Source organism: Labedella populi (assembly GCF_004078655.1).
GTDB classification, from domain to species: domain Bacteria; phylum Actinomycetota; class Actinomycetes; order Actinomycetales; family Microbacteriaceae; genus Labedella; species Labedella populi.
On record NZ_RZNC01000001.1, the window covers coordinates 338,224 to 393,949 of the forward strand.

Here is a 55,726-nt window from a genome sequence, read left to right on the forward strand (position 1 = left end):
CACCGCCGGCCAGTTCTCGGACGGTGGGGGAGAGCTCGTCGTCCATTCCAACGAGTCGCCCTGCCAGGGGTCGTCGACGGCCGGCCTCCCCCGGAAGGCCGAGTGCGCCAGATTGACGGTGAGCACGACGACGCCGGCCGCGATCACGAACGCTCCGACCGTCGAGAGGAGGTTCACCGTGTCGATGCCGAGTCCTGTCGGGTACGTGAAGACACGTCGCGGCATGCCCCAGAGACCCGTGAGGTGCATGGGGAAGAAGGTGGTGTGGAAGCCCACGAAGATGAGCCAGAACGCCACGACGCCCGCCCGCTCCGAATACCGGCGGCCGGTGAGCATCCCCCACCAGTGATGGAGTCCGGCGAAGATCGGGAAGAGCATGCCCCCGATGAGGACGTAGTGGAAGTGGGCGACCACGAAGTACGTGTCGTGTACCTGCTGGTCGAAGGCGGTCGACGCCACCATGACGCCCGTGATGCCTCCGGCGACGAAGGTCACGATGAAGCCGAGGGCGTAGAGCATCGGCACGGTGAAGCGGGGCTTGCCGAGCCACAGCGTGACGATCCACGCGAAGACCTGCAGGCCGCTCGCGAGGGTGATCGACATGCTCGCGGCGGTGAAGAACGACATCGTGATCGACGGCAGACCGACGGTGTACATGTGGTGCACCCAGAGGCCGAGGCTCATCACGGCCGTGGATGCGAGCGCGATGACGACGAGCGGGTACGCGGCGAGCTTCTGCTGGCTGTGGGCCGGTACGACGTGACTGATGATGGCGGCGCCCGGCAGGAACATGACGTACACCTCGGGGTGTCCGAAGATCCAGAAGAGGTGCTGCCAGAGCAGCGGATTGCCGCCGATGCTGTCGTCGAAGAAGGCCGTTCCCACGGTGCGGTCCAGTTCGAGCAGCGTTGAGGCCACGATGAGCGGGATGAACGCGACGATGATCATGAAGGCGACCGCGAGCATCGTCCACGCGAAGATCGGCATGCGATTGAGGGACATCCCCGGCGCTCGCATTACGAGGATGGCCACCGCGAGCTCGATCGCGGCTCCTACGGCCGAGATCTCGGCGAGCGTGAGTCCCGTCAACCAGAAGTCCATGGCGTGGTCGGTGAAGTCCCGGCTGAGAGGCACGTACGCGAACCAGCCCGTGTCGGGGACGAGAGCGAACAGATAGCTGGAGTACAGGATGATGCCGCCGATGAGGTAGCACCAGTAGTTGAAAGCGTTCGCCCGAGGGAACGGGAGGTCCCTCGCCCCGATCATGAGGGGGAGCAGATAGTTCGCGAGCCCCTCGAGGAACGGCACGGCGAAGAGGAACATCATCGTGGAGCCGTGCATCGTGAACAGCTCGTTGTACGTCTCGGGTCCGAGGAAGTCGTTGTCGGGCCGGGCGAGCTGCACGCGCATGAAGAGCGCCTGCACTCCACCCACGAGGAAGAACACGAAGGCCGTCACCATGTAGCGGATGCCGACGTCCTTGTGCTGGACCGCGGTGAAGAGCTTTCGCAGTCCGCGGGGATTGGTCCAGAGCTCCTCGAAGTCCCTGGCGCGGCCGATCGCCGTCGTGTCGGTCGTCATCGTCACTCCAGGCTTTCGAGGTAGTCCAGGAGGTACTGGAGGTCCTCACCGTCGAGGTCCGTCCCCGGCATCTGATTGCCCGGCTTGATCGATTGTGGGTCGAGTATCCAGCCGGCCAGGTTGCCGCGGTCGTTGGGGAGGATGCCGGCGGCGAGGGTCTCGCGACTCGCGATGTGCGTGAGGTCCGGCCCCACCTCGCCTTGCGCCGCCGTCCCCTCGATCGTGTGGCAGTAGACGCACGACGACGACATGAAGATCTGTTGTCCACGCTCGACGGATTCCGTCGGGTTCGCTTCGAGCAGCCGTGGAGCGGGTTCCTGCTGGGCGGCGATCCAGCCGTCGAACTCGGCAGGGGAATGCGAGATGACGAGCATCCTCATGAGCGCATGATCGAGTCCGCAGAACTCGGCGCACTGACCCCAGTAGGTCCCTGGTTCATCGGTCGAGAGCCAGAGGGCGTTCGTCCGACCGGGGATGGTGTCGACCTTTCCACTCAGTTCGGGGACCCAGAAGCTGTGGATGACGTCGGCTGAGCCGAGTTCGAGTCGGACCTTGACACCCGTCGGGATGTGGATCTCGTTGGCGGTGGTGACCTCGTAGTCCGGGTAATGCACCTCCCACCAGTACTGGTGGGCGATGACCTCGACGACGGGCCCGTCCGTCTCCTGTTCCGGATCGATATCCCGGAGGACCGTCGCCGAGACGGCGGTGAGGAGGGCGATGACGACGGCGGGCACGAGCGCGCCGGCCGCCGCGATGAGCCAGAACGGCCGTCGGCCATCGGCGGGGTCGGGGTCGTCGGGGCCGCGGGAGCTGTGGTCCTGATCGTCCTTGCGACGACGGCGCAGCACGGCGACGATGAGCGCGGCGGTCACGATCACCCACACGGCGGTGCCGAGGACGAGCATGAGCTGCCAGAGCCCGTCCACCGCCTCCGCGCGCTCGCCCCGCGGGGCCAGGATCGACTGCTGCTCGTTCGGGTCCACAGTGCAGCCCCCGAGGAGCAGGGCCCCTCCGACGACGAAGAACCAGGCTGCGGTCGCACGCGTCGCGGTCCTCATGACGGCTCCTCGACGGTGATCGTCCCGGCGGTCCGTTCGTCGTCGAACCAGTAGACGTATTCTCCGGGTTCGTCGAAGACTCGGGACAGCGTCTCGCCCGGACTCAGCCGCTCGGGGCCCCACTCCGGCTGATCCGAGGAGAGGATCGCATCGGCTCCGCGGCCGAGGGTGATCGTGTGGGCACCGTCGCCGATGTTGCGCCAGCGGACCTCCGCGCCCGTCTCGACGGTGACCGCCGCGGGATCGGGGAGTGCGCGGTCGGCGCTCACGTCGTCCACCGAGATGAGGGACGCAGCGCTCGGTGATGCGCAGCCGGACGTGGCTGCGGCAGCGACGAGCACCGTGAAGGAGAGAAGCAGCCGTCTCATGTCAGCAGCTCCCCTGGTGCGCCGAAGTACCGGTCGCGGATCGCGTCGGCCGTGCGATAGGCGAGCGCGCCGACGGTGCCGCTCGGGTTCATGCCGGGGTTCTGGGGGAAGAGAGCCGCCCCCGTGACGAACACGTTCGGCGTGTCCCAGACCTGCCCGTAGCTGTTCGTCACGCTGTTCGAGGGGTCCGAACCCATGATCGCGCCCCCGGTGGTGTGGGTGCTCTGGTACTGGTCGTAGCGGTAGTCGGGGAGTTCTGGGGACGTCGTCTTCCGCGTCGGTCCCATGGCGTCGATGATCTCCTCGCAGCGCGCGGCGATGAAGCGATACATGTTCCGCTCGTTGTCGCGCCAGTCGAAGGTGATCCGGAGGAGCGGTAGTCCCCACGCGTCCGTGAAGTTCGGGTCGAGATCGCAGAAGTTGCCGGCATAAGCAGGGCTCTCGCCCTCGATCCCGATGGTCGCGATGCTGTCCCAATGGCGGCCGAGTTGTGCTTTCCAGTCGGCGCCCCATTGCCGATCGATGAGGCCGTCGAGGAGGGTCTGGGCCGATCCGATGGGTTCGCGTTGACCGGCGTTCGGGTAGATGCGGGCGCCGCCGACGAAGTCGACGTCGCTGTGGTCGAAGTTGTCGGCGTTGTAGTCGAAGATCTGCGGGACGGTGCAGCCGTTGCCCATGAAGAAGTTGAAGCGCTCGCCCTCCCAGAGGCCCTTCGCCGGGCTCTGCGACATCTGGTAGGTGTAGTTCCGGCCGAGCTGGCCGCGATCGTTGCCGATGCCGTCGGGGTGCGCATCGCTGCGCGCCATCAGGAGGTTGCGGACGTTCTCCAACATGAACGAGGACGAGACGATGATCTCGGCCGGCTGCACGTGCTCCTCCATGGCGGAGTTGATGTAGCGGACGGCCGTCGCCCTCCCGGAAGAATCGGTGTCGATACCGATGACGTGGGAACGCGTGCGCACCTCGTACCGCCCTGTCGCGAGCGCCGGCGGCAACCACGTGGTGAGAGGACTCGTCTTCGCTCCGACCTCGCATCCGTAGCGAGTGCAGAAACCGCAGTACAGGCACCCCGCTCGCACGTTTCCGTACGGGTCGGTGTAGCCCTGGGAGAGAATGCCGGCCGGTGTCGGGAACGGGTGGTGGCCGAGCGCGGTCGTCGCTTCCGTGAACCGTCGACCGAATCGGCTCTCCGCGAGCGGCGGGTTCGGGTAGTCGCGATTCCGCGGACCCTCGAAGGGGTTGCCACCGGGCACCACGGTTCCCCCGAGGTTGCCGGCGCGACCCGATACTCCCATGTCGTACTCGAGCGCGTCGTAGTACGGCTCCAGATCCTCGTAGCTGATCGGCCAGTCCTGCACCGTCATCTCATCGGGCAGCTTGTCCGCACCGTAGCGCTCGGTGTAGTGGCTGCGATACCGGAAGTCGCTCGGATGGAAACGCCAGGTGAGCGCCGTCCAGTGCACGAGGGAACCGCCGAGGCCCTGTCCCGGGTTGAACGAACCGTACTGGCGCATCGGCAGAGCAGCGGCGCCCTCGTGCGGTCGCCATGTCCACGAGACCTGGGAGAGGTCCTGCATCATCTCGAAGCGGTTCTCGTACTTCAGGCTGTCGTGATTGTGAGCGAAGTCGGGGTAGGTCCAGCGCTCGCCGCCCTGCTCGATGGACACCATGGAGAGCCCGGTCCCCGGGAGGATGCGGGCCGCGAGGATCGAAGCCGTCATGCCGGCACCGATCGTCACGATGTCCACGGGGTCGTGGGTGATCACCATCGTCAACCGTCCTTCACGCCGTCAATCGGCTGCTCGAGGGCCGGGATCGAATGCTCGTCATGTCGATCCGGGTTCATGGTGGGGAGGTTCTCGAGGGACTGCGGCTTGCGACGGGTGCCGAGCAGCATCTCCGTCGGGGTCCACGCCCGTTGGTACCCGGGATAGCCGATGAGCGCCCACCCGACGAGGTTGCGGTTACCGCCGTAGGACGGATCGGCGAACATGCCCTCGATGGCGTCCTCGCGGATCGTCGAGAAGAACTCACCGGGGTTCAGGTCGCCGAAGGCCGAGCGGGCTTCCGTGAACCCCTCCTGGTCGGGCCCGCCGCCCGAGCCGCCCGAGCCGCCCGCCCCGCCCGGCGTGTTCTCGCCGCCCTGGTCGCTGTTCTCGCCGCCCTGGGAACCCTGCTGAAGCCGGTCGAGGACGTCGAGCGCTCTGTCCTGCTCTTCGGGTCCCAGCTCGGCGAAAGCGGCGCCGAATCGCGCAACGGTGAACCCGTCGAACGCCTCGATGCCGCGGCGATAGAGCTCATGCGGGAGGACGCCCGACTGGTAGCCGTAACGGTAGAGCTGATCGGACGACACCGTGAGCACAGCGTCGCCGATGGGGACGGGCCCCGACTCGATTACGTCAACGTAGGGTTCGGCGAGAAAGCTCGGTTCCGCGAAGGCGGAGAAACGGGCGAGCTTGCCGTCGATGTAGTCGACGGCGCCAGCCTCGACGCCGCCCGGGTCACCGAGCGTTCCGGGAATGAGCCGCGCAACGATCGCGGTGACGATGGTCCTTTCCGCTGCGGTGAGGAACGGCCGGAGTTCGGCGCCTGGCGTGCTCGTTCCGTCGGGTGCGAACATGCCGTCGGATGTGCAGCCGACGAGGACGAGCCCTCCCACCGAGGCGACCGAGCCGAGGAAGAGCCGACGAGTGATGCCGCTGTGCGCGCCCGTGATCGTGTGGTCACTTTCCGCGTCCGTCATCCGGCGCCTCCCGGTGCATATCGCTCGATCGCGGGCCACGCTTCCAAGAAAATGCGGGACGGTGAACGGCTTGACTTGACGCGAACCATCCTGTTAGTTGGGCCTGGTTCCTGACCGAACGGAGGGCGCAGGTGCATCACGAAGTGGCGGCGCTCCTCCGCCTCGACGTCTTCGGCGTCGTGGTGGGGTTCCCCTCACTCGTGGCATATGTCGGAGGAGTCGTCACCCTGCGCCGGCGCGGCGACCCGTGGTCGATAGCGCGCAGCGCGAGCTTCGCGAGCGGCATCCTCGTGCTCCTCGCGGTGACCTGCACGCCGCTCGGGGTCCACGCGATGGTCACCGTCAGCGGACACATGCTTCAGCACATGGCTCTCAACATGGTGGTGCCCATGCTGCTGGTCCTCGGCGGCCCGCTCACCCTCCTGCTGCGTACCGTTCCATCGTCGATGCGGCGATGCGTGGTAGCCGCCGTGCATTCGTCGCCCGTCCGCTTCGTGACACATCCGTTCGTCGCGACGACGATCTTCACCGGCAGCCTGTTCCTCCTCTACTTCACTCCCCTCTTCGAGATCGCGATGTCGAACCCAGCGGGGCACGTCTTGATGCAGGCGCATTTCCTCGCCTCGGGGTACCTGTTCTTCTGGCTGGTCCTCGGCACCGACCCCGGCCCTGGTCGCCCTGTCGAGATCGCACGGGTGCCACTCGTGGTCACGATGGCCGTCGCTCATACGGTCTTCGCCTTCGTGGTGGTCTTCACGAGGAGCGTGCTGGCCGAGGGGTATTTCCGCGCCGTGACCATGGCGGACGAGCAGTCCCTCCGAGCGGATCAGGCGCTCGCCGGAGGGATAGCCTGGGGGATCGGTGAGCTCTCGACCGCGGTCGTCATCGTCATCCTCCTCCAGCAGTGGTTCGCACGCTCGGAACGGATGGAAGCGACACGGCGGCGGGCACGGCGGAGGGCTGGTGTCCGTCGCGCGCCGGGCGGTCCGGGAGCGGCCGCAGACGAGCCCGATCGTTACGATGTGAGGAGGATCGACAACCATGCCTGATTCGAACGATTCGTCGTCGCCGGAGATCCACCCGGCGCTGATCCCGGGCCTCGGTGTCGAGCAGACCAACCGGGCGTTCCGCACCGACCGGGTGGTGTTCGGTGTCGCGATCGGCTTCGCCGTCGCCTTCATCGTGTGGGGCATCCTCGGCGGGGACAGCCTCGGCGATACGGCGAGTGCAGCGCTCGACTGGGTGGTCGAGTACATGGGCTTCTTCTTCACGACCCTCGCGACGGTCGTCCTCGTCTTCATGCTCTTCGTGGGCTTCGGCCGCTACGGGCGCATCAGGCTCGGGCGGGACGACGAGGAACCCGAGTACAAGGTGTTCTCATGGATCTCGATGCTCTTCGCCGCGGGCATGGGCATCGGTCTCGTGTTCTGGGGTGCCGCTGAACCGCTGACGTTCTTCGAGTCGCCGCCGCCCGGAACGGTCGAGGCCGGCACGATCGCCGCGATGCACACCGCGCAGGTGCAGGTGCTCTTCCACTGGGGGCCCCAGGCGTGGTCGTTCTACGCACTCGTCGGCGGCGCGATCGCCTACGGCGCGTACCGCAAGGGCCGCACTCCGCTCATCTCCTCGATCTTCGCTCCGCTCCTCGGTGAGCAGCGCACGAACGGTCCGGTGGGCCGGATCATCGACATCTTCGCGATCATCGTCACACTCTTCGGTACCGCGGCCTCGCTGGGACTCGGCGCCCTTCAGATCGGTCATGGTGTCGAGCTCGTGGCGGGCCTCGGTGACCTCGGCAACGGGCTCGTCATCGCGGTCATCGCCGTCCTGACGGCGGCATTCATCGCCTCGGCGGTCTCGGGGGTGTCGAAGGGCATCCGTGCTCTGTCGAACATCAACTCCGTGATGGCGATCGTCCTCGCCTTCTTCGTGTTCTTCGTCGGCCCGTCGATGCTGATCCTCAACATCATCCCGTCGGTCGCGGCCCACTTCATCGGCGACCTGCCGGACCTCATCGGCCGTTCCGGTTCGCAAGGCGAGCAGACGCAGGCCTTCCTCTCCGCGTGGACCATCTTCTACTGGGCCTGGTGGATCTCCTGGTCCCCCTTCGTGGGCATGTTCATCGCGAAGATCTCGCGCGGCCGCACGCTCCGGCAGTTCGTCTCCGTCGTGGTCCTGGTGCCGTCCGCCGTCTCGTTCCTCTGGTTCGCGATCTTCGGGACCACGGCGATCGACCAGCAGATGAACGGGGCCGGCCTCGAGGTGTCACCGCCCGAGAACGTACTCTTCGGGGTGCTCGGCAATCTGCCCTTCGCGGGATTCACGACGATACTGCTCGCCGTCCTCGTCGCGATCTTCTTCATCACGGGAGCGGATTCCGCCTCCCTCGTCATGGGAACCCTGTCGCAGCAGGGTCGCCCCGACCCATCTCGGTGGGTCACCGTCCTGTGGGGTGCGCTCGTCGGGTCGATCGCCGCCGTGCTCCTCGCGACCGGAGACGGTTCCGGGGAGGGGCTGCAAGCGCTCCAGAACGCGACGATCGTGGCGGCGCTGCCCTTCGGGGTGATCATGGCCGGCATGATGATCGCGTTGGTGAAGGACCTGCGGCGCGACCCGCTCATCCTCCGCGACGCGTATGCGGAGCGGGCGGTGCGCCACAGCGTGCGCACCGGCCTCGAGGAGTACGGTGACGACTTCGCGCTCGTGCCCAGCGAGTACGACCACTCGAAGGACGACCTCGCATGGGTCGAACCGAACGTCGACGAGCAGTTCGGGAAGGTCTACACGACCTCGGAGACCGGGATGATGCCGATCATCTCGGAAGACGATGCCGCTCGGGCGAAGGCGACGCCGGAGCAATCGATCCCGGATCGCTCGACGTGGGCGCCTCCGGGCCTCGGCGGCGAGACACCCGGAGCCGGCCCGGGTTCGAATCCCGTCCGGGAGGGCCCGGACGCTCCGAAACGCCGACGCGCGCCGGACGAAACCGACGACTAGGTTCGGCCGACGTCGGTCTGCCGTCTTTGCCCAGCCGGTCCGCTCAACTCGCCTCTGACGTGTCGGGGAGGCTCCGCCAGGTGTCGAAGGCCACGCGCTTGGCGCCCTCGACGTCGCCCGCCTCGCACAAGTCGATGAGTCGTTCGTGCATGCGCAACGACTCCGCGCCGTCGTCGGATCGGAACCGCTGCAGCTCCGCGCGCCGGACGAGCGGTCCGAAGTGCTCGAGGACCGATTGGAGTGCACGGTTGTCTGCCGCCGCGACGGGCACGGCGTGGAAGTCGTCGTCCGCCACGAGCGCGGCCGCCGCGTCCTTCTCCGCGAGAGCCTTCTCGAATCGGCGGTTCGCTTCGCGCATCCGGTCGATCTCGGCCGCGCTGAGCTTCCCGGCCGTCTCCCCGACCGCGAGTTCGTGCATGGCGGCGACCACGTCACGGGCCTCCTGCAGGGCGCGCGCATCGATCAGGCTCACGGTGGTCGAGCGACCGGGGAGAGAGACGACGAGGCCGCTCGTCGCAAGGCGGAGGAGCGCTTCGCGGACGGGCGTCCGGCTCACTCCGATCCATGCGGCGAGTTCCGCATCCTTGAGCTGCTCGCCGGGCTCGAACGTTCCGTCGACGATGGCGTCCCGGAGTCTCTCGTAGACGTTGTCGCGCAAGAGCGTGCGTTCAGTCGTGGGGGAGTCCTGAGGAATCGGCATGCAACATATTGGACACATCGGGGCCCAGGATCAAAACCGACGCCACCCGGTCCCGGATGTCGGAGCACGCGCCTATGCTGCCGGTATGACCGACGCGACGACGCCCTCCCTCCTCGGATCGACGACCCTCGGAACCGCTCAGCGCGACTCGACACCACTCACCGTCTCGCGCCTGGGGCTCGGGTGCATGGGCATGTCGGCGTACTACACGGGAGCCGGCCTCGATGACGACGCGTCCATCCGTACGCTGCATCGCGCGATCGATCTGGGCGTGACACTCTTCGACACCGCCGAGATCTACGGCCCGTACCTCAACGAATCGCTCCTCGGCCGAGCGTTCGCCGGTCGTCGCGACGAGGTCGTCATCGCGACGAAGTTCGGCAACCAGGCAACACCCGAGGGTGGGCGCGTCGTCGACGGGACGCCGGAGAACGTGCGCCGCTCGATCGAGGGCTCGCTCGAGCGACTCGGCACCGATCACGTCGACCTCTACTACCAGCACCGCATCGACCCGAACACGCCCATCGAGGAGACCGTCGGAGCGCTCGCCGAGCTCGTTCAGGAGGGCAAAGTCCTCCACATCGGTCTGTCCGAGGCCTCCGTCGACACGATCCGGCGCGCGCACGCCGTGCACCCCATCACGGCGATCCAGACGGAGTACTCGCTGTGGACGCGCGATCCGGAGGCCGAGCTGCTCCCACTGCTGCGCGAGCTCGGCATCGGCTTCGTGCCGTACTCGCCACTCGGGCGCGGCTTTCTCACGGGCGAAATCCGGTCCGTCGACGCTCTCGACGAGAACGACTTCCGCCGCAACAACCCGCGCTTCGCCGACGGCAACCTCGAGTCGAACATCCGCATCGTCGAGGAGGTCGACGCCGTGGCGGCCGAGGTCGGGGCGACGGCGGCCCAGGTCGCTCTCGCGTGGTTGCTCGCTCAGGGCGACGACGTCGTCCCGATTCCGGGGACGAAGCGGGTCGAGCGCCTCGAGGAGAACGTGGGGTCGGCGGACGTGCGCTTGACCGACGCGCAGCGCGCACGGCTCTCGGCGCTCCCCGCGCCGGCAGGCGACCGCTACGCGGACATGACCCCGCTCGGTCGCTGACCGCCACGATCGCGGCGGATTGCTCCCGCGCTATTCGAAGAGGGCAGCGTCTCGCTCGATTCGTCCCCGGCGCAGTCGGTGGCCAGATCCCCGTCCCAGGCCTTCGACGTCGCGAGCATTCGGAGGACGATGACCGTCGCAAGAAGGCTGAGGGCGACGGCCATCAGGATGGCGATCACCCCGATCGGGCTATCGGCGGCGGGGAGCTTCGGTGCCGCCTCGCTGTAGGTTCGGGCGTGCGTCGGTGCCGCGACCGAGCCCCCGACGAGGACGCAGACGACGATGAAGAGCACCGCGGCCACGGCGACCGCCGTGACGACCGCACGGCGGCGCACGGGCCGTGTTTGGACGATCTGCGACGCTGTGGCACGAGCGTCGCATGGAACGTCTGATGCAGCGGGCATGTGTCCTTCTCCTCTGACGGGTACGTCTACAAGGAGAGAGATCCGCCACCCCGAATAGTGACGCCGATCAGGTGAGAATGCGAAGCCCCAATGAAGGGGGACCGGAGGATCGACCCCCGGACGGGGATCAGTTGATTGCGACCCCGCCGGACACGAGCGGCTTCTCCGTTCCGGGGATGACGGCCATGATGACCGCGACGGCCGCTGGCGCGAACAGGACGATGAAGTCCATGAGGGTCAGGCCCGTGGGCAGGAGGCCCCAGACGGTGTGGTCGACGAGCCCCGCGAGACCGAGCAGAATCAGGATGCCGCCGGACAGCAGGAGCACGCCGCGGATGGCCGCGCCGCTACTCGCGAAGAAGCCGACCGAGAGGAGGGCGACGGAGAGCACGAGATAGAGGATGTCGACGAAGATGTCGACGTTGAAGATGCCGAGGAGGTGACTGCCTTCGACGAAGAGCCCGAGGAAGCCGTGACCGCCGTAGAGGACGCCGAGGATGACCGCGAGTGCTTTTCCCATGTCTCCATGGTGGCGGCAGCGGCGGAACCCGCGCAGCCCCTTGTCATCGGGCCGTGGACGCGCAAGAGCACCGGTGCGGGCGCGGCCGGCTCAGCCGGCAGCACCGACCTGCTTCTCGACCGGCACCGTGCCGGCCACCCGTTCTCGCCGAACCGTCGCGTGTGCGAGGCTGTCAGCAGCAACAACGTGGCGATCGGTGCGTGGTGCGTCGGAGTAGGGGGACCAGGGTGTTATCGATCGTCTATTCGAGTAGGGCCTCGGATTCGTTCGACGAGGCGTACCTCGTGGATCTCCTCCTCCGCAGCCGGAGGAACAACAAGCGACTCGGTCTCTCGGGGATGCTCCTGCACCACGGCGGCCATTTCCTCCAGGCCATCGAGGGGCCGGAGGACGCATTGCGCGAGCGGATGGCCATCATCGCCTCCGACCCGCGCCACTCCAGCCTTCGGATGCTGCTCGAGGAGGAGATCCCCGAGCGGACGTTCCCCGCGTGGACGATGGGACACGTGGAGGCCGACGACGAGCCGGCGGCACCCGGGCTGCGGAACGTCTTCGAGGCTCTCGCGGCCGGCGGCGACGTGAGCGACTCCCTGCCGTCGCTCCGGGAGCTGATCCGCTGGTATCAGGTCCGCGCGGCCTGAACCCCGGAGACTCGGGGGCTCACGCGGTGAAGCCCGCGACGGTGTCGCGGAGAGCACCGCGGACGGCGAGCACACCCGGTCGCGCGGCGCTCGATCGCCGCGCACTCGAGAACACCTCCCGGTGCGGTGAGCCGTCGAGTTCCACGAGCGCGACGTCGGCCGGTCCGCCCGCCCAGACCAGGTCCGGCAGGAAACCGACGGCGGCGCCGGACCGGATGAGCCGCATGTGCGCGACGAGGTCGGCGGTCTCGAAGCGCACGTCGGGCTCGAATCCGACGGCGCGGCACGTCTGCAGCGCCCACGTGCGCGACGCCGTGCCGCGAGGCTCGAGGACCCAGGGCAGCGACACCGCGTCGGCGAGCGACCCCACCCTCCAGGGTCCCGTGGGCGGCGCGGCCAACCGGATCACGTCGGTCAGGAGGTGCTCGCGGTCGAGTTCCGGGCGCAGAACCCGGGTGTGACCGGGGTACTGCTCGGCGATGACGAGGTCGAAGTCGCGGGCCGAGACCTCGAAGAGCCCGATGTCGGGCTCGCGCTCGACGACCTCCACTCGCAGCTCCGGGAAGTCCTGGGCGACGCGCGCGAGAGCCGACGGCACGACCGCATGGGCGGCCGACTGGAACACCGCGAGTCGTACCGTTCCGGTCACCTCGTCGAGCGAAGCGGCGAGTTCGCTTTCCGCGAGTTCGAGTTCGTCGAGGAGTCGGCCGGCGCGGCGGGCGAGCAGCTCGCCCTGCGGCGTGAGCAGCACGCGCCGACCGCTTTTCTGGAGCAGTTCGACCCCGGTTTCGCGCTCGAGGAGGGCCAATTGCTGAGACACCGACGACGGGCTGTAGCGGAGGGCGTCGGCCACGGCGGCGAGGGTCCCGCGCAAGTGCAGTTCGTGGAGAAGCCGCAACCTCCGCATGTCGAGCATGGCGTCATCCTATAGTTCGGCGAGACTGACGATAACCGTTCGGAAACGTGCACTTTTCCCGAACGATGGCGGACCGCACACTGGACTCACGCGACCGCCGAGTCGCTCGCCCCCCGGAGGATCCCCGCCATGTCGACGTCAATCCCGCAGCAGACCCCTGACCGGTCCACCGAGGCCGGAGGCGAGGACCTCGCCGCCCTCGCGACCGAGGCGACGATCCTCGCGGAACGGTGGGTCACGGAGTCGGCCGACGCGCCCGTCGATCCGTCGGCGCAACGTCTCGCCGGCGTGCTCAAGGATCCCAACGGTCTCGCCTTCACGGTCGGATTCGTCGACGGCGTCATGCGCCCCGAGTCCCTCTTCGTCGCGGGGTACAACCTGCAGAAGGTCGCGAAGCTCACTCCCGGATTCCTGCCCTGGTACCTCAAGGCAGCGATCACGGCGGGCGGCTTCTTCGCCCCGATCGTCCCCGGCATCGTGATCCCGATCGCGCGTCGCGTCCTGCGCGCGATGGTCGGCCACCTCGTCGTCGACGCGACGCCCGCCCGCCTCGGTCCCGCGATCGGCAAACTGCGCCAGGACGGCACCCGCTTGAACCTCAACCTCCTCGGCGAAGCGGTGCTCGGTGAGGAGGAGTCGGCGAAGCGCTACGAGGGCACCCGCGACCTGCTCGCGCGCCCCGACGTCGACTACGTCTCCATCAAGGTCTCCGCGATCGCCTCCCAGCTGTCGATGTGGTCGTTCGACGAGGCCGTCGATCGCGTGGTCGAGCGCCTGCTGCCGCTCTACCGCCTCGCGGCCGACGCGGAGAAGGCCGGGGGGCGCAAGTTCATCAACCTCGACATGGAGGAGTACCGCGACCTCGACCTCACGATCGCGGTCTTCACGCGTGTGCTCGAGCACCCCGAGCTGCGGAACCTCGAAGCCGGCATCGTCATCCAGGCATACCTGCCCGACGCGCTCGGCGCGATGCAGGAGCTCACGGCCTGGTCGAAGGCTCGGCGTGCTCAGGGCGGCGCCCCCATCAAGGTGCGCCTCGTGAAGGGCGCGAACCTCGCGATGGAGACGGTGGATGCCGTCGTGCACGGCTGGCAGCAGGCGACGGTCCCGAGCAAGCTCGAGGCCGACACGAACTACAAGCGCGTCCTCGATTGGTCGTTCTCGCCGGAGCGGACCGATGCCGTCCGCGTCGGTGTCGCCGGCCACAACCTCTTCGACATCGCTTTCGCGTGGCTCCTCGCCGAGCGCCGGGGCGTCACGTCCGCCGTCGAATTCGAGATGCTCCTCGGAATGGCGACCGGGCAGGCCGACGCCGTCCGCCGGACGGTCGGCGAGCTCCTCCTCTACACGCCCGTCGTGAGCCCCCGTGAGTTCGAGTTCGCGATCTCGTACCTCATCCGCCGCCTCGAGGAGAACGCGTCGGACGAGAACTTCATGTCCGCCGTGTTCGAGCTGCACCGCAACGCGTCGCTGCTCTCCCGCGAGAAGCGCCGTTTCCTCGCCTCGGTCGACCGGCTCATCGAGACCCGCGGCGAGGTGCCCACGCCGAACCGCACTCAGAACCGCGCGGCCGAGTGGGTCGCGGCCCCGCCGATGCCCGCGCTGCCCGGCGACGAGGACTCGGCGCCCTCCGCCGGTTTCCGCGCCCTGCTCGCGCCGGGAGCCGCGCCGACCGCCGCGGAGCTCGCGTCGGCCGCTTCACCGGCGGACGTCACACCGGACGATGGGCTGACCCGTCAGGTCGAGACGCTCGGAAGCTCGCGCTCTCGCGGCGACGATCCCTTCGAGACCACGCGTGTCTTCACGGCGACCTTCGAGAAGATCGAGCGCACCGGTCTCGGCGCCGCGGGCTTCCACAACACGCCGGACACGGACCCGTCGCTCCCGGCCAACCGAGCATGGGGGCGTGCGATCCTCGACCGCGTCCCCGGGTCGACGCTCGGTCGCGACACGATCCTCGACGCGCGGATCACGGACGCTCAGACGCTCGAGGCGACCATCGCCGCCGCCGTCGCCCGTGGAACGGAGTGGGGCCGGACCCCCGCCGCCGACCGCGCCGAGATGCTCGACCGCGCGGGGCTCTCTCTCGCCGCACACCGCGACCGCCTCATCGAGGTCTCCGCGGCCGAGACCGGCAAGACCATCGCCGAGTCGGACCCCGAGGTGAGCGAGGCGATCGACTTCGCCCACTACTATGCGGCGCTCGCCCGTCAGCTCGATCGTGTCCAGGGCGCCGTGTTCGTGCCGCCGAAGCTCATCGTCGTGACGCCGCCGTGGAACTTCCCCGTCGCGATCCCCGCGGGCGGCGTGCTCGCGGGCCTCGCCGCCGGTGCCGCCGTCATCATCAAGCCGGCTCCGCAGGCCCGCCGGGCCGCGGCCGTGCTGTGCGAGGCGCTCTGGGAAGCGGGCATCCCGCGTGACCTGCTCGTGCTCGCCGACATCGAGGAGGGTGAGCTCGGCCAGCAGCTCATCTCCTCCGAGGCCGTCGACCGCGTCATCCTGACGGGAGGGTGGGAGACCGCGAAGCTGTTCCGGTCGTGGAAGACCGACCTGCCGTTGCTCGCCGAGACGAGTGGCAAGAACGCCATCATCGTCACGCCGAGTGCCGACCTCGACCTCGCCGCGTCCGACGTCATCAAGAGCGCGTTCGGGCACGCGGGCCAGAAGTGCTCCGCCGCGAGCCTCGTGATCCTCGTCGGATCCGTCGCCCGCTCCGACCGGTTCCGCCGCCAGCTCGTCGACGCCGCGATGTCGTTGCGGATCGGATACCCCGAGGACCCGACGAGCCAGATGGGTCCGATCGTCGAGCCCGCGCACGGCAAGCTTCTGCACGCGCTCACCGAGCTCGGCGTCGGCGAGGAGTGGCTCGTGGAGCCGAAACAACTCGACGACACGGGCACGCTGTGGTCGCCCGGCATCCGCTCAGGCGTCGCGCCCGGCTCGTACTTCCACCTCACGGAGTTCTTCGGGCCCGTGCTCGGCATCATGCACGCGCGCACCCTCGCGGACGCGATCCGCATGGCGAACGCCGTCGACTACGGCCTCACGTCCGGTCTCCACACGCTCGACCCCGTCGATCTCGAGGAGTGGCTCGGCGGCATCGAGGCGGGCAACCTCTACGTGAACCGCGGAACCACCGGCGCGATCGTGCAGCGCCAGCCCTTCGGAGGCTGGAAACGTTCGTCCGTGGGCGCGGGCACGAAGGCGGGCGGGCCCAACTACCTGCTCGGCCTCGGTTCCTGGCGCTCGGCGGTCGGCTCGGCGAGTTCGACGCTCCACCTCCGCGGGCTCGACCCCCGCATCACGAGCATCATCGAGGCCGCGCAGCCGTCGCTCGCGTACGAGGACTTCGACGTGCTGCGCCGCTCGGCCCTCTCCGACGCCGTCGCCTGGGGGACCGAGTTCGGCGAGGTGAAGGACGTCTCGGGACTCGGTCTCGAACGGAACATCCTGCGCTACCGCCCGGTGCCCGTCGCGGTCCGTGCGACGCCGGATGCGAAGCTCGGGGAGCTCGTGCGCATCGTCGTCGCCGCCGTGCGGTCGCGGTCGGCCTTCACGCTCAGCGTGGCACGCGGACTACCGACGCCGATCCTGCGTGCGCTCAGCGCCCTCGATATCGTTCTCGCCGTCGAAACCGATGAGGAGTGGGTCGGCCGGGTCGCTGCGGGCTCGCCTCGCGACGAGTCCGGCAACGGCGGGGAGCGGGTCCCGCGGGTCCGCATCATCGGAGAGGCCGAGTCGCGCCGCTCGCTGCACGCGGCCCTCGCCTGGGCCGTCGACGGCGACCCAGACCTCGCGATCTACTCGGGCGAGGTGACGCAGGCCGGTCGCATCGAGCTGCTGCCGTTCCTCCACGAGCAGGCGATCTCGATCACGGCGCACCGCTTCGGCAACCCCGACGCGTGGAGCGCGGAGGTCATCTGACGACTTTCAGGCCTCTCCGGCGGCCGTCGGCTCGAGGAGGGGGAGCGGCCCGGTGGATTCCTCTCCATGGGTTTCGCGGCTCAGTGATGCCGCGAGACGGACCGAGAACCGGGCGACCACAGCGAGTTCGGCGTCGGTGAACTCATCGACGACCGCGACGAGGGGCGAATGGATGTGACCGAAAGCCTCGGTGATGTCGGCGATGGCGCTCTCCGTGGCGGTGATAACGACGGCCCGCCGATCGTGGGGGTCAGGGGTGCGTTCGATGCGACCGGCCCGGACGAGCCTGTCGACGAGTTTCGTGATCGCGGCCGAGGTGACGTGCAGCGTCGTGACGAGATCGCCGGGGCGGACCACGTGTCCGTGGCGATTGCGCTGGATGATGTGGAGGAGCGCCCGCACGTCGAGGGGCCCCATTCCGAGACCCTGGAGCGCGAGAGCGTCAGCGTCCTGCGTGCTGCGGCTGAGAGTCTGCAGAGCCCTGATCGTGGACCCGCCGACGGTCGATCGCGGCGCCGCGGCATAGAGGTGGTCCCGGGGGTCGTCCTGTTCGGTCATCGATACTCTGCTCCTCGGTCCGCCGTGTCTCTGCATCAGCTTGCGAGATCATCCCTGGTTATCGTCCGAAAGTCAACCCCGTGTGAATATTACCTAGTTAGGTAAATCCGTGCCACGATGGGGCTATGACAAACAACACCTCCGGCAACACCGGCCGCGTCGCGCGCCTCTCCACCGAGACCAAGGCCGCGTTCAAGACCACGGAGTTCATCGCTTACGTCGTCATCCTGATCTCGATGTTCATCGCATCCGCCGTCGTCGACAACAACGAAGACGGTCAGGGTTTCGGTGCCGACCACGTGTGGCTCTACGCCACGCTCCTCACCATCGGTTACATGGTTTCGCGCGGGCTCGCCAAGTCCGGCAGCCGCGAGTACTACGACCGTGACGCGGACGACACGCGCCGCTGATCGAACCGATCACACTCACACGAAGGGCCCCCTGTTCGCAGGGGGCCCTTCGTGCGTTCTGCGGTCTATCGAAGGGCAATGGCCTCCGGGCGGGCTGGTGCCCTCCGACACGCTCGAGGTACGTGGGGCACGAGCAGCCGAGACGGGACCCGCCGGCGCCTCCGGACCCCGATACTGAGAGCATGATCGATCCCCGCTCCGCCCTCGTCGATCCGGCGACGCAGCGGCACGTGCTCGTCGTCGCGATCCTGGCCTCGTTCGTCGCGTTCCTCGACGGCTCGATCGTGAACGTCGCCCTCCCCGCGATCGTGGACGAGCTCGGCGGCGGTATCGCGCTCCAGCAGTGGGTCGTCGACTCCTACCTCCTGACGCTCGGCGCACTCATCCTGCTCGCGGGGTCCCTCTCGGACGCGCTCGGGCGCGGTCGGATTCTGACGATCGGGCTCATCTGGTTCGGCATCACGAGCCTTGCGTGCGCCGTCGCGCCCACGGGCGAGCTGCTCGTCGCAGCCCGAGCTCTGCAGGGCGCCGCCGGCGCGCTGCTCGTCCCGTCGTCGCTCGCGATCATCATCTCGACGTTCTCCGGTGCGGCGCAGGGTCGCGCCATCGGGATGTGGACGGCGTGGACCGGAACCGCCGCGATCATCGGCCCGCTCCTCGGCGGCATCCTCGTCGACTCGTCGTCGTGGCGGCTCATCTTCGGGATCAACGTGCTGCCGATCCTCGTGACGCTGATCCTGCTCCGCCGGATCCCGAAGGACCCGGTGCTCGAGGCCCGGTCGAAGATCGACGTCACGGGCGCGGTTCTCGGCGCCGTCGGCCTCGGCGGCCCGGTCTTCGCGCTCATCGAACAGCCGCGCCTCGGGTTCGAGCATCCGGCCGTCTGGCTCAGCCTCGTGGTCGGTGTCGCGAGCTTCGTCGCGTTCCTCTCGTGGGAGCGGCGGACCCCGCATCCGATGCTGCCGCTCAGCGTCTTCCGCCACCGCAACTTCTCGATGGGCAACATCGCGACGGCGTTCATCTACGGAGCACTGTCGTTCGGCTTCTTCGTGCTCGCGATCTACCTGCAGCAGGTCGCGGGCTTCTCGGCCACCATGGCCGGCTTCGCGACGTTGCCACCGACCCTCGTCATGCTGCTGCTGTCGAGCCGTGTCGGATCCCTCGCCGGGCGGCTGGGGCCCCGCCTCTTCATGACCGTCGGCCCGCTCGTCGGCGCCCTCGGCTATGTGCTGCTGCTCACGATCAGCGACCCCGTCGACTACTGGTGGCAGGTCCTGCCGGGACTCGTGGTGTTCGGCCTCGGCCTCGCCATCACGGTCGCGCCGCTCACGAGCGCTATCCTCGGGGCCCCGCCGGCCGCACAAGCCGGCATCGCCTCCGCGGTCAACAACGCCGTCTCGCGTGTCGCCGGCCTCATCGCGATCGCGTGCGTCGGCTTCGTCGTGGGGTCGATCCTCGACCTCGACGGCTTGCACCGTGCTCTCATCGTCACGGCGGCGCTCCTCGCGCTCGGCGGTCTCGTGTCGTGGTTCGGGATCCGCAATCCCGCGGCGCCGTCCGCCGCATCGACCGCCGACGGAGCGTCCGTCGACGACGCAGGCGACGTCTCATCGAGCCGAGGATGACCCGGGGGAGGATGACCCGGGGGAGTCGGACGCGCCGGCTCGCGGTCGACGCGTTCAGGGTGGGAGGCGTGCGGTGGGTCGAAGACGAGACGCGCGCTCGGCGACCGGGATGCGTCCGCGTGCGGGTGACGCACGCGTCGATCGGGTCGACCGACGTTCTCGCAACGGCAGGCGGGTATCTGCTCCATCCGCTGCCCGGCTTCGTCACCGGCTACGACGTCGTCGGCGTCGTATCGTGGCGACCCTTCCGCTCGATGCCGTCACCGCCCGGCTCGTACTCGGTGTGCGACCGTCGGCGGAAAGGATCTTCGTCAACGGTGTGAGCGGACCGGTGGGACTCCTCATCGCTCAGCTCGCGCTGGCCGCCGGGGCGACCGTGGTCGGAACGGCGTCGGAGCGGGGCCGCGAGCTCGTCGAATCACTCGGCGTGCGTTTCGTCGACTACGCCTCCGGGACGTGGATCGACGACGTGCTCGCGGCGGGTGGCGGTCCACTGGACGTCGCCGTGGACCACCGCGGAGACGCGAGCGTTCGGGCGGTCGTGCGTCCGGGTGGCGTGGTCGTCCGGACGGCCTTCACCGGCCGTCCGGGGCGTGAGCGCAGTGACACCGCGCTCGGAGCGCTCGTCGTGGCGGCGCGGACCCACCCCGCCGAACGGGTGATCTCGAGTCCGGCTGTGAGTGTCCTCTCCCCGCGACGGACCTCCCGGATTCTGGCCGAGACGGTCAGCGCCGTCGCCGCCGGTCGCCTCCGTGCGCCGCGCCCGGTCCTCATCGATCCGGCCGAGGCCATCGTCGACGGCCGACTCCGCAGCTCGGCGGCCGCCGGCGAGAAGCTCGTCGTCCGCTTCGCCTGACCGACCCTTCCGCCCTCACCCTGCCCCCGCCCCCCCCCGACCCCCGCGATTTGCGTACGCAACGGACAACCGCGGGCGTGATTCCACCCGCGACTGTCCATTGCGTACGCAACTCACGCGACCGGCCCAGTGGTCGCACCGGGGCAAGCGTCTAGAAGGGGTTGCCTCCCGTAACCGGCACGACCGCCCCGGAGACATAGGACGACGCCGGGTCGGCGAGGAACACGTACGCGGGAGCGAGCTCCGCGGGCTGGCCGGCTCGACCGAGCGGAGTGTTCTGCCCGAACTCCGGAAGGGTCTCGGGCCACGACGTGCCGGGGATGAGCGGCGTCCAGATGGGGCCGGGGGCGACGGCATTCACGCGGATCCCCTTCTCGCCGACTTCCTGCGCGAGCGCCTTCACGAACGCCGCCTGAGCCGCCTTCGTCATCGCGTAATCGATGAGTTGTGGTGACGGGCTCGCCGCCTGGACCGACGACGTCACGATGATGGACGACCCCGGCTTCAGGTGTGGCACGGCCGAGCGCGTCATCCAGAGCTGGGCGAAGATGTTCGTCTCGAAGGTGCGGATGAACTTCGCTGTCTCGATCTTGTCGATGCTCTCGTGCACGTCCTGGAAACCGGCGTTCAGGACGAGGATGTCGAGGGAGCCGAGCTCGTTCACGACGCGCTCCACGATGTCCGCGTTGGTCTGTTCGTCCCGGATGTCCGCCGTGATGACGAGCGACTTCCGTCCTGCCTGCTCGATGAGCGCGCCGGTGGCGTCGCCGTCCGCCTGCTCCTCCGGGAGGCAGACGATTGCGACATCGGCGCCCTCGCGGGCGTACGCGATGGCGACGGCGCGTCCGATGCCGGAGTCACCGCCCGTGATGAGCGCGACGAGACCCTCGAGCCGACCGGAACCCGTGTAGCTCCCCTCGCCGTGGTCGGGCGTCGGGGTCATCTCCGTCGTGAGCCCCGGCTGGGTCTGCTCCTGCTCCTCGAAGCCGTCCTCGCGGTGAGCGGTGCGCGGGTCATTCTCTGCAGTCACGTCGTCCTCCTCTGTCGATGGTTCTCGTGCCCTTCGACGCTATGACGAGCCGGCGGCCATCACGCGGGCTTGACAGCATCGGCGAGCCCCTCGATTCGTCGGGCGCGGCTCTACCGGGCCGCGACGGCGCCTCTTCGGTCGCGAGGGCGCCCGTTACACGTGGCGCCCTCGTGCGGGTGTAGGTCCCTGGGATCCGTCGGGCGGGGGATTCGGGCGGTGGGGGTCGCTGATTATGCTGCCGATATGCCTGTCCGGAACGCGTACGGCCTGTCCGCCCCGACCCCCGGTACGGCGAGGCGAGGCCCCTGGGCGGGACCCGCGCTCGCAGTAGTCCTCGCGGTCGCCTCCGCCGTCAGTGCCCCCGCCGCCGCGCACGCCGATACCGACGACTTCACGTTCGACTCCTTCCACGCAGACATGACCCTGATCCGCGGCGACGACGAGCACTCCGAACTCGCGGTGACCGAGACGATCGTCGCCCGTTTCCCCGAGGATCGCGAGCAGAACCGCGGCATCGTCCGCGCCATCCCCGACGACTACGATGGCGTCCCCCTCGAGACCGAGGTGCTCTCCGTCACCGATGCACAGGGCGACGACGTCCCCTTCGAGCTCTCCGAGGACGACGGCTTCCTCGAGGTCGCGACGGGCACCGACGAGTACGTGTTCGGGGAGCAGACCTACGTCATCTCCTATTCGCAGCGCGACGTCGTGCGCACATTCGGCGACACCGACGCCGACGAGCTCCAGCGAGACATCAACGGCGCGGGCTGGGAGCAGCCCTTCGACGAGGTGAGCGCGACCCTCACGATGGCTCCCGATCTCGCCGCCGATCTCAGCGGAAACGCCTCCTGCTACCGCGGCGAGGAGGGCTCGACCGACCAGTGCGATGTCGCGCAGACGGAGGAGGACGGCTCGGCCGTGTTCCGTGTCTCGGAGACCGGCCTCGAGGAGGAGCAGAACGTGACGCTCGTCGTCGGTTTCGAGCCGGGCACCTTCGTCCCGGGTGAGGTCGAGAGGAACGCCTTCGAGCGGTTCGCCTTCGCCTCGACACCGGTCGCGCAGGGCGGGTCGATCGCGGCCATCGTCCTCGGGGTGCTCGCCGCCATCGGGGCGATCGTCGCGCGTCGGCGGGTACGCGATGCTCCCGGGCGCGGCGTCATCGTCCCCGAGTACGACCCGCCCGCCGACGTGACCGTCATGCAGGCCGCTCACCTCGCGAACCGTCCGCTGAGCGCGGTCCCCGCCGCTCTCGTGGATCTCGCCGTCGCGGGTCACGTGCGCATCCTCGCCGCCGAGGGGGAGGAGACGTCGGACGGCGTGGTCCTCGAGTACGTCCGCCCGAGCGACGTCGCCGAACGGCAGGACGTGCTCGTCGCAGTCTTCGGGGAGGACGCGCCGGCCGGCGAGCGGAAGACCCTCGGCGCCGACTCTGAGGGACTCGCCGGACGTCTCGCGGCGCGCTCGGACATTGCCAAAGAATCGCTGCGCAATGCCGGACTCACTGAGCAGCCGCGGCAGCGCGCGACCTCAGCAGCCATTTACGCGTCGATCGGTGTCGTCGTCGTGGCCTTCGTCGCGATGATCCTGCCGATCATCGGGCGCACAGGGTCGTGGCTCGGTGTCATCGGGCTCCTCGCGGCCGTCGCGGCGGTCATCGTCGCCATCTCTGTCTGGCGCTACCGCGATCGGATCACCGACGCGGGCGCTCCGGTGCGCGACCACCTCGTGGGACTACGCGACTACCTCGCGCTCGCGGAGGCGGACCGCTTACGGGTGCTGCAGAGCCCGGCCGGGGCCGAACGGATCGACACGGGCGACCCGCTTCAGATCGTCCACGTCTACGAGAAGCTGCTGCCGTATGCGGTGATCTGGGGCGTTGAGAAGCAGTGGGCCGATGTGCTCGAGACGCGCGTGCAGCAGACGGGGGCCACGCTCGGCTGGTACGACGGCGCGTCGTTCACGTCGGTGCACTTCCTCGCGACGTTCGGCGCCCTCCGCGCCAGTGCCGCACCCGCGTCGGCCGTGTGGTCGGGCAGCGGAGGCGGCAGCTATACGGGCGGCTCGATGGGCGGCGGCTTCTCGGGGATGGGTTCCGGCGGCGGAGGTGGCGGCGGTCGCTGACCGGGATCTCACCCTGCTGGACACTCCCGGTCGGCCGACTCGTCGAACGTCGGAGCGGCGCGGTCCTCGGCCTCCTCCGGCGTCGTCACGATCCCGTTCTCTTCGATGTCGCGGATGAGCCACTCCATCTCGAGGATCTCGTTCCGCTGAGCGGCGCTGATCTCGGAGGCGAGTTCGCACACGCGCACGTCCTCGATGCCCGCCCGTTCCGACCGGGTGATCGCGAGCGAGTGGTGCGGGATCATCGCATTCATGTAGGCGGTGTCGTCGACGGTGACCTGGCTCCGGTCGAGCGCGATGCCGCCCCCGATGAGCAGGACGCCGATCGCGATGATGGCGACGTTCGCCTTCGTGTTCTTGTACATGTTCAGCATCCAGGCGAGCATGACGATCACCATCGTGCCCCCCATCGTGACCGCCATGAAGACGCGGCTCTCGCTGAAGCGGACGTGGCCGATCTCCCAGGAGCCCGCGAACATCACGAAATACATCACGATCATGGACGTGAGGATCATCGCGCCGAAGCGGAGATACATGCGTCTCATCTCCTGGCGCTTCTCGGCGTCCTGCGTCCGCTCGCGCTCGGTGCTTTCGGTGCTCTCGGCGGGTGACATGGTGAACCTCCTGATCGTGTAGCGGTCAGCGTGCCACGATGCCCGATTTCGTGCTCGACGGTGAAACGATTGCGAGCGAGCACGTCGCGTGCTATCGGGTTCCGGGGCGGATCCGGTACGTCATCAGACGGGGTAATCGGTCGGGAGTCCCAGGGCTGCCCGCGCATAGCCGATGGCTTCGTCCGGGGACAGGCCGAGTTGGCGGGAACGCTCCGCGAAGGCGGTGGCCGCGGCCTGGGCCTGCCGTTGGGTGGGGTCGCCGGTCGCCGCGACGAACGTGCCGTGACGACCGCGAGTCTCGATGATCTCGTCCCGCTCGAGTTCGCGATAGGCGCGCGCGACGGTTCCCGGCGCGAGGCCCAGGTCCTCAGCGAGCTTCCGGACCGTGGGGAGCTTCGTTCCCGCCGCGATCCCGCCGGAGCGGACGGCGTCGAGGATCTGGCCGCGCAATTGCTCGAACGGGGCGACGGTCGACGTCGGGTCGACGATGAGCATCATCGGACGTCGCGCTCGGCGCTCGCGGTCACGGGGGTCGCCGCCGCCGTCGCCCGTGCGGCGGGCGTCGGCCACAACCGGCGGCGATAGTGGCGATGCGGGTTCGAGGCGAGTGCGACGCTCGCCGCGGTCACCACCGCTCCGACGGCCACGATGACGATCGCGCCGCGGTACTCGATCCCGAGGAGGTAGTCGCTCATGGTCGGCGTGGACAGGCGCGCGATGCGCGGCACATCGTCCGGCAGCTCTCGAGTGGTCCTGAGGGCGTTCAGCCCCGCGCCGACGCCGACCCCCGTGAGCGAGATGATGAAGATCCCGAGGTGCGAGAAATCGTTCTGGTGGAAGCCCGGCAGGAAGAGGGCGGCGAGCACGGCGGCGATCAGACCGATGCCGCCGCTGACGGCGATGGAGCGCTCGCGGACGGCGAGGCGGGCGCCGATGCGTTCGTCTTCGATGGGTGACGTCGGCACGGCGAGGTCGATCCTCCGCGCGAGCCGGTCGACCGCTTTGCGGCGAGCGGTCTCGGTGCGGGCGAAACCATAGGGCGCGGCTGCCAGGACGAGCGCGAACCCGATGACGATGTAGATCAAGGCGTGAGCGGTCACGGACCTCTCCTTCGATCGCCCGGGGATCGGGCGGTGATGATGCCGGCACCGACATTCTGTGTCGGTACAAACCTAGCCCGGCGTCGCTCCTGATGCAACACAATCCTCGATACAAAATGCGTACCGGTTCAGCACGTTCCCGGCAGCGGGCCATGGGACGCGCAGCGGTCGTTGCGCGCGGACAACAGCGGTCCGTCAGCCCGTTTCAGCCGACCGGTCGGTCCTCAGTCGTGGGTGCGATGGATGAGGCGCGAGAGAACGATCGCGCTGCGCGTGTGGTCGACGTTGGGAGCGATCCGCACGCGCTCGAGTGCATCCTCGAGCGCCGGGATGCTGCGCGCCCGCATGTGCACGATCGCGTCGGCGCTTCCCGTGACCGTGCCGGCGTCGACGACCTCGGGGACGCCGGAGAGGATACGGAGGAGCTCATCGGGCGCGACGGTTCCGCGGCAGAACAGCTCGACGTACGCCTCCGTGTTGTAGCCGTCGACCGTCGGGTCGACCTGGATCGTGAACCCGCGAATGACCCCGTCGGCGACGAGGCGGTCGACGCGACGTTTCACCGCCGAGGCGGAGAGGCCCACGGACCCGCCGATGTCACCGTAGCTCGCGCGGGCGTTCTGGCGCAGGAGATCGATGATGCCACGGTCGAGGTTGTCCATTCGATCAGGGTAGCGGCATCGCGCGCCAGATCCTTGCAATCTGCCCTCGGGAATCGGCGATTTCATGCGTCCGGCACACCTCGTCACCGGGAGGCCCTGTGCCACACTGGAAGCGGCGTCCCGCTCCGGCGGGGCTCGGAAGAGTGACCTGGTCCGCCTCCCCCGCCCACGACCGGCCCCCTGGGCCTCGACGCACCGGCCGAGCGATCGCCCTGCCGGCAGAGGAGTCTCCTTGACCGACACGACCACGACCACCGCCGCAGTGCCCGAGCGCACCGCGACGCCGCGCACCTACCTCATGTGCAAGCCCGACTTCTTCACCGTCGTCTACAAGATCAACCCGTGGATGGAGCCGGCCAAGCCCACCGACACGGCGAAGGCCGTCGCCCAGTGGCAGTCGCTCTACGACACCTACGTCTCCCTCGGCCACACCGTGCACCTCATCGACCCGATCGACGGCCTGCCCGACATGGTCTACACGGCCAACGGCGGCTTCGTCATCGGCAACGTCGCCTACGGCGCGAGCTTCACCTACCCCCAGCGCCAGCCCGAGGGCCCCGCGTTCATGGACTGGTTCCGCGAGAACGACTTCGAGGTGCGCGAGCCCCAGGAGATCAACGAGGGCGAGGGCGACTTCCTCCTCGTCGGCGACGTGATCCTCGCGGGCACGGGCTTTCGCAGCGCGTCGAACAGTCACGCCGAGATCGCCTTGATCTACGGTCGCGAGGTCGTGTCCCTCACGCTCACGAACCCGTCGTTCTACCACCTCGACACCGCGATCGCGGTCCTCGACCCGCTCACGGGCGACGCGGACGCGAACATCGCGTACCTCCCGAGCGCCTTCGACGCGCCGAGCCTCGCGATCCTGCAGGAGCGCTACCCCGACGCGATCCTCGTGAGCGAGGAGGACGCCTCCATCCTCGGCCTCAACTCGATCTCGGACGGTTACAACGTCGTCATCGCGAAGCGCGCGGTCGGCTTCGAGAAGCAGCTGCGCGAGCGCGGCTACAACCCGATCGGCGTTGACCTGTCCGAGCTCCTGCTCGGCGGCGGCGGCGTGAAGTGCTGCACGCTGGAGCTCCGCCGATGAGCGCCGTCGGGCAGACCGGCGCTCCTGCCGGCACGACCGGGGCCGAGGCGACCGCCCACGCGCTCGCACTCGAAGACGCCCACGTCGCGCACAACTACCACCCGCTTCCCGTGGTCGCGGCGACCGCCGAGGGCGCGTGGGTCACCGATGTCGAGGGCAATCGCTACCTCGATTGCCTCGCGGCGTACTCCGCCGTCAACTTCGGGCACTCGAACCCGGTACTCGTCGCCGCGGCGACCGAGCAGCTCGGCCGTGTCACCCTCACGAGTCGTGCCTTCCACAACGACCGCCTCGGCGAGTTCGCGACGGAGCTCGCGGCCCTCGCACGCAAGGACATGGTCCTCCCCATGAACACGGGCGCCGAGGCCGTCGAGTCGGGCATCAAGCTCGCCCGTGCCTGGGGCTACCGGGTCAAGGGAGTGCCCGCCGGTCAGGCCAACATCGTCGTCGCGAACGGCAACTTCCACGGCCGCACGACGACGATCATCAGCTTCTCCGACGACGAGACGGCGCGCGACGGCTTCGGTCCGTTCACTCCCGGCTTCCGATCCGTCGCGTACGGCGACATCGACGCGCTCGCTGCGGCGATCGACGAGAACACCGTGGCTGTGCTCATCGAGCCGATCCAGGGCGAGGCCGGAATCGTCGTTCCTCCGGCCGAGTACCTTCCCGCGGTGCGCGCGCTCACGACGGAGCGCAACGTGCTCTTCGTCGCCGACGAGATCCAGTCGGGGCTCGGCCGCACGGGTGCGACGTTCGCGTGCGACCTCGTCGACGTCGTGCCCGATCTGTACCTGCTCGGCAAGGCGCTCGGCGGCGGCATCGTCCCCGTCTCGGCGGTCGTCGGAAACCGCGACATCGTCGGTGTTCTGCGCCCCGGGGAGCACGGCTCGACGTTCGGCGGCAATCCGCTCGCCGCCGCCGTCGGACTGGCGGTCGTACGACTGCTCGCGACCGGCGAGATGCAGGAGCGCGCGCGTGTCCTCGGCGCGCGGCTTCACGCGGGACTCGAGGCCCTCGTCGGGCATGGCGTCGTCGCCGTCCGCGGCGCGGGTCTCTGGGCCGGCGTCGACATCGATCCCGAGCTCGCGACCGGTCGCGCCGTGTGCGTCGCGCTCATGGCGCGCGGCGTGCTCGTGAAGGACACGCACGGACCCACGATCCGCTTCGCTCCGCCCATCGTGGTGTCTGAGGAGGACATCGACTGGGCGGTCGAGCAGCTCGGCGCCGTGCTCACCGACCTCGCACCGGTCCCCGCCGATGCCCCCTGACGGCTTCCGAGCCCGCCGGCACACCGATCGCTGATCGTGTCGCCGAGCGACGGTTCGGTGACCGTCGCTCGGCACCTACTCAGCCCGCGAGCGCGTCCCAGAGCCGCTCGAGGTCGTCGGCCATGTCCACGGATCGGTCGATCGTCCACTGGATCTGGATCCCGTCGGCGACGGCGATGAGCATGCGCGCGATGTGGTCGGGATCGAGATCCGCGCGGGCACGACCCTGCGCCTGCCGCTCCCGGACGGCGTCGGCGATCTGCGTGCGCAGCAGGACGAACCGTGAGCGGAAGTGCTCGTGTGCCGGGTGGGTGGGGTCCTCCGCCGCGGCGGCGAGCGTGAGGTACAGCTGAACGAGACCCGGCACGTCGCTGTTGTGGCGCATGACCACGACGAAGCCGTCGATGAGATCCGTCACCGCCGCTCCGGCGCCGAGAGTGTCGACCTCGTCGCGCTTCTGCAGGACGGCCGTGAGGAGGTGCTCCTTGCTCTCGAAGTAGTGCATGAGGCCCGGCAGGCTCACGCCGACCCGTTTGGCGACCTCCCGGAGCGATGTGCCGCGGTACCCCTCACGCGCGAACACGTCGAGGGCGACGCGGAGGATCTCCTCGCGGCGGGCGATGCCCTTCGCGTACGCACCCCGCTCTGCCATGCCTCGATGCTAGGGCAGGCTCTCACCGTCGTGCGCCCACGAGCGGCTGCCCGCGGTGCGGACGGAGCGTCTAGGGTGATGCCGTGAGAGCGATCAGCGACCCGTCCCGGCTCCTCGGGCTCGACGTCGCTCGGGGGCTCGCGGTCCTCGGCATGTTCGGAGCCCATCTCGGCGCTCCTGACGACCTCGTCCTCGGCGATCCCGGCAGCTGGGGTGCCATCGTGCACGGCCGGTCCTCGATCCTGTTCGCCGTACTCGCCGGAGTCTCGATCGCGCTCCTCACCGGGGGCCGGTCACGGTTCGAGGGGGACGAGCGCCGCCGGAACGCGGAAGCAGCGCGCGCTCGCGCCCGGATCCGCATCCTCGTGCGGGCTCTCGTGATCTTCCTCATCGGCGTCGGCCTCAGTGCCCTCGGAACGAACATCATCGTGATCCTCGAGTACTACGCCCTGATGTTCGTACTGGCCCTGCCGATGATCCGCTGGCGCGCGCGGAGCCTCTTCGTGCTCGCCGGCGTGTGGGCTGTCGTGTCGCCGGTGGTCGTCCTACTCCTCGCGACCATCTCGGCGGCGTTCGGCGGCTCCGAGGAGAACCTGCTCGTCGAGTTGCTCGTGACGGGTGGCTATCCGGTGATCATCTGGATGTCGTTCCTGTGGTTCGGGATGGGAATCGGCCGTCTCGACCTCGCTTCCCGGCGCGTCGCGTCACGCATCGCCGGGGTAGGCGCTCTCCTCGCCCTCGTCGGGTACACGCTGGGCGCCGCGACGGCCGTCTCGACGGCCCCGATCATCCGCGCGGCGTACGGTCCACCGGGCGTGATCCTCGAACCGGACTGGTCGCTGCTCCGGGGCATGGACGCGCACTCGGGCACGTCCTTCGAGATCATCGGCTCCTCCGGCGTCGCGGCGGTGATCGTGGGGATCGCGCTCCTGATCGCCCGTCCGCTCCGAGCCGCGCTCTTCCCGCTCGAATCCGTGGGCGCGACGGCGCTCAGCACCTACTCTTTGCAGGTCGTGGCGTACGCCGTGCTCTTCCCGGACAACGAACCCACCGAGTGGTCGTGGTTGTGGTTCACCCTCACAGCTCTCGTGGTCTGCCCGTTGTGGCGGCTCACGCTCGGTCGCGGGCCTCTCGAGCGGCTCCTGCATCTGCTGTCGGTCCGCGCGGCGGACGGCGTCCGCCCACGCGACGAGCGGGCGGACGCCCCCGGTTAGAGCTCGTTCCCCGTCGACCCATCGGCCGGGGTGCCCGCTGAGCGTCCGCGCCGACGGGCGATGATGATGATCAGCGCGGCGACCACGATGAGGGCAGCGAGGGCGATCGCGGCGATGAGCGCGATCTGACCACCGGTCGGTTCCGCGTCGGTGCTCTCATCGTCGATCGGGGGAGCGGCGCTCTCACTCGTCTCGTCCGACGGCGTCGCGAGCACGGGCGGTTCGCTCGTCGCGGGCGTCGCCGTGGTCGTGGGCCCCTCCGTCTCCGCTGGCGTCGTCACGGTGAAGGGGATCGTTCCGCTGATCGGGTGTCCGTCCGAGGAGACGACGCGCCAGTCCGCCTGGTACGAGCCACCCGGCATGTCGGAGTCGAGTGCGACGGTCACGGTCGACCCATCGACGACCGGCTCGTCGGCGACGTATTCGGCGCCGCCGGCGTCGGTGACGCTCACCTCGATTCCGACCTCGAGGACGTTGTCGGAGTAGGTGAGGGTGATCTCGCTGGGTGCCGGGTCGAGCGTTTCACCGGCGGTGGGGGTACTCGCGACGAGCTCGTCGTGGGCGGACGCGGGAGCGATGGCGGTGGTCGCCGCGAGCACGATGCCGAGGGCGGTGGCCGCGGCCGCGGCGCCCAGACGGCGTGACGTGCGGGGGTGCTGAGGGGAGGAGAGGAGGGACATGGGGTCGCTTTCGGTGAGTCGCATCGGCCGCTGGCGGTCGAGCGGACGGGAGGGGGTCGCTGCTGCGGCGTCCCGTCCTCGACTCGTTCGGAGCGGAGGACGGTTCAGACCGCTGTGGACGGGAACGGCGGCCCCCGACGGCTGAGCAGCGGCGCGCTACGCCGGGGGCACGCGGTGCGCCCGTAGACGGGGACCGGTGGACGGGCCGTTCGGCGGAAGCCGAGCGGTCGGATCGAGCGAGCGCGGGCGAGTCGACCCGTCGCGAAGCGGGTGACGACGAGGCGTCCCACCGAGAGCACCCGCCGTGCGGCCGCCTCACCTCGGCTGAGGGCGACGACCGTGACGGCGGCCGCCACAGCGTGGGCCCACCACATCGTCGGGCCGCCCCCGTGGTCGTGGGCGACACTCGACGTCAGGACGACGGTGTGGAGATGGGAGCCGCTCTCTGTCGCCCCGTCACCGAGACGGACATCACCGGGGGCACCGAGCACGAAGAGCGCGTGGAAGAGCACTTGACTGACGACGACCGACGCGACGAGCCGCGGCAGTGCGAGGCGGCGACCCGCGAGCACCGTGCAGACGGCGAGTGAGAGGACGAGCGGGACGCTCACGCCGACGAGGGTGGGGGCGGCGCCGTCTGCGGCGACGTGGGACAGGAGGGCGACGAACGTCGAGACCGCCGCGGCGGCAGACCCGCGTGCGACTCGTCGAACCCCGGTGGACGCCATCGGTCCATTATCGCGCGCGGTTCCTGACGAGCCGCAGAAGGGTGGATCGACGGAATCATGCGTGTGGCTTCAGGGCTGGCGGCCGCGCCGGCCGTCGCCTTACGCGGTTCCTCGCTCCGGGGCAACGTATCGGTCGGGTGATGCTCTCCCCGGTAACGTGGAAATCCCCGAGCCGAGAGGGAACCGTGACCCACATCGACGACCGGCCGTGGCTTCATGCCTACGCCGACGGAGTACCCGCTGACATCCCCGAACCGACGGAGACGCTCGTCGACATGTTCGACGGCGTCGTGTCCCGTCACAAACGCCGGATCGCCGTCGAGTTCTTCGGCGCGCAGACCACGTACGACGATCTCGCCGAGCAGGTCTCGCGTGCGGCGGAGGGGCTGCGGCGGCTCGGGGTGAAGGAGGGCGACAGGGTCGCTCTCGTCCTGCCGAACTGCCCGCAGCACGTCGTCGCCTTCTACGCCGTGCTGCGGCTCGGCGCCATCGTGGTCGAGCACAACCCGCTCTACACCGACCGCGAACTGCGTCATCAGTTCGAGGACCACGGCGCCCGCGTCGCGATCGTGTGGGACTCCGTGTACGACACGGTCGACGGCTTCCCGGCCGACATCGGCGTGCAGCACATCGTCGCCGTGGACATGACGGAGGCGCTCCCGTTCGGCAAGCGCCTCGCGTTGCGCTTGCCCGTTCCGAAGGCACGCGAGCTGCGCGCGGCCATGACGAAGCGCCCGAAGCGCCGCCGGTTCCTCTCCTGGAGCTCGCTCGTCGAGAGTCGCCGGCTCTCCCGTCGGCACGCACGTCCGACCCTCGACTCCGTCGCGGCCCTCCAGTACACGAGCGGCACGACGGGGATGCCGAAGGGTGTCGTCCTCACGCACCGCAACCTCCGCGCCAATGCGATGCAGTGCCGCGCGTGGGTTCCGGGACTGCGTGAAGGTGACGAGACGTTCTACGCGGTCCTGCCGATGTTCCACGCCTACGGACTCACGGTGTGTCTCATCACGGCCATGAGCATCGGGGCGAAGGTCGTGCTGTTCCCGCGCTTCGACGTCGGGCTCGTGGCGGACGCGTCGACGTCGTCGCCGCCGACCTTCCTGCCCGCGGTGCCGCCGATCTACGACGCGCTCACGCGTTCGGCAGGCGGGAAGTCCAAGCTCGACCTCTCCCACGTGCGCTTCTCGATCTCGGGCGCGATGAGCCTGCCCGTCTCGACGGTCACGCGCTGGGAGGAGGCGACCGGCGGTCTGCTCGTCGAGGGGTACGGCATGACCGAGTCGTCGCCCGTGTCGCTCGGGAACCCGATGGGTCACACCCGGCGGCCCGGTGCCGTCGGCGTGCCGTTTCCGAGCACGCGCATCCGCGTCGTCGACCCCGCGGATCCCGCGGTGGATCGGGAGCCGGGGGAGCCGGGCGAACTCCTCGTGCAGGGTCCGCAGGTGTTCCAGGGCTATTGGCGGCGGCCGGACGCGACGGCCGAGGCGCTCCTCGCGGACGGCTGGTTGCGCACGGGCGACATCGTCACTGTCTCGACCGACGGTTTCGTCACGGTCGTCGACCGCGTGAAGGAACTCATCATCACGGGCGGCTTCAACATCGCGCCCTCGGAGGTGGAGGAGGTGCTCGTCTCGCACCCCGACATCGCCGAGGCCGCGGTCGTCGGGCTGGCCCGCGAGTCGGGCGGTGAGGACGTGGCAGCCGCCGTCGTGCTCAACGCGGGTGCGGTCTTCGATCCCGATGCGCTCAAGGAGTTCTGCCGGGCTCGGCTCGCACGCTACAAGGTCCCCCGTCGTTTCGTCGAGGCGGATTCGCTGCCGCGGTCGCTCGTCGGCAAGGTGCTGCGGAAGCGCGTGCGCGAGGAGTTGTTCACGGCGCGGAAACCCCAGCCCCGCGGTTAGCGGCAGGGCCGTCGAGAAGGCGCGTCGGTGTCGGGGGCTGGGACGCCCCGACGATCAGCCGACGACGCCGAGCACGAGGGGGAGCACCGCTCCCGCTCCGGCCTGCTTGAGGAGGCGTCCGGCCACGGTGAGGGTCCACCGCGAGTCGGCGCGGTCGTCGACGAGGAGCACGGGCCTCCCCCCGAGTTGGGCGAGGTCGGCGGCGAGCTGGGGGCCGACGCTGAATCCGCCCCACACCCCGGCGAGCCTGTAGGCGCTGTTGCCGCCCGGGCCGCCGGTCGGTCCGCCGTTCTCGAGGTCGAGAGCGCCGAGGTAGGGGAGTTTGCCGACCCGTGCGATGCCCGTCGCGAGCGAGTCGACGAGCTGCGGACGGGATCGGGAGGGCACGCTCACGACGGCTGCGGGGCGGTCTTCCCAGCCCCACTCCGCGAGGACACGGACGCACGCATCGAGGACGTTCGGCGCGATCGGGGCGTCTGCGGCGCCCTCGGCGAAGAGGGTGCGGAGCACGCCGCCCCAGCCGAGATCGGTGAGGCGGGCGAGCGCTCGGCCCTCCTCGAGGCGTTCGTCGGCGGGCAGTCGACCTTTGACGGCGACGCCGAGGCGGTCGGCGCCGGTCGGCCACTGTGAGCGGGGCTCGACGGGCACGCCGACGCGATCGAGCGAGGCGCTCGCCGTGGCGGTCGCCTCTTCGGCGACGGCCGACGGGTACCACGCGCTCGTGCAAGTGTCGCACCGGCCGCAGGGTGCGGCGGTGTGGTCGTCGAGGTCGCGCTGCAGCGTCTCCATGCGGCATGCGTCGGTGCGCTCGTAGTCGAGCATGGACCGCTGCTCCGCCCGTCGCGCGGCGGCGATGCGCTCGTACCGTTCCCGGTCGTAGACCCAGGGCCGGCCTGTTGCGACCCAGCCTCCCGACACGCGACGCACCGCCCCATCGACGTCGAGCACCTTGAGCAGCAGTTCGAGTGGGGAGCGCCGGATGTCGACGCGGGCCTCGAGAGCGGGTGTCGAGAGCGGTTTCGCGTCGGTCGCGTCCGAGAGCGCCTCGAGTACCGCGGTGGCACGACGCTCGTCCGGCATCGACGCGGTGGCGAAATAGCTCCAGATGTCCTCGTCTTCGTCGCCTGGCAGGAGGAGGACGTCGGCATCGATCGATCCGCGGCCCGCTCGGCCGACCTGCTGGTAGTAGGCGACGGGCGAGGAGGGCGCCCCGAGGTGGACGACGAAACCGAGGTCGGGCTTGTCGAAGCCCATGCCGAGTGCGCTCGTGGCGACGAGGGCCTTCAGTTCGTTGCGCTTGAGCATCCCCTCCGACTCCTCGCGCTCGTCCGGGTCGGTGCGGCCCGTATAGGCGCGCACGTCGTGGCCCGCGCCGCGGAGCAGACGAGCAGCGTCTTCCGCCGCCGACACCGTGAGCGTGTAGATGATGCCGCTCCCGCGTAGCTCGCCGATGTGGGTGAGCAGCCAGGCGAGCCGCTGGTGGGATGTGCGCAGGCGCAGCACCCCGAGTCGGAGCGACTCGCGGGCGAGGGAGCCGCGGATCGTGAGCACGTCGCCCTCCCCGTCCGGGCCCGCGGTGCCCCCGCCGAGCTGCTCCACGACATCGGTGACCACGCGTGCGTTGGCCGTCGCCGTCGTCGCGAGGATCGGCACGCCGGCGGGCAGTGTCGTGATGAGCTCGGCGAGCCGGCGGTAGTCGGGCCGGAAGTCGTGGCCCCAGTCGGAGATGCAGTGCGCCTCATCGACGACGAGCAGCCCCGTCCGGCGGACGAGATCCGGAAGCTGTTCGTCGCGGAACCGCGGGTTGTTGAGGCGCTCCGGGGAGACGAGCAGGACGTCGATCTCGTCGCGCGCGAGGCTGGCACGCACGTCGTCCCACTCGTGGGCATTGGTGGAGTTGATGGCGACGGCCCGGACTCCGGCGCGTTCCGCCGCGGCCACCTGGTCGCGCATGAGGGCGAGCAAGGGTGAGACGAGAAGCGTCGGGCCGGCCCCGCGCCGGCGGAGGAGCAGGCTCGCGATGAAGTAGACCGCCGACTTGCCCCACCCGGTGCGCTGGACGACGAGGGTGCGTCGTCGATCGTCGACGAGTGCGAGGATGGCCTCGAGCTGCCCATCGTGGAACACCGCCTCCGGCCGCCCGGTGAGGGCGCGGAGCGCGTCGAGCGCCTCGGAGCGGGAATCGGTCGCGGTGCTCGTCGAGGTCATACGTCCATCCTTGCAGCAGCCTCCGACGCCACTCCCGTCCCGTTCACCCGCCGCGGCACTTCCGCCCTCGCCGCGCCCTGTGGACGACGGGTAGACCCAGGTCGCACTTCGAGCGGGTTGCGTCGCGTAGAGGCGAGGCAGCCCGCTCAAAGTGACTACTTCAGGGGGTTCAGACCGAACACCGGGCGCCCGGGCCGCGGTCAGCGGGAGGCGGCGTGGCTGGCCGCGGCGGAGAGCGGAACGAGGCGTGCGAGCTGTGTCACGTGCGCCGGCTCGAGCTCCGCAACCGTGGTGACGCCGAGGAGACGCATCGTCCGCTCGATCTCCCCGCGCAGGATCTCGATCGTGCGATCGACGCCCTCGCGACCGCCCGCCATGAGCCCGTAGAGGTAGGCACGACCGATGAGGGTGAATTTCGCACCGAGAGCGAGGGACGCGACGATGTCGGCGCCGTTCATGATGCCCGTGTCGATGTGCACCTCTGTGTCGTTGCCGACCTCGGTGACGACCTTCGGCAGGAGGTGGAACGGGATCGGGGCCCGGTCGAGCTGACGGCCGCCGTGGTTGGAGAGCACGATACCGTCGACGCCCATATCGGCGAGGCGTCTCGCGTCGCTCAGGTTCTGGACGCCCTTCACGACGAGGTTGCCCGGCCATTGAGCCTTGATCCAGGCAAGGTCGTCGAAGTTGACAGTCGGGTCGAACATGGTGTCGAGGAGCTCCGCGACGGTACCCGACCAGCGGTCGAGGGTCGCGAACGACAGGGCCTCCGTCGTGAGGAAGTTGATCCACCACGCCGGCCGCGGTATCGCGTTGATGACGGTGCCGGGTGTGAGCTGCGGCGGGATGGAGAAGCCGTTGCGCTTGTCGCGGAGACGCGCGCCCGCGACGGGCACGTCGACGGTCACGAGCAGCGTGTCGAAGCCGGCCTTCGCGGCGCGATCGACGAGCGCCATCGAGCGGTCGCGGTCCTTCCACATGTAGAGCTGGAACCAGTTGCGTCCGTCCGGGTTCACCGACTTCACGTCCTCGATCGACGTCGTGCCCATCGTCGAGAGGGAGAAGGGGATGCCCGCGGCACCCGCGGCGGTCGCGCCGGCGCGCTCGCCCTCCGTCTGCATCATGCGGGTGAACCCGGTGGGAGCGATGCCGAACGGGAGCGCCGAGCGGCCGCCGAGGACCTCGACGCTCGTGTCGACGCGCGAGACGTCGCGGAGGATCGACGGGTGGAACTCGATGTCGCTGAACGCCTGGCGCGCGCGGGCGAGGCTGATCTCGCCCTCCGCGGCGCCCTCGGTGTAGTCGAAGGCCGCCTTCGGGGTGCGCTTCTTCGCGATCCGCCGGAGGTCCTCGATCGTGAGGGCCGTGTCGAGGCGACGCTTCTTCGGGTCGAGCTCGGGCTTCTTGAACTGCATGAGCGGCGCGAAGTCGTGCCACGTGGGGATGCGTCTCTCGATCATGCGATCGGTCCTTCCGTCGAGGTGGGGGCAGAGTGGGGTGAGGCCGCTGCGGCGGCCGAGCCGGACAGACCCGTCTCCGCGTAGTAGCCGGTGATGTGGTCGTGGACGACGCCACGGGCGTGATCTGCATCGCCCGCTCGCACCGCGGCGAGGATGTCGCGGTGCTCGCGCATGAGGCGCGCGACGGCGTCCGGCCAGGACGGCAGTGTCGGCACTCCGGCGACGACGTAGCTCTCGATCGAGTCGCGGAGTCCCGCCATCGTCGCGACGATCACCTGGTTGCCGGCGGCCTCAGCCAGGCTGGCGTGGAAACGCGCGTCGAGGGCGAGGAACTCCGCCGGGCTGAGGGACGCGTCCTCCATGGCGTCGAGGAGCGACTCCGACTCGGTGAGCTTCGGCGCCGTCCCGGACGCCGCGTGGCGCGCTAGCGTCGCGGCGATCGACGTCTCGAGTACGAGCCGGGTGTCCACAATGTCGGCGACGGCGAAGCCCGACGCGGCCACCTGGAGGCGGAGGAGGGCGGACATGCCGCCGCGCGGTGTCGACACGATGATCGCGCCCGACGACGGACCGGAGCCGGTCGCGGTGCGGATGAGGCCGAGGACCTCGAGCACGCGAAGCGCCTCGCGAACACTCGACCGGCCGACGCCGAGGTCGGTCGCGAGCGCGCGCTCGCCGGGGAGGCGGTCACCCGGTTTGAGGACCCCGGCGAGCAGGTCGGTCTCGACCGAACGGAGCACGGTCTGCCACGCGCGCGTCTCGTCGGTCATGGGCGTCCTCGCTCGGTCGACGGCCCGACCGCTGTGGTCAGACCATAGTGGTCAGACCACAGCGTAGCAGGGTCGGTCGCCGTCGTGGTCCCCCTGGGGCGTCCACCAAACGGCCTACTGTGCAGGGGCGCGGCGGTCGTTAACGTCGGATTCGCACCCATTTCCGGTCGGGGGACCGGCGTTCTGTGGCAGTCGGTTCATTCCCGCTGCAAAACGATCATCGGGCGCTCGAACATAGGGGGATCCCCGTGAAACGAACAATCGGCCTGGCACTTGCGGCCGCAATCGGATTGATGACTCCGGTCGCTGCTGCGGCGGCAGCTCACGCGGACGACAGGCAGCACACGCAACAGTTGTGGGAGGCGACGACTGTGACGAACAAGCTCAAGTTGAGTTCATCGACGCGATCCTCCAAGCCGATCGGAAGTTGCTCGATCGGACGTGACGGCGGTACCTGCACTATCTCGCGAGGCAAGACAGCCGACAGGACCATCAGCCTGTCGCTCGGTCTCACGCGGTCGGTCGCCGCGTCGGGTCTGGGCATCAGTAGCGGTAAGAGCGTGTCGACGAGCGTCTCGTGCACCTCCCCTGGGATGAAGAGGGGATCGGTTTGGAAAGCCTGGGCGGTGGGCGATTACTGGAAGTACAAGGCCAAGAAAGTCACCTCCGTGGACGCGGTTCTCGTCAAAGCACAGACGAGCGCGTATCTCTACGCGTTCAACCCCAGTTCGACCCGGATTCATTGCGCGTGAGTCTGCGCATCGTGGCCCGGGCGGTCACCGCCGGTGCGAGTCTGCTTGTCCTCGCGGCGTGCTCGAGCTCCAACTCCGGTGACTCTCACGTCGCGAGCGAACTGCTCGGAACCTCGCTGGAAAGCGCGCGGACCGCAATGCCGGAGAGCGCCGCGGTGCTGATTCAGGACATATCTCCGGTGGTCGGGTTGGAGGCGACGTACCGCGAGGGACTGAGCGACGACGCATGGACCGTCGTCAGCGCGTGCAGTTCCGAGGAACGGATCCCGGAGTCCGACCTCGTAGAGGTCGCCGTCGTTCCGACGGCTTCCTTCACCGAGGCCGTGAAAGAGCGCATGAAGGACGGCGAGTTCCGCGACGCAGTGACAAGTTGTCACGGCTGAGTCGTGTCCCCGGATGCAGTGTCGAGGGGTTGGATAGGGCGATGCTCGGGCACCCGATTTCCGTGGGTCCCGAGCCTCGTCTCCATCCGCCGCGTTCAGTCGCGCGGGATGAGCGGCTTCTCCGCACGAGCGGCGATCTGCTGCACGATCCAGGCGTTGCCGTCGGGGTCGCGGAAGCCGAACAGCGTCCCGCCGTCACGCGGGTCGATGACGGAGATCTCGTCCGCCTCGATCCCACGGCCGACGAGTTCCTCTCTCGCGGCGTGAGCGTCGGCGACCACGAGCTGGAGCCCCCGAACCGATCCCGCCGACATCTTGTCGTCGCCGGGTCGGGCATCGACGAGGATCGAGCAGCCGGATCCCCGCGGCGTGAGTTGCGCGGCCTGCATCCACTCGTTACGGATCTCGTGGTCGAGGGCGAAGCCGACCTGATCGCGGTAGAAGGTGATCGCCTGGTCGAGGTCGGCGACCGGGACGGTGACGAGTTCGAGGGTCCAGTCCACGGTCGGCCCTCAGCTCGCGTCGAGGATGGACTCGAGCCGCTCGTAGCCCTGCCTCATGCCGGTCTCCATGCCGCTCTCGACCATGCCGTCGCGTGCCTCCTGCGTCGGGTACACGGCGTGGCCGCTCAAGCGGGTGCGCCCGTCGCCGAGGTCCTCGAAGCGGAGCGATTCGATGCTCACGACGTCGGGGAGCCCCTCGAACTCGAACGTCTGGATGGCGAACTCGTTCTGACGGACCACGTGGAAGACGCCGTTGAACCCGTAGTCGCCGCCCTTCGGGTCGTGGTGGAGGTAGCGGTAACGGCCACCCGTGCGGAAGTCGTACTCCTCGACGGTCATCTCGTAGCCGTTCGGTCCGAGCCACTGCGCCACGATGGCCGGGTCTCGGTGCGCGCGACACGATGCCCGCCGCCTCGAGCACCTGGATGTGCCGGGAGACGGCCTGCTTCGTGATCGCGAACGGTTCGACGAGATCGTTGACCGTGGCGGGGCCGAGGCTCAACCGGGCCACGATTCGTCGGCGCACGGGATCGGCGAGGGCGAGGAACGCACGGTCGAGGTCGTCCTCACTGCTCGAATGCGCGCCCGGATCGCATCGTCTCTTGGCTGCTGTCAAGTCACCCCAACCGGGGTGGAGTCGCGGGTGGTTCGGTCGAGTGCTCTCTTGTGACGGCCGTGAAAACTCTGTTAGGAACGGGGAAACGCGGAATGCAGCACGGGAACGGGTGCGTGCACGCGGCGATTGAGGAAGAGGAATGCACAGAGCATCGATCGCATGCAAGCGGAGAACGAGGGTCTGATCCGCCTCATCGACGAACGAACAGGCCCCCGGCTCCTCACGTCACGGTTCGTCCTTCGAGTTGGACCGGACCGTCGACTGTTCGCGACGTTTGACCGTCGGAGGCGGAGCGTGTCCGCGCGCGAGCTTCGTCCACGTCGCCTCATCGGATCGATCCTGATCATGTTCGCGCTGATCGGGGCTCCCGGCGTCGCGTCACCGGCGACGGCGACGGGCGAAGGCGCTGCCTGTGTCACGGATGCGCCGGGGATGAACAACTGTGCTCGGTTCACGTTCACCGGCGGTGCCCAGTCGTTCACCGTGCCGCCAGGGGTGACGAGCCTTCGTGTCACCCTCGACGGCGCAGGCGGGGCAGGCTCGGCCGGGGGACGGACGATCGGAACCGTGATGGTGGCGGCCGGTGGCGTGTTCTCCGTGACCGTGGGTGGTAAGGGCCTCGCCACCGGCGACGGCGGGTACGGGGGCGGAGGCGATGGCGGCGGATGCTCCGGCGGCGGTTCCGGCGGCGGCTCCGGCAACGGTTTGTGCGGTGACGGCGGTGGAGGCTTGACGGGGCTGTGGGCGAACGACTCGGCATTCGTCCGCGCTGCCGCCGTCCTCATCGCCGGAGGCGGCGGTGGCCGTGGAGCGGGCGACGCGTTCGGTGGAGACGGCGGCGGACCGGTTGGAGGTGACGGTTCGCCGGGAGATGGCCCCGGTGGGACGGGCGGCACCGCCACCGCGCCCGGAGCCGGTGGAAGCGGGTTCACCGGCGCCTCCGGAGGGTCAGCCGTCTCCGGCGGCGGCGGAGGCGGCGGCGGGTGGTACGGCGGAGGCGGGGGTGTCGGCTCCCCGTCGCCCAATGGGGCAAGCGGCGGAGGGGGAGGGTCCGGCTACGTCGGCGGACCAGGGGTGATCGATGCGGTCTCGTACCCCGGCGCTGCCGGAGCGCCCGGCGCGGACGGGACCGCGATCATCGAGTGGGCTGCGCCTGCTACGACCCTCACGGCCCCTCGTGACGGTTCCGTCTCCAACCAGGTGTCCCCCTCCATCGTGGGGACCGGGTCACCGGGAAACACCGTCACCGTCACCGACGGTCGCTCGGGCGGGATCGTCTGCACCGCGACTGTGAGGGTCGAACATTCGTGGTCCTGCGTCCCGGTCGTCCCGCTGTCATCGGGTTCTCACCTTTTGACGGCGACTGAAACGCATCCACACGGCTTCTTCTATCCCCCGTCGGCGCCGAGCACCTACATCGTCGACCTCACCCCGCCCGCTGTGCCGACGATCACCGGTCCCGCGCGGACGACCTCGACCACTCCCACTCTCACCGGGCGAAGCGATCCCGGTACCCGTCTGGCCGTCGAGGACGCATCCGGGACGACCGTGTGCACGACGACCGCGAACGCGTCCGGCTCGTGGTCCTGCACGACAGTCGCGCTCGCAGCAGGACGGAACGTCTTGACGCCCATTGCGACGAACGCTCTCGGGAACAGTGCGTCCGGTCCCGGCTTCGCCGTCGACGTCGTCTTCGAAGCGCCCGTCCCCACCCCGGTACCGCCCCCGACGGAGCATCCTCCCCCGACGGTGCAACCGTCGCCGACGGTTCCGGCTCGTGACGCGCCGACCGGACCGTCCGAGGCTGCTCCGGCCGGAACCCATGAAGCCATATCGATGGCACTCGGCTTCGGATCCACATCCATCGCGCGTGGCGTGGTGACGACGATGCGGGGTACCGTCGGGCCCAATACCACCGGTGGAACCGTCGCCCTCACCTTCACCGGTCGGGTGACCGCCGGCGCGGTCTACCGTTCCGTCGACGTCACGCTCGGGGATGTCGATGCCGGCGCGTGTGTGGTGCGCGCCACCGAGTTCTCGTGCTCGTTCACACTGCACACGGGGGAGTCGGCCGACGTGCGCATCCGGGTCTATCCGGACGCTCTCAATGCTCCCGACCGGGTCATCCAACAGTTCGAGGTCTCGTCGACGGACCCCGATCAGGACAACGCGATGACGGTAGCGACACCTGTCAGCCTCGACCGCGACACCAGCGACTGGGTGTCCGCCTTCTCGCTCGATCTCTCGTCATTCCCCGACGCCTTCGTCCCACTCCTCGCGCTGCTCCTGCTGGCTCTGGCCGCAACAGTGTCCGAAACGGAGCGGCGCCGGGCGGCGGCTACGCGTACGTCATCAACCAAGCCGGGAGTACCGACATGACAGAACCCACGCCGCCCCGAACCCGCCGCAATCCGGCCCCGATCATCCTCGTCGTCGTCGCGCTGCTCCTCGTCGTCTACTACGCGGTGGTCGCACTCTCGGGCGTACTGCAGACCTCGACAGAGGTGGCGGTGCGAGACGACAACACCCTGAGCAGCGATGACTACCTCACGCTGCGGATGTCGACGCAAGACGTCGACCTCACCAATCGCGTGATCCAGGCCAACGTGCTCCCCATTCCGCACGGCGAGCTCGAGGGGGCGGAGCCCGGCGAGATCGCCGCCAATCTCCGCATCGAGGTGCGCAGCGGCGGTGTGACGACCTCTGTCGTCGCAGTGCCCGGCGAGTCGATCGTCGACCCGACCTCCCTCACTCTCGCATTGGAACGAGGCGACTCCGACTACCCGTTCGACAAGCCCTTCGCAGACTTCCAGCTCGCCGTCGAGAACACGGATACGGACCGTCCCGTCGCGTTCGAACTCGAGCTGTCGAATTCCGCTCGACCGTGGATGCTCACCGCTGCCCGAGGGGAGGCGAATCAGGACAACGAGAGCCTGCTGTATCCGATCCAGATCCATGGATCGCGTGACGTGCTGACCATCACCCTCGTGATGTTCTACGTTCTGGCCATTCTGCTCACGACTCTCATGGCCGTGGTGACCATCGGCAGTGCGATCCTGCGCCGTCAGCTGGAGTTCTCGAACGTCATCTGGCTGTCGGCGACGCTGCTGTCGTTTCCCGCTCTGCGGTCCGCCATGCCGGGCGCGCCGCCCATCGGCACCGCGCTGGACTTCCTCGTCCTCTTCCCCTGCCTCTGTTTGATTGCGGGCATGCTGCTCTGGACCGGCGGCCATCTTCTGTGGAGAGAGAGCCACGTTCTTCGTCGCCGTATCCTCGACGATGACGAGGTCGCGCCCGACCGGGCGGCCGCATTGCCTTAGTGGGTGGGCTCACGACGATCACGATGTCGACCTCGGGCAGCAGCTCCGGCAACTCGGCGGCGCCGTGCACAGCGCCGCGGTCATCGGCGCGTGGGCTCGATGCCATGCGCACGACCGTCGTCTCGAACGGCAGCAGGCGGTCCTCGGAGCTAGGCGTCGGCCTCGGGGAAGGTGCTGAGCATCATCGTCCTTCCATCGCGGCGGTCCGGCCACGTCCTCGTGGAGCACGTATGGCGGCCGATGGTCGTGCGCGATGATCATGCTCTCATGACCGCGCCGGCCCTCGATAGCGAGACCAACTCGCGTCCGATAAGGCAGCCAGAGACGACTTCCTGAGCCGTGAGGAACTTGCGGCCGAGGCCAGGAGGCCCTTCCTCCAAGCCATGAACAATGGCAAGGCGATCGAGCGGGCTCTCGGCCTGGACAAGGTCGTCCAACGGTTCTTCCAGTGGAAGGGCGGGGCGGGCCGCCCCGACTTCACCCTGAAGGGGACCGAATTGAATATCGAGCTGACGACGAACGTTGAACGAACGATTAACCTACACGAGTTGCGAGACTACGTTGATCCCAACTTCATCGCGAAATACATCCCGTGGAGGTACCGTGTCGGTCACCAACCCGACTCAGGATGGTCTCAAGACTCGTCGCGATGTAAACAGTCTCCGGCACGATGCCGTGGGGCGCGAGCAGCGCGCGATATTCGTCACGTTGTCGCCGGAACCAGAATCCGAAATCGAGCACGACATCGTCCCCCGCCGTGACGCTACTCAGCAGCCGTGCTTTCAGGTCTGCTGCCACTTCGGCCACCACCTCGGCGGACGGCATCGTCGTGATACCGCGATTCCAGAACTCCACCTCGAACGACAGACGTGTCCAGCCTCCGCGCTCCAGGCGCTTGGCGTAGGTGGTCTTGCCGGCACCACCTGGCCCGCACATCATGACCACGCGGGGTCGTCCTGATTTGTTCACTGCCACCGGACCGAACTTACACTCCGCCACTGACGTTGCGGCCTGCAACGCTCCGCTCATCGTCCATTTGAACCAGATCGGACTTGATCCACACGTCCTAGAGCCCTCAGGTGCGGAGGACGATGTTCTCCGGTTCCTCGTCCGCGAGGAGGTGGTCGATCTGGCGGCGAATGAGCGCGACCATGCGGGGGAGCATCGCGCCCGACGCGCCGCCGACGTGGGGGCTGATGAGCACGTTCGGGAGCGACCAGAGCGGGTGGTCCTCGGGCAGCGGCTCCGGGTCGGTCACGTCGAGGGCCAGGCGGATGCGCCCCTCCGTCGCGTGGCGCACGAGCGCGTCGGTGTCGGCGACCGGTCCGCGGCCGACGTTCACGACGAGGGCGCCGTCGGGGAGCGCTGAGAGCACGTCGTCGTTCACGAGGCCGGTTGTCTTCGAGGTGAGCGGCGTCACGATGATGAGGATGTCGACCTCGGGCAGCAGCTCCGACAGCTCGTCGACACCGTGGACGGCACCGCGGTCGTCGGTGCGAGGGCGTGAGGCGACCCGGACGACGGTCGTCTCGAACGGCAGCAGGCGGTCCTCGATCGCGCGACCGACGCCGCCATAGCCGAGGATCATGACGTTCTTGTCGGCGAGGCCCGGGGTCATCCGGCTCTTCCACGTGCCCGACTCGGCGTTCCGCACGAACTCCGGAAGCCCACGCTGTGCCGCGAGCGTCAAGGTGAGCGCGAGCTCCGCGGTGGCCGTCTCGTGCACCGTGCTCGCGTTGGCGAACGTGATGCCCTCCGGCAAGAGTTCATCGACGCCGTCGTAGCCGATCGATTGCGACTGGACGAGCCTGCTCGAGACCTCCGCGACGCGACCGATTCGGCTGCTCCCGCCCATGTACGGCGGCACGACGAGATCGATGCGCGAGCGCGGCGGCGCTCCCTCGAAGTCCCACTCGACGAGCTCGACCGCGTCCGGGAGATCACCCACCGCGTTCGCGAGGCGGGAGTCCGGGACGCTGACGATGAGGGAGTCGACCATGCATCCGACCCTATCGCGCGCCCCGGATCGCACCCGGGACTTGTCTCGGCCCGACCGGAACGGACGAGCGCGGCTGCAGGGCGTCCAGGGCCGGTGAGGATCCGGGGCTTCCCTCTCGATGCTCGTCAGGTTAGGCTTTCCTTACCATGACGATCCTCGACGCCCGGCCTGAGACCGCACCCATCCCGTTCCGCCTGTTCGCGGTCACGGTGAAACGGGTCGTCGCGATCAGCCCGACGTATCGCCGGATCACGTTCACGGGTCCGCTGTGCGACGGGATCGCCGACAATCGTCACGACCAGCGCATCAAGTTCCTGCTCCCCACGGACGGGATGCCGCTCGACGAGTTCGGCCTCGAGCCCACGGACTGGTACCAGCGCTGGCGCGAGCTTCCCGATGACAAGCGCATGCCGATGCGCACGTACACGATCCGCGAGGTGCGGTCGGACGTCGCCGAGTTCGATGTCGACGTGGCGCTGCACGGCCGGATCGGACCGGCCTCCTCCTGGGCGCTCGACGCCCGTCCCGGCGACAGCATCATCGTGAACGCGCCGTGCGCGCACTTCCCCGACGTCCACGGCGGCGTCGACTGGCACGCGCCCGAGCGGGTGGACCGCGTCCTCCTCGCCGGTGACGAGACGGCGGCGCCGGCCATCGCCGGCATTCTCGAGAGGCTGCCCGCCGATTCGTGCGGCGTCGCCGTCATCGAGGTGCCCCACGCCGACGACGCCGTCGTGATCGGCGCCAAGCCGGAGCACGTCGAGGTCGTCGTGCTCGCTCGCGGTGGCGCGCCCGTCGGCACACTGCTCGAGCCGGAACTGCGCCGGATCGCTCCGCGCATCCTCGAGGAGTGCGAAGTGATCGCGCGCGCCGAGCTCATCGCGCACGCCCCGCTCGAGGACGTCGACATCGATGCGGGTCTGCTGTGGGAGGTGCCCGTCTCGTCGACCGGTGGTGCGGCCCTCGGCGATCGCGCTCCGTTCTACGCGTGGCTCGCGGGTGAGGCGAGTGTCATCAAGACGCTCCGCCGCCTCCTCGTCTCCGAGCTCGGCGTCGATCGCCGCTCCGTCGCCTTCATGGGCTACTGGCGAGAGGGCCGCCCCGAACTCGGCGGCTGACCCAAACGGCTACACCCGCACGAGGGCTACAGTTCCACGGGGCGCCCTCGCAGCGATCTGGCGCCCTCGAATCACGAAAGGGGCGGCCGAGCCGCGCCACGGCAGCGCTACGCGACGGGCGACACGACCTTCGGGGGTCATGGCGCGCCACCGTGCGAGGACCTCACGCGCGTGCGCGACGAGTCCGACGCCGGCGTCTGTCAGGGAGACGGAGTGACCCCCTCGCGCGAAGAGCTCCACACCGAGCTCCGCCTCGATCTTCCGGATGCGTTTGCTCAGGGCGGGCTGAGCGACGCCGAGACGCTGCCCGTCGGAAGTGGAGTTCGTCGCCGAGCACCGCGACGCATTCCAGGTCACGCACATCCATCAGCGCGACCTCCCCGTCGGTTCTCATCGGTCACGTCGGCAGGTTACGCCCTCGCGGCCCACCGCACGGGCTGACCGGCGCGGGTCAGGCGGTGCCCGCGTAGGCCGCGAGGCGGCGGAGGCCCTCGTCGAGCGAGACCGTGGGCGTCCAATCGAGGTCACGGCGAGTGGCGCGCTGGTCGAACCAGTGTGCGGTGGACAATTGCTCGGCGAGGAATCGCGTCATCGGCGGCTCGTCGGAGCCCGGGCGGATCGACCAGATCCGCTCGATCGCGGAACCCGCCGCGCGAGCGACGCCGGCCGGTATGCTCCACCGTGGCGGGGCGACCCCCGCAGCGAGGCAGATGCCGACGAGCAGGTCGCCGACAGGTCTCGGCTCCCCGTTCGTGATCACATAGGCATTGCCGTGCGCCTCCTCGGCGCGGTGCAGCGCGGCGACGATTCCGGTGGCGGCGTTGTCGACGTACGTCGAGTCGATGAGCGCCGTGCCCCCGTCGAGGAGCGGGAGCCGCCCACGCCGTGCCCGGTCCACGATGCGGTCGACGAGCTGGGTGTCGCCGGGGCCCCACACGAGGTGTGGGCGTACGGCCACGACGCGCAGAGTATCGGAGTCGTGATCGAGGGCGAGCAATTCGGCTTCGGCCTTGGTCCGCGCATAGTCTCCGCGTGCGTGCTCCGGATCGGCGCGCTCCGCCCCGACGCCCGCGAGCGCTGAGCCCGCGTGGGCGACGGACGGTGACGACACCTGCACGAACCGGGACGCACCGGCGCGTTCCGCGGCCTCGACGAGCAATCGCGTCCCGCCGACGTTCACCGAGCGGAACTCGCGGGGATCTCCCGCGAGCGACACCTTCGCGGCGAGGTGCACGACGCCCTCGACGCCGTCGACCGACCGCTCGACGAGAGAGGGATCCGTGACGGAACCGAGGATGTCGGTGACGCCGGCCGCGCCCGACGGGCGCCGTTGCATCGCCCGGACGTCGTGTCCCGCCGCCACGAGTTCAGCGGCCACGGCGCGTCCGAGGAAACCGGACGCTCCCGTCACGAGGACGATCACAGGGCGCCCGTCTTCCCGCCCGCGAGCGTCGACTCGGCCCACATCGACACGCGGGAGCGATCGATCTTCGAATTGTGCCGGATGTCCGTCGGCAGCTGCGGCACAGCGAGCACGGCCACGAGCGGCAGCGCCGTGCTCGCCCGCACAGCGGCTGTGAGCTCCGGAGTCGCGAGCCCCGGCCGGGAGGTCGGCGGCACCGTCTCGACGACCGCGACGGCCTGCCGCAATCCGTGCGGACCCACACCGACGACGGCCGCGCGGCGGACGCCCTCGACGCCTTCGACGTCCTGCTCGGCGCCGACGGGCGCGACGGGCCCGTCCGCCGTCACGATGACGTGCGGCAGTCGACCCTCCACCCACACGCGACCGTCAGCGTCGAGGTGCCCGACGTCGCCCGTGCGGTGCCAACGCTCCCCGGCGGCGGCGCCACGGTTCCCCGAGGGGGTGCCGTTCTCCGCGGCGCGGTCCGTGAGCCACAACCGGTCGTAGTGGTCCTTCAGGTGAGGAGCGGAGACGACGAGCTCGCCGAGCACTCCCGCCTCGTCGCTCGGTGCGGCGGTCGGCCGACCGTCCGCGTCGAGAGCCGCCACGAGCACGCGGTTCGAGCCGATGGGCGTACCGACGCACACGCCGCGATCGGGTGCCGCGGCCGCCGCGCGGATCCCGTCGAGCGTCACGTCCGTCACGAGAAGGCACTCCGTCATCCCGTACGGCGTGTGGGGCGTCGCGTTCGGCATGAGCGCGGCGGCGGACGCGAGCAGCTGCTCGCCGATGGGAGCGCCCGTCGACAGGAAGGTCCGCACGTGTGTGAGTGCCGCGCGATCCGTCGTCGTGAGGGCGTCGGCCGTCGCGACGACGTTGAGGATAGCCGCAGGGGAGAGGAAGACGATGCGGGCGTCGGATTCGCGGACGGCTGCGGCCACGGCGCTCGCGGTGAGCGTGCGCGGCGCGGACACGTCCATGTCCGGCGTGACCGATCGCGTGCCGAGGGCTGGACCGAGGAGCGCGAAGGGCGCGAATCCCGTCACGAGTCCCGTCTCCGACGTCACGTCGAAGTGCGCGGCGAGCACGTCGCGGAGCGCCGACAACTGACCGTGCCGATAGACGACGCCCTTCGCCGGTCCCGTCGACCCCGAGGTGAAGAGGATCGCGGCCTCGTCGCCGGGACCGGGCGGTGCGGGCACGGGGGCGCCGGTGCCGAGTTCGATGACGTCCGCGAGGCTGCACTCGACACCGAGGGCCACTGCAGCGACGCGCGGGAGTCGAGCGGTCGAGATCCGCAGCCCCGGCCACCCGAGGGTGCGGGCGGCGGTCAGCCCGAGCGCCTCGCCGATGACGACGTGCGGCCACGCCCCGCGGACGGCACGCGTCAGTCCCTTCACGCCGAGGCCGGCGTCGGCCACCACGACGACGGCGCCGATGCGCAAGCAGGCGTAGACGACGGCGGTGAGCGTCGGCCCCGGCTGGACGAGCAGCGACACGCGCTGTCCCTTCCGGACGCCCATGCGGTGGAGGCCGGCGGCGAGTTTGCGCACGCGGTCGTCCAGCTGCCGCCAGCTGACCCGTCGGGGTTCGCTCTTCCCGCGCGGCGCCATGTCGACGACGGCGACGGAGTCGTCCTCGCGTCGTTCGTCCAGTCCGCGCCACAGGGGCACGAAGGGCGGTCCGTCGGGGGAGCCTGTCGAGGTCCGTCGTGCCGACGCGGCCGCCCGGGGGGGCGACGGGGCGAGCCCCGAGAGTCGCTCGCCGTTGTCCTCGAGCCAGGTGAGCACGGCGTCCGCGTACGGGCGGTCCTCCGCCACGAGGTGACTCGCGCCCTCGAAGCGGTGCACGTCGGCGTGCGGGAGCCGATCGGCGAGGTCGTCGAGGTAGCGGTCGCTGAAGATCGGGTCGTTCGGCCCCCACAGCATGAGTGCCGGGACGTCGAGGCGGGCCACCGCGCCGGCGATGCGGTCGAGCTCGCCGAAGCTCTCGTGCCGTGCATCGACGGGGATGTCCGCGACGAAGCCGCCGATCGCCCGTCTCCGCTCGGCCGTGCGATACGGAGCGCGGTAGGCGTCCGCGACGTCGCGATCCAGCGACGGGGTCGCGAGGGCGAGCGTCGTGTCGAGGAACGCCGTGGTCCCCACGGTCGACGCCGCGAGCACGCCCCAGGCCCCGGCGAGCCGCAGCGGTGCGGGGATCGGTACGCCTTCAGGGTGATGGATCGCGGTGTTGAGGAGCATGACCCCGGCGAGCGACGTGCCGTGGTCGACGGCCCAACCGAGGGAGACGACACCGCCCCAGTCGTGTCCGAGCGTCACGACGGGTCCCTCGAGGGCGAGCGCCTCGGTGAATGCGGCGAGGTCCGACACGCGCTGGTGGAGAGGACGGTGCACGCCGGTCCGCTCGGAGAAGCCCATGTCCAACTGGTCGACGGCGACGACGCGCCATGCGGGTCGGCCGGATTCGGCTGCCCGGACCGACTCCGAGACGATGCTGCGCCACAGGTACGACCACGTCGGGTTCCCGTGGACGGCGAGGATGGTCCCCGCCGTGGGGATGCCGAGGCGAGCGAGCTCGTCACCGGTGTCGAGGTGGTGCCACTCGCGCGAGACGCCCGCGTCGACGCCGCGACCGGGAACCCGAAGGATGCGGCTGAATCGAGGATCGAGTCCGGGCAGGCCGGAGGGGGGAAGCGATGCTCCCTCCGTCACCACGCGAGCTCCATCATCGCCGTGTTGAGCCCGGAGCCGACACCCATGAGGAGGACCCGGTCGCCCTTCTTGAGCGACTCCTGTTCGGCCGCGAGCGTGATGGGGATCGAGGCGGGGCCGACATTGCCGTACTGCGGGAACGTCGTGGGAACACGATCCCGGTCGAGCTTCGCGGCCTTGACGATCGCGTTCGTGTGCACCGAGGAGACCTGGTGGGTGATGTAGCGGTCCATCTTCGACCAGTCCCACTCGTTCGAGGCCTCCTTCCACGCCGAGACGACGAGGTCGAGGCCGCCCTTGAGCAGAGCCTTGGCGTCCGTGAACATGCCGTCGACACTTCCGACGCACAGCTCGTGGAACTGGGTCGCGGCGCGGGTGACGCCGCCGAGGATGCGGTGGCCGCCGGGGTGCTCGTCGGCCCGCCCCAGGACGGCGGCCGCCGAGCCGGAGCCGAGCGTGAGGGAGGCGAACTCGCTCATGAAGCCCTCACGGTCGACGTCCTCACGGAGGAGACGGTCGATCGTGTTCGTCTGGATCTCGTCGGCGTCCTCGCCGTTGACGACGATCGCGTAGCGGATCTGGCCCGACTCGATCATGCTCGCGGCGAGACTCATGCCGTTGACGAAACCGAGGCAGGCGTTGGCGACGTCGAAGTTGATCGCGGAACTCGGCAGTCCAAGACCGTGGTGGAGGCGGACGGCGACGGACGGTTCGAGGTGCTTGCGGGTGACGGAGGTGTTGATGAGCAGCCCCACCTCCGACGGGTCGACGCCCGCCTCGGCGAGGGCGCGCTTGCCGGCCGCGACGGTCGCGTCGTCGGAGTCCTCACCGGGAGCCCAATTGCGGCGCTCGAGGACACCCGCGACGCGACGCAGCAGGCCGCTTCGGAGCTTCAAGCGCTTGAGTGCGGACGAGAGGCGGTCCTCGATGTCGTCCGACGTGGTCACGCGGGTGGGCAGTGTGCTCGCCACCGACAACAGGGATACGTTGTCGAAGCGGGTCGTCGCATTTCCGGTCACGAATCCTCCGTCGCACGAGCCGTCACTCGCTCGTTTCAGCAAGGACTCATTTTATCCCCGCGAATATGAACCCCCGGCCATGCGCCGTCTCGGTTCCCCTCGACGCCGCGACGTGCTAGGGGCCGCGCGGCCGCCGGGGAGGATAGCGTGGGGGTGTGGAATTCCGGACGGCGACGGAGCGCGACGTAGACGCAATCGTCGCGCTCGTGGCCCGTGCGTACCGCGGGACCGGGGGAGAACCGGGCTGGACCACGGAGGCGCACCTCTTCGACGGTCCCCGGACGGACGCCGACCAGGTGCGTGCCGTCCTCGCCGCGCCGCGCGACACCCTCGTCGTCGCCGAGGAGAGCGGCGCCCTCGTCGGGTGCTGCACGGTCACGGATCGGGGGCGGATCGCCTACTTCGGGATGTTCGCGGTGTCGCCGGCCGCCCAGGGGTCCGGTCTCGGTACGGCGCTCCTCGCCGAGGCGGAGCGGATCGCGCGGCACGAGCTCGGTGCGGCCCGCATGATCATGACGGTCATCGCATCACGAGCGGAGTTGCTCGCGTGGTACGAGCGCCGTGGCTACCGCCGAACCGGCACGGTCGCGCCGCTGCCCGAGGAGCACGCCGTGCACGTCCGCACCGGAGTCGACGTGCAGCTCGAGACGCTCATCAAGCGGCTCGGCGACGCCGACACTCCGCTCAGGACCCTCGGATAACGTTGGGGGAATGAGGCTCCTGCTGATCCGCCATGGTGAGACTCCGGACAACGTCGTCGGCGCGCTCGGCACGGTGATCCCGGGTCCCGGCCTCACGCCCCTGGGCGAGCGGCAGGCGGCCGCCGTCCCCACGGCGCTCGCGCACGAGGACATCGAGGCGATCTACGTCTCGCGGATGGTTCGCACGCACCGCACGGCGGCCCCCCTCGCCACAGCGCTCGGGTTCGACCCCGTGCAGCTCGAGGGCATCCACGAGATCAGCGCCGGTCACCTCGAGGGTCGCAGCGACATGGAGGCGGTGTACGCCTACATGGGGACGCTGCTCTCGTGGTGGAACGATCCGGAGGCGCGGATCGGTGAGAGCGGAACCGAGTTCTTCGACCGGTACGACGCGGACGTCGATCGGATCGCTGCGGCGCACGACGGTACCGTCGCCCTCTTCAGCCACGGAGCCGCGATCCGCGCGTGGAGCGCTCGAGCGGCGTGGAATCTCGACGAGGGCAACACACGCACGCGCGGTCTCGCGAACACGGGCATGGTGGCCCTCGAGGGCTCACCGGCCCACGGCTGGGAGGCCGTCTCCTGGCATGAGGACCCGCTGGGCGGCACGCGTCTCGATGACGACGCGGCCGCCGACCCCACGGGCGAGGAACTCTAGCCAGAGGGCTACACCCGCACGAGGGCGCCATGTACGACTAGCGCCCTCGGTGCCGAAGTGCCGCCCTCGTGGTGCATCCACTTTCCTTGGGCCCATAGATGACCGCGGATCCACAACAACGTGGTACTCGCGGTAGGGGACGGTCGACGGCGCCATCTCGGTGCCGAGGGCGCCGCGAATGAGTGGCGCCCTCGAGCGGGCGTGGTTCGTGCGGTAAAAGCGATCGAACATCTGTGCCTGTTTCTCCGCGTGTCAACGCGGCACCGCGGTCCTCGACCGTGATGGTGACGCCCTCGGGTCCGGTGCTCTGAGTGAGCGTGATCCGGGAGCCCTCGGGGCTGAACTTGATGGCGTTCTCGAGGAGTTCCGCGACGGTATGTCGCAGTCGCATCACATCCCCCTCGATCCGGACCGACTCCGCACCGTCGCGACGGACCTCGACCAGCTGGCGGCGGCGCTCGGCGGCCTCGGCGGTCAGCGCGATGGCATCGTCAACGATCGTGCGCGCATCGAGCGAGGCGACGTGCAACGGACGATCGGTGTCCGTGGCGACGAGGAGGTCCGCGATGCCGTAACGCAGGCCGGCGACGTTGCGGGAGATGACCTCGAGATAGCGGAGGCTGTCCGTGTCGGATGGATCGAGCGAGTCCTCGAGGAGTTCGAGGTAGCCGGTCACGCTCGTCAGCGGCGTCCGCAGCTCATGGGAGACCGTGCTGAGAAAATCCTCGCGGATCGCGACGGCCTGCGCGAGTTCCGTGATGTCGTACGCCACCACGACCGTGCCGAGGAGTGCACCGTCGGGCCGGTGCACTTGCCGCGTGTGACCAGGACGACGGTGCGACGGAAGCCGTAGGCGAGCCAGAGGATCGGGAAGGTCGCGAGCATGCCCACGGACGGCAGTACGGCGAGCAACTCCGCCCGGAGGAGCGCGAGGCCCACGATGTCGGCGACGGCGACGGCGACGGCGACGACGACACCGATGAACGCCGCGCCGAGGAGGAGCGGAAGCTGAGCTCGGACGAACACCCGCATGCGACCCCGCGGCGACGCCTCGGATTCGAGCAGCGGCATGGTCGTCCTTCCCGTGCACGGCCGACCGGGGAGGGCGCAGCCTTCAGCTGCGCTGTGACCGCCGAGCGCACGGAAGAGAGGGTTCGATGCGACGGTAACCAACTCCGGAGCCATTCCGGCGGAGGCGCCTTTTACTTGTCGCGGTTCCCGTCCATCCCGGAGTTCCGGGCCACGGTGTGTCAGCGGTCGAGCGAGTAGACACGGCTGGCTGTCTCGGAGAACAGGCCCGCCCGTTCGTCCGCCGAGAATGGCGCGGCCCACTCGAGGACGCCGTCGAGCCAGCGATCGTACGTCGTCTGGCCGCTTGATGCGGGCCAGTCGCTGCCGAAGAGGAGCCGGTCGGCGCCGAACACGTCGAGCACGGTGTCGAGGTACGGGCGCAGCGTCTCGAGGGACCAGGCCGGGGAGCCGGTCTGCGGAGGCAGCCCCGACACTTTGCATACGACGTTCGGGCGGCGGGCGAGTTCCGTGATCGCCTGTCGCCAGGTGTCCGCGGAGCCGCTCGCGATATCCGGTTTGCCCAGATGGTCGAGCACGATCGAGAGCGTCGGGATCGCGTCGGCGAGTGCGGTCACGTCGTCGAGCTGGTCCTCCGTGACGCACGCGTCGAACACGAGCGAGCGGGAGGAGAGCGCCCGGGCGCCCGCGCGGAAGACGTGCGATTCCGAGAAGCCGCGAGGCTCCGACTGCAGGAGCCGACGCACGCCCACGACGAGTGCGCGCTCGCCGAGGGCGTCGAGGTGCGCGGAGACCGCGTCGCCGTGCTCGAGCGGCGCGAACGCGACGATGCCGACGGTGGGGCCCTCCGCGGAGATCGTCGTCACCCAGTCGACTTCGGTGAGCGCCTGCTCCGGGCGGCAATCGGCCTGAACGAAGACGAAGCCGTCGATGTGTGCGGCGCCGCTGAGGCGTTCCGCAGCGAGCTCGGCGAAGCCCATGGGACGGTTGAGGGTCGGCACCTCCCGGAGCCAGTCGTAGCCGAGCCGGTCCGTGTCCCAGACGTGCAGGTGTGCGTCGATGATCCTCATACCCGGATGCCCCGTTCCGACCGCTCCGTCACGACCGATCGCCATGGTACCGGGACGGCGGACCACTCGACGACTGAGCGTAGAGCCCTCTGCTTCCCCAGGCTCACTCGCTACCATCGGAGGATCTGTCCCGGAGGAGGTTCCCATGCCGAACATCGATCCCGTCCGCGTCGCCGCTCTCGACGACGCCGTCGCCCGCTGGGCCAAGAACGGCTGGACGGTGTCCTCCGTGTCCGGAGCGACCGCCGTGCTGCAGCGGAAGAAGCGCATCGGCTGGTTCTGGAACCTCGTGCTCACCCTCCTCACGGGTGGCCTCTGGCTCATCGTCGTGATCATCCGCGTCGTGAATCGCAAGATCGAGACGATCGTCCTCACGGTCGACGAATACGCGCGCGTACACACGTCCTGACCGTTCCGCCGCGTGCCCGTGGGACGACACGCGGCGGAAACGCGCGGGCACAGGGTCGGAATAGCGGGCGTCGGAGCCTACGTTGGAAGGCATCATGACGACTCCTGACACGCACCTCGTACC

53 protein-coding genes and 1 pseudogene (2 of these 54 running past the window's edge) are annotated in these 55,726 nt (G+C 69.3%); 22 read left to right on the plus strand and 32 right to left on the minus strand.

What is annotated here, in order from left to right; translation table 11 throughout:
• The 5 genes in view from ctaD to ELQ92_RS01720 are tightly spaced (at most 2 nt apart) and all read right to left on the minus strand, a layout consistent with a single transcriptional unit that may run on beyond the window.
• Positions 1-1,581 carry the 5' portion of a cytochrome c oxidase subunit I gene (gene ctaD, locus ELQ92_RS01700; protein WP_128497226.1) on the minus strand. It extends 918 nt beyond the left edge of the window, so the window shows 1,581 of its 2,499 coding nt (coding positions 1-1,581); the start codon lies at positions 1,579-1,581; its stop codon lies off the left edge, out of view.
• Positions 1,582-1,583: 2 nt separating this feature from the next.
• Complete coding sequence (coxB, locus tag ELQ92_RS01705; protein ID WP_128497227.1) at positions 1,584-2,642, minus strand: cytochrome c oxidase subunit II; 1,059 nt, start codon at positions 2,640-2,642, stop codon at positions 1,584-1,586.
• Positions 2,639-3,010, minus strand: a complete 372-nt coding sequence (locus tag ELQ92_RS01710; RefSeq protein ID WP_128497228.1) for a cupredoxin domain-containing protein — start codon at positions 3,008-3,010, stop codon at positions 2,639-2,641. The genes coxB and ELQ92_RS01710 overlap by 4 nt, the downstream gene beginning before the upstream one ends.
• The gene (locus ELQ92_RS01715; RefSeq protein ID WP_128497229.1) at positions 3,007-4,779 is read right to left on the minus strand and encodes a GMC family oxidoreductase; all 1,773 of its coding nucleotides are present in this window, start codon (positions 4,777-4,779) and stop codon (positions 3,007-3,009) included. The genes ELQ92_RS01710 and ELQ92_RS01715 overlap by 4 nt, the downstream gene beginning before the upstream one ends.
• A 2-nt stretch (positions 4,780-4,781) precedes the next feature.
• Positions 4,782-5,753: a gluconate 2-dehydrogenase subunit 3 family protein gene (locus ELQ92_RS01720; RefSeq protein ID WP_128497230.1), complete on the minus strand. Its 972-nt coding sequence runs from the start codon at positions 5,751-5,753 to the stop codon at positions 4,782-4,784.
• A gap of 131 nt (positions 5,754-5,884) precedes the next feature.
• Here ELQ92_RS01720 and ELQ92_RS01725 point away from each other — a divergent pair, with 131 nt between their 5' ends.
• Together ELQ92_RS01725 and ELQ92_RS01730 are read left to right on the plus strand one after the other, a co-directional pair.
• Positions 5,885-6,802 (plus strand): cytochrome c oxidase assembly protein, encoded by a 918-nt coding sequence (locus ELQ92_RS01725; RefSeq protein ID WP_166426669.1) that lies wholly within the window; start codon positions 5,885-5,887, stop codon positions 6,800-6,802.
• Positions 6,795-8,750: a BCCT family transporter gene (locus ELQ92_RS01730; protein ID WP_128497232.1), complete on the plus strand. Its 1,956-nt coding sequence runs from the start codon at positions 6,795-6,797 to the stop codon at positions 8,748-8,750. The genes ELQ92_RS01725 and ELQ92_RS01730 overlap by 8 nt, the downstream gene beginning before the upstream one ends.
• A gap of 43 nt (positions 8,751-8,793) precedes the next feature.
• Here the strand turns inward: ELQ92_RS01730 and ELQ92_RS01735 are convergent, their stop codons facing one another.
• Positions 8,794-9,450 (minus strand): GntR family transcriptional regulator, encoded by a 657-nt coding sequence (locus tag ELQ92_RS01735; protein WP_128497233.1) that lies wholly within the window; start codon positions 9,448-9,450, stop codon positions 8,794-8,796.
• A gap of 85 nt (positions 9,451-9,535) precedes the next feature.
• Between ELQ92_RS01735 and ELQ92_RS01740 the strand changes: the two genes are divergently transcribed.
• The gene (locus tag ELQ92_RS01740) at positions 9,536-10,552 is read left to right on the plus strand and encodes an aldo/keto reductase (RefSeq protein ID WP_128497234.1); all 1,017 of its coding nucleotides are present in this window, start codon (positions 9,536-9,538) and stop codon (positions 10,550-10,552) included.
• Here the strand turns inward: ELQ92_RS01740 and ELQ92_RS01745 are convergent.
• Positions 10,522-10,956, minus strand: coding sequence for a hypothetical protein (locus tag ELQ92_RS01745; protein ID WP_128497235.1), 435 nt, complete (start codon positions 10,954-10,956; stop codon positions 10,522-10,524). The genes ELQ92_RS01740 and ELQ92_RS01745 overlap by 31 nt on opposite strands.
• 127 nt (positions 10,957-11,083) lie before the next feature.
• A complete protein-coding gene (locus ELQ92_RS01750; RefSeq protein ID WP_128497236.1) occupies positions 11,084-11,476 on the minus strand; it encodes a hypothetical protein in 393 nt (130 codons plus the stop codon).
• A 227-nt stretch (positions 11,477-11,703) separates the two neighbouring features.
• Here ELQ92_RS01750 and ELQ92_RS01755 point away from each other — a divergent pair, with 227 nt between their 5' ends.
• Positions 11,704-12,117: a BLUF domain-containing protein gene (locus ELQ92_RS01755; RefSeq protein WP_128497237.1), complete on the plus strand. Its 414-nt coding sequence runs from the start codon at positions 11,704-11,706 to the stop codon at positions 12,115-12,117.
• A 19-nt stretch (positions 12,118-12,136) separates the two neighbouring features.
• Here the strand turns inward: ELQ92_RS01755 and ELQ92_RS01760 are convergent, their stop codons facing one another.
• A complete protein-coding gene (locus ELQ92_RS01760; RefSeq protein WP_128497238.1) occupies positions 12,137-13,033 on the minus strand; it encodes a LysR family transcriptional regulator in 897 nt (298 codons plus the stop codon).
• A 129-nt stretch (positions 13,034-13,162) separates the two neighbouring features.
• Between ELQ92_RS01760 and ELQ92_RS01765 the strand changes: the two genes are divergently transcribed.
• Positions 13,163-16,957, plus strand: coding sequence for a proline dehydrogenase family protein (locus ELQ92_RS01765; RefSeq protein ID WP_128497239.1), 3,795 nt, complete (start codon positions 13,163-13,165; stop codon positions 16,955-16,957).
• 6 nt (positions 16,958-16,963) lie between these two features.
• On the opposite strand, the gene ELQ92_RS01770 is transcribed toward ELQ92_RS01765, so the two are convergent.
• Positions 16,964-17,515 carry a MarR family winged helix-turn-helix transcriptional regulator gene (locus ELQ92_RS01770; protein WP_166426670.1) on the minus strand — a complete coding sequence of 184 codons (552 nt, stop codon included), beginning with the start codon at positions 17,513-17,515 and terminating at the stop codon, positions 16,964-16,966.
• Positions 17,516-17,640: 125 nt separating this feature from the next.
• Here ELQ92_RS01770 and ELQ92_RS01775 point away from each other — a divergent pair, with 125 nt between their 5' ends.
• From ELQ92_RS01775 to ELQ92_RS01785, 3 genes are all read left to right on the plus strand, one after another.
• Complete coding sequence (locus ELQ92_RS01775) at positions 17,641-17,925, plus strand: hypothetical protein (RefSeq protein ID WP_128497241.1); 285 nt, start codon at positions 17,641-17,643, stop codon at positions 17,923-17,925.
• A gap of 182 nt (positions 17,926-18,107) precedes the next feature.
• Positions 18,108-19,550, plus strand: a complete 1,443-nt coding sequence (locus ELQ92_RS01780; RefSeq protein ID WP_128497242.1) for an MFS transporter — start codon at positions 18,108-18,110, stop codon at positions 19,548-19,550.
• A gap of 235 nt (positions 19,551-19,785) precedes the next feature.
• Positions 19,786-20,406: a zinc-binding dehydrogenase gene (locus tag ELQ92_RS01785; RefSeq protein WP_166426671.1), complete on the plus strand. Its 621-nt coding sequence runs from the start codon at positions 19,786-19,788 to the stop codon at positions 20,404-20,406.
• Positions 20,407-20,557: 151 nt separating this feature from the next.
• Here ELQ92_RS01785 and ELQ92_RS01790 read toward each other — a convergent pair whose 3' ends face one another.
• On the minus strand, positions 20,558-21,436 hold the full coding sequence (locus tag ELQ92_RS01790) for an SDR family oxidoreductase (protein ID WP_243694811.1): 879 nt from the start codon (positions 21,434-21,436) through the stop codon (positions 20,558-20,560).
• 243 nt (positions 21,437-21,679) lie between these two features.
• Here ELQ92_RS01790 and ELQ92_RS01795 point away from each other — a divergent pair, with 243 nt between their 5' ends.
• Complete coding sequence (locus ELQ92_RS01795) at positions 21,680-23,557, plus strand: DUF2207 domain-containing protein (RefSeq protein WP_128497244.1); 1,878 nt, start codon at positions 21,680-21,682, stop codon at positions 23,555-23,557.
• 8 nt (positions 23,558-23,565) lie between these two features.
• Here the strand turns inward: ELQ92_RS01795 and ELQ92_RS01800 are convergent, their stop codons facing one another.
• The 4 genes from ELQ92_RS01800 to ELQ92_RS01815 all read right to left on the minus strand — a co-directional run bounded on the left by ELQ92_RS01800 (position 23,566) and on the right by ELQ92_RS01815 (position 25,933).
• A complete protein-coding gene (locus tag ELQ92_RS01800; protein ID WP_243694812.1) occupies positions 23,566-24,171 on the minus strand; it encodes a DUF305 domain-containing protein in 606 nt (201 codons plus the stop codon).
• 123 nt (positions 24,172-24,294) lie between these two features.
• Positions 24,295-24,669 carry a GntR family transcriptional regulator gene (locus ELQ92_RS01805; protein ID WP_341810972.1) on the minus strand — a complete coding sequence of 125 codons (375 nt, stop codon included), beginning with the start codon at positions 24,667-24,669 and terminating at the stop codon, positions 24,295-24,297.
• Positions 24,666-25,271: a hypothetical protein gene (locus tag ELQ92_RS01810; RefSeq protein WP_128497245.1), complete on the minus strand. Its 606-nt coding sequence runs from the start codon at positions 25,269-25,271 to the stop codon at positions 24,666-24,668. The genes ELQ92_RS01805 and ELQ92_RS01810 overlap by 4 nt, the downstream gene beginning before the upstream one ends.
• Positions 25,272-25,495: 224 nt before the next feature.
• The gene (locus tag ELQ92_RS01815; RefSeq protein ID WP_128493584.1) at positions 25,496-25,933 is read right to left on the minus strand and encodes an Lrp/AsnC family transcriptional regulator; all 438 of its coding nucleotides are present in this window, start codon (positions 25,931-25,933) and stop codon (positions 25,496-25,498) included.
• 298 nt (positions 25,934-26,231) lie between these two features.
• Between ELQ92_RS01815 and ddaH the strand changes: the two genes are divergently transcribed.
• Together ddaH and rocD are read left to right on the plus strand one after the other, a co-directional pair.
• Positions 26,232-27,023: a dimethylargininase gene (gene ddaH / locus ELQ92_RS01820; RefSeq protein ID WP_128497980.1), complete on the plus strand. Its 792-nt coding sequence runs from the start codon at positions 26,232-26,234 to the stop codon at positions 27,021-27,023.
• Positions 27,020-28,294, plus strand: coding sequence for an ornithine--oxo-acid transaminase (rocD, locus tag ELQ92_RS01825; protein ID WP_128497246.1), 1,275 nt, complete (start codon positions 27,020-27,022; stop codon positions 28,292-28,294). Before ddaH ends, rocD begins: the two co-directional genes overlap by 4 nt.
• Positions 28,295-28,373: 79 nt before the next feature.
• On the opposite strand, the gene ELQ92_RS01830 is transcribed toward rocD, so the two are convergent.
• Positions 28,374-28,946, minus strand: coding sequence for a TetR/AcrR family transcriptional regulator (locus ELQ92_RS01830; protein WP_128497247.1), 573 nt, complete (start codon positions 28,944-28,946; stop codon positions 28,374-28,376).
• 83 nt (positions 28,947-29,029) lie between these two features.
• Between ELQ92_RS01830 and ELQ92_RS01835 the strand changes: the two genes are divergently transcribed.
• Positions 29,030-30,160, plus strand: coding sequence for a heparan-alpha-glucosaminide N-acetyltransferase domain-containing protein (locus ELQ92_RS01835; RefSeq protein ID WP_128497248.1), 1,131 nt, complete (start codon positions 29,030-29,032; stop codon positions 30,158-30,160).
• Here ELQ92_RS01835 and ELQ92_RS01840 read toward each other — a convergent pair.
• Positions 30,157-30,840 carry a copper resistance CopC family protein gene (locus tag ELQ92_RS01840; RefSeq protein WP_166426672.1) on the minus strand — a complete coding sequence of 228 codons (684 nt, stop codon included), beginning with the start codon at positions 30,838-30,840 and terminating at the stop codon, positions 30,157-30,159. The genes ELQ92_RS01835 and ELQ92_RS01840 overlap by 4 nt on opposite strands.
• Before the next feature lie 104 nt (positions 30,841-30,944).
• Complete coding sequence (locus tag ELQ92_RS01845) at positions 30,945-31,568, minus strand: hypothetical protein (protein WP_128497250.1); 624 nt, start codon at positions 31,566-31,568, stop codon at positions 30,945-30,947.
• Positions 31,569-31,708: 140 nt separating this feature from the next.
• On the opposite strand from ELQ92_RS01845, the gene ELQ92_RS01850 reads away from it, so the two are divergent.
• On the plus strand, positions 31,709-33,469 hold the full coding sequence (locus ELQ92_RS01850; RefSeq protein WP_128497251.1) for a long-chain-fatty-acid--CoA ligase: 1,761 nt from the start codon (positions 31,709-31,711) through the stop codon (positions 33,467-33,469).
• 54 nt (positions 33,470-33,523) lie between these two features.
• Here ELQ92_RS01850 and ELQ92_RS01855 read toward each other — a convergent pair whose 3' ends face one another.
• The 3 genes from ELQ92_RS01855 to ELQ92_RS01865 form a co-directional block, all read right to left on the minus strand.
• Positions 33,524-35,677 carry a RecQ family ATP-dependent DNA helicase gene (locus ELQ92_RS01855; protein ID WP_128497252.1) on the minus strand — a complete coding sequence of 718 codons (2,154 nt, stop codon included), beginning with the start codon at positions 35,675-35,677 and terminating at the stop codon, positions 33,524-33,526.
• Positions 35,678-35,877: 200 nt separating this feature from the next.
• Complete coding sequence (locus ELQ92_RS01860) at positions 35,878-37,137, minus strand: alpha-hydroxy acid oxidase (RefSeq protein WP_128497253.1); 1,260 nt, start codon at positions 37,135-37,137, stop codon at positions 35,878-35,880.
• A complete protein-coding gene (locus tag ELQ92_RS01865; RefSeq protein ID WP_128497254.1) occupies positions 37,134-37,907 on the minus strand; it encodes a FadR/GntR family transcriptional regulator in 774 nt (257 codons plus the stop codon). The genes ELQ92_RS01860 and ELQ92_RS01865 overlap by 4 nt, the downstream gene beginning before the upstream one ends.
• Before the next feature lie 248 nt (positions 37,908-38,155).
• Here ELQ92_RS01865 and ELQ92_RS01870 point away from each other — a divergent pair, with 248 nt between their 5' ends.
• Both ELQ92_RS01870 and ELQ92_RS01875 read left to right on the plus strand, forming a co-directional pair.
• The gene (locus ELQ92_RS01870) at positions 38,156-38,659 is read left to right on the plus strand and encodes a hypothetical protein (protein ID WP_128497255.1); all 504 of its coding nucleotides are present in this window, start codon (positions 38,156-38,158) and stop codon (positions 38,657-38,659) included.
• 11 nt (positions 38,660-38,670) lie between these two features.
• Complete coding sequence (locus tag ELQ92_RS01875; RefSeq protein ID WP_128497256.1) at positions 38,671-39,042, plus strand: hypothetical protein; 372 nt, start codon at positions 38,671-38,673, stop codon at positions 39,040-39,042.
• Between the two features lie 95 nt (positions 39,043-39,137).
• On the opposite strand, the gene ELQ92_RS01880 is transcribed toward ELQ92_RS01875, so the two are convergent.
• The gene (locus tag ELQ92_RS01880) at positions 39,138-39,545 is read right to left on the minus strand and encodes a VOC family protein (protein ID WP_128497257.1); all 408 of its coding nucleotides are present in this window, start codon (positions 39,543-39,545) and stop codon (positions 39,138-39,140) included.
• An 81-nt stretch (positions 39,546-39,626) separates the two neighbouring features.
• Positions 39,627-40,161, minus strand: a pseudogene (locus tag ELQ92_RS16785) (ArsR/SmtB family transcription factor); the annotation flags it as partial.
• Between the two features lie 294 nt (positions 40,162-40,455).
• Here ELQ92_RS16785 and ELQ92_RS16175 point away from each other — a divergent pair.
• Entirely contained in the window at positions 40,456-42,540 is a 2,085-nt protein-coding gene (locus tag ELQ92_RS16175; RefSeq protein WP_166426673.1) for an Ig-like domain-containing protein, read from the plus strand.
• Entirely contained in the window at positions 42,537-43,481 is a 945-nt protein-coding gene (locus ELQ92_RS01905; protein ID WP_128497260.1) for a DUF4436 family protein, read from the plus strand. The genes ELQ92_RS16175 and ELQ92_RS01905 overlap by 4 nt, the downstream gene beginning before the upstream one ends.
• A 573-nt stretch (positions 43,482-44,054) precedes the next feature.
• Here ELQ92_RS01905 and ELQ92_RS01910 read toward each other — a convergent pair.
• Both ELQ92_RS01910 and ELQ92_RS01915 read right to left on the minus strand, forming a co-directional pair.
• On the minus strand, positions 44,055-44,510 hold the full coding sequence (locus ELQ92_RS01910; RefSeq protein ID WP_208004204.1) for a P-loop nucleotide/nucleoside kinase family protein: 456 nt from the start codon (positions 44,508-44,510) through the stop codon (positions 44,055-44,057).
• A gap of 46 nt (positions 44,511-44,556) precedes the next feature.
• Positions 44,557-45,480, minus strand: a complete 924-nt coding sequence (locus ELQ92_RS01915; RefSeq protein WP_128497261.1) for a 2-hydroxyacid dehydrogenase — start codon at positions 45,478-45,480, stop codon at positions 44,557-44,559.
• Between the two features lie 146 nt (positions 45,481-45,626).
• On the opposite strand from ELQ92_RS01915, the gene ELQ92_RS01920 reads away from it, so the two are divergent.
• Complete coding sequence (locus tag ELQ92_RS01920; RefSeq protein WP_128497262.1) at positions 45,627-46,598, plus strand: siderophore-interacting protein; 972 nt, start codon at positions 45,627-45,629, stop codon at positions 46,596-46,598.
• A gap of 9 nt (positions 46,599-46,607) precedes the next feature.
• Here the strand turns inward: ELQ92_RS01920 and ELQ92_RS16790 are convergent, their stop codons facing one another.
• From ELQ92_RS16790 to ELQ92_RS01940, 4 genes are all read right to left on the minus strand, one after another.
• Positions 46,608-46,961 (minus strand): LysR family transcriptional regulator, encoded by a 354-nt coding sequence (locus ELQ92_RS16790; RefSeq protein WP_128497263.1) that lies wholly within the window; start codon positions 46,959-46,961, stop codon positions 46,608-46,610.
• An 88-nt stretch (positions 46,962-47,049) separates the two neighbouring features.
• Positions 47,050-48,021, minus strand: coding sequence for an NAD-dependent epimerase/dehydratase family protein (locus tag ELQ92_RS01930; protein ID WP_128497264.1), 972 nt, complete (start codon positions 48,019-48,021; stop codon positions 47,050-47,052).
• The gene (locus tag ELQ92_RS01935; protein WP_128497982.1) at positions 48,018-50,717 is read right to left on the minus strand and encodes an alpha/beta fold hydrolase; all 2,700 of its coding nucleotides are present in this window, start codon (positions 50,715-50,717) and stop codon (positions 48,018-48,020) included. The genes ELQ92_RS01930 and ELQ92_RS01935 overlap by 4 nt, the downstream gene beginning before the upstream one ends.
• Positions 50,714-51,736, minus strand: coding sequence for a 3-oxoacyl-ACP synthase III (locus tag ELQ92_RS01940; protein ID WP_128497265.1), 1,023 nt, complete (start codon positions 51,734-51,736; stop codon positions 50,714-50,716). The genes ELQ92_RS01935 and ELQ92_RS01940 overlap by 4 nt, the downstream gene beginning before the upstream one ends.
• 155 nt (positions 51,737-51,891) lie before the next feature.
• Here ELQ92_RS01940 and ELQ92_RS01945 point away from each other — a divergent pair, with 155 nt between their 5' ends.
• Both ELQ92_RS01945 and ELQ92_RS01950 read left to right on the plus strand, forming a co-directional pair.
• Positions 51,892-52,437, plus strand: coding sequence for a GNAT family N-acetyltransferase (locus tag ELQ92_RS01945; RefSeq protein WP_128497266.1), 546 nt, complete (start codon positions 51,892-51,894; stop codon positions 52,435-52,437).
• Between the two features lie 10 nt (positions 52,438-52,447).
• On the plus strand, positions 52,448-53,095 hold the full coding sequence (locus tag ELQ92_RS01950; protein WP_128497267.1) for a histidine phosphatase family protein: 648 nt from the start codon (positions 52,448-52,450) through the stop codon (positions 53,093-53,095).
• 37 nt (positions 53,096-53,132) lie between these two features.
• Here the strand turns inward: ELQ92_RS01950 and ELQ92_RS01955 are convergent, their stop codons facing one another.
• The 3 genes from ELQ92_RS01955 to ELQ92_RS01965 form a co-directional block, all read right to left on the minus strand.
• Positions 53,133-53,867, minus strand: coding sequence for a sensor histidine kinase (locus ELQ92_RS01955; RefSeq protein ID WP_166426674.1), 735 nt, complete (start codon positions 53,865-53,867; stop codon positions 53,133-53,135).
• On the minus strand, positions 53,777-54,166 hold the full coding sequence (locus ELQ92_RS01960) for a hypothetical protein (RefSeq protein WP_128497269.1): 390 nt from the start codon (positions 54,164-54,166) through the stop codon (positions 53,777-53,779). Before ELQ92_RS01960 ends, ELQ92_RS01955 begins: the two co-directional genes overlap by 91 nt.
• Before the next feature lie 179 nt (positions 54,167-54,345).
• Positions 54,346-55,194, minus strand: a complete 849-nt coding sequence (locus ELQ92_RS01965; protein WP_166426675.1) for an amidohydrolase family protein — start codon at positions 55,192-55,194, stop codon at positions 54,346-54,348.
• Positions 55,195-55,339: 145 nt separating this feature from the next.
• On the opposite strand from ELQ92_RS01965, the gene ELQ92_RS16180 reads away from it, so the two are divergent.
• Both ELQ92_RS16180 and ELQ92_RS01970 read left to right on the plus strand, forming a co-directional pair.
• Positions 55,340-55,603 (plus strand): hypothetical protein, encoded by a 264-nt coding sequence (locus ELQ92_RS16180; RefSeq protein ID WP_166426676.1) that lies wholly within the window; start codon positions 55,340-55,342, stop codon positions 55,601-55,603.
• A gap of 94 nt (positions 55,604-55,697) precedes the next feature.
• A protein-coding gene (locus ELQ92_RS01970; RefSeq protein ID WP_128497271.1) for an aldo/keto reductase crosses the window boundary here: on the plus strand, positions 55,698-55,726 show its 5' portion. The gene runs 922 nt beyond the window's last position; only the first 29 of its 951 coding nucleotides appear in the window; it begins with the start codon at positions 55,698-55,700; the stop codon falls past the right edge of the window.

Bases quoted from the DNA above. Each gene is read 5' to 3' on its own strand.
- coxB (WP_128497227.1), bottom strand. From the start codon at position 2,642: ATGAGGACCGCGACGCGTGCGACCGCAGCCTGGTTCTTCGTCGTCGGA.
- ELQ92_RS01710 (WP_128497228.1), bottom strand. From the start codon at position 3,010: ATGAGACGGCTGCTTCTCTCCTTCACGGTGCTCGTCGCTGCCGCAGCC.
- ELQ92_RS01715 (WP_128497229.1), bottom strand. From the start codon at position 4,779: ATGGTGATCACCCACGACCCCGTGGACATCGTGACGATCGGTGCCGGC.
- ELQ92_RS01720 (WP_128497230.1), bottom strand. From the start codon at position 5,753: ATGACGGACGCGGAAAGTGACCACACGATCACGGGCGCGCACAGCGGC.
- ELQ92_RS01730 (WP_128497232.1), top strand. From the start codon at position 6,795: ATGCCTGATTCGAACGATTCGTCGTCGCCGGAGATCCACCCGGCGCTG.
- ELQ92_RS01735 (WP_128497233.1), bottom strand. From the start codon at position 9,450: ATGCCGATTCCTCAGGACTCCCCCACGACTGAACGCACGCTCTTGCGC.
- ELQ92_RS01740 (WP_128497234.1), top strand. From the start codon at position 9,536: ATGACCGACGCGACGACGCCCTCCCTCCTCGGATCGACGACCCTCGGA.
- ELQ92_RS01745 (WP_128497235.1), bottom strand. From the start codon at position 10,956: ATGCCCGCTGCATCAGACGTTCCATGCGACGCTCGTGCCACAGCGTCG.
- ELQ92_RS01750 (WP_128497236.1), bottom strand. From the start codon at position 11,476: ATGGGAAAAGCACTCGCGGTCATCCTCGGCGTCCTCTACGGCGGTCAC.
- ELQ92_RS01760 (WP_128497238.1), bottom strand. From the start codon at position 13,033: ATGCTCGACATGCGGAGGTTGCGGCTTCTCCACGAACTGCACTTGCGC.
- ELQ92_RS01765 (WP_128497239.1), top strand. From the start codon at position 13,163: ATGTCGACGTCAATCCCGCAGCAGACCCCTGACCGGTCCACCGAGGCC.
- ELQ92_RS01770 (WP_166426670.1), bottom strand. From the start codon at position 17,515: ATGACCGAACAGGACGACCCCCGGGACCACCTCTATGCCGCGGCGCCG.
- ELQ92_RS01775 (WP_128497241.1), top strand. From the start codon at position 17,641: ATGACAAACAACACCTCCGGCAACACCGGCCGCGTCGCGCGCCTCTCC.
- ELQ92_RS01780 (WP_128497242.1), top strand. From the start codon at position 18,108: ATGATCGATCCCCGCTCCGCCCTCGTCGATCCGGCGACGCAGCGGCAC.
- ELQ92_RS01795 (WP_128497244.1), top strand. From the start codon at position 21,680: ATGCCTGTCCGGAACGCGTACGGCCTGTCCGCCCCGACCCCCGGTACG.
- ELQ92_RS01800 (WP_243694812.1), bottom strand. From the start codon at position 24,171: ATGTCACCCGCCGAGAGCACCGAAAGCACCGAGCGCGAGCGGACGCAG.
- ELQ92_RS01805 (WP_341810972.1), bottom strand. From the start codon at position 24,669: ATGATGCTCATCGTCGACCCGACGTCGACCGTCGCCCCGTTCGAGCAA.
- ELQ92_RS01815 (WP_128493584.1), bottom strand. From the start codon at position 25,933: ATGGACAACCTCGACCGTGGCATCATCGATCTCCTGCGCCAGAACGCC.
- ddaH (WP_128497980.1), top strand. From the start codon at position 26,232: ATGTGCAAGCCCGACTTCTTCACCGTCGTCTACAAGATCAACCCGTGG.
- rocD (WP_128497246.1), top strand. From the start codon at position 27,020: ATGAGCGCCGTCGGGCAGACCGGCGCTCCTGCCGGCACGACCGGGGCC.
- ELQ92_RS01830 (WP_128497247.1), bottom strand. From the start codon at position 28,946: ATGGCAGAGCGGGGTGCGTACGCGAAGGGCATCGCCCGCCGCGAGGAG.
- ELQ92_RS01840 (WP_166426672.1), bottom strand. From the start codon at position 30,840: ATGTCCCTCCTCTCCTCCCCTCAGCACCCCCGCACGTCACGCCGTCTG.
- ELQ92_RS01845 (WP_128497250.1), bottom strand. From the start codon at position 31,568: ATGGCGTCCACCGGGGTTCGACGAGTCGCACGCGGGTCTGCCGCCGCG.
- ELQ92_RS01850 (WP_128497251.1), top strand. From the start codon at position 31,709: ATGCTCTCCCCGGTAACGTGGAAATCCCCGAGCCGAGAGGGAACCGTG.
- ELQ92_RS01855 (WP_128497252.1), bottom strand. From the start codon at position 35,677: ATGACCTCGACGAGCACCGCGACCGATTCCCGCTCCGAGGCGCTCGAC.
- ELQ92_RS01860 (WP_128497253.1), bottom strand. From the start codon at position 37,137: ATGATCGAGAGACGCATCCCCACGTGGCACGACTTCGCGCCGCTCATG.
- ELQ92_RS01865 (WP_128497254.1), bottom strand. From the start codon at position 37,907: ATGACCGACGAGACGCGCGCGTGGCAGACCGTGCTCCGTTCGGTCGAG.
- ELQ92_RS01905 (WP_128497260.1), top strand. From the start codon at position 42,537: ATGACAGAACCCACGCCGCCCCGAACCCGCCGCAATCCGGCCCCGATC.
- ELQ92_RS01910 (WP_208004204.1), bottom strand. From the start codon at position 44,510: ATGAGCGGAGCGTTGCAGGCCGCAACGTCAGTGGCGGAGTGTAAGTTC.
- ELQ92_RS01915 (WP_128497261.1), bottom strand. From the start codon at position 45,480: ATGGTCGACTCCCTCATCGTCAGCGTCCCGGACTCCCGCCTCGCGAAC.
- ELQ92_RS01920 (WP_128497262.1), top strand. From the start codon at position 45,627: ATGACGATCCTCGACGCCCGGCCTGAGACCGCACCCATCCCGTTCCGC.
- ELQ92_RS16790 (WP_128497263.1), bottom strand. From the start codon at position 46,961: ATGTGCGTGACCTGGAATGCGTCGCGGTGCTCGGCGACGAACTCCACT.
- ELQ92_RS01950 (WP_128497267.1), top strand. From the start codon at position 52,448: ATGAGGCTCCTGCTGATCCGCCATGGTGAGACTCCGGACAACGTCGTC.
- ELQ92_RS01960 (WP_128497269.1), bottom strand. From the start codon at position 54,166: ATGCCGCTGCTCGAATCCGAGGCGTCGCCGCGGGGTCGCATGCGGGTG.
- ELQ92_RS01965 (WP_166426675.1), bottom strand. From the start codon at position 55,194: ATGAGGATCATCGACGCACACCTGCACGTCTGGGACACGGACCGGCTC.
- ELQ92_RS16180 (WP_166426676.1), top strand. From the start codon at position 55,340: ATGCCGAACATCGATCCCGTCCGCGTCGCCGCTCTCGACGACGCCGTC.